This window comes from Streptomyces sp. NPDC001732, assembly GCF_053596315.1.
Map to the genome: position 1 here is coordinate 226,545 of NZ_JBSFFY010000002.1, position 53,949 is coordinate 280,493.

A 53,949-nucleotide genomic window follows, 5' to 3' on the forward strand; every position below is an offset into this window, starting at 1 on the left:
CGAACAGGTCTGCACGCACGCCGCGGTGATGGCCCGGGGCCGGCTGATCGTCCAGGGCCCGGTCGCGGAGCTGGCGGCGGGCACCCGCGGCCGGCTGACCGTCACCACCCCCGACCCGGGCGACGCCGTCCGGATCCTGAAGGAGCTGGGCGTCACCGGGGTCACCGCCGACGGCGACCGGGTGAGCGCCGAGGCCCCGCCGGGCGACGTCGAACTCGCCGACCTCAGCGCGGCCCTGGTCCACGCCGGGGTGCGGCTGCGGTCCTTCGGCGTCGAACGGGCCTCGTTGGAGGACGCCTTTGTCGCACTCACCGGAGAGGGTTTCGATGTCGCAGGCTGAAAGCACGCCCCCGGCGGCGTCGCAGGTGGAGAGCGCGCCCCCGGCGGCGCCCCGGGCTGAAGGCGCGTCCCCGGCAGCACCCCCGGCGGCATCGCGGGGCGACAGCGCACCCCCGGCGGCGCCCCGGGCGCGCAACCCGTTGTGGACCTTCGGAATCCTGCGCTCCGAGCTGGTCACCACCTTCCGCCGCTGGCGCACCCTGGCCCTGCTCGGGGTACTGGCCGCCGTACCCGTGCTGATCGGCATCGCGGTGCGCATCGAGACGGGCGGCGACTCCTCGCACGGACCGGGCGGGGGCGGGGGCCCGGCGTTCCTCTCCCAGGTCACCAACAACGGGCTCTTCCTGGTCTTCGCGGCCCTCGCCGTGACGCTCCCGGTCTTCCTGCCGATGGCCGTCGGCGTCGTCGCCGGGGACTCGGTCGCGGGCGAGGCCAACGCCGGAACGCTGCGCTACCTGCTGGTCGCCCCGGCGGGGCGGACCCGGCTGCTGCTGACGAAGTACGCCTCGGTGCTGGTGTTCTGCCTGGTCGCGACCCTGGTCGTGGCCCTGTCCGCACTCGCCGTGGGCGTGCTGCTCTTCCCCGTCGGTGAGGTCACGACCATCTCGGGGACCCGGATCGGCTTCGGCGAGGGACTGCTGCGGGCCGGACTGGTCGCGGTGGTGGTCGCGGCGTCACTGGCCGGATTCGCGGCCGTCGGCCTGTTCGTCTCGACGCTCACCGGCAGCGGCATCGCGGCCATGGCCACCACCGTCGGGATACTCATCACCGTCCAGATCGTGGACGGCATCCCGCAGTTGAGCGGAATTCACCCCTACCTCTTCCCGCACCACTGGATGTCGTACGCGGACCTGATGCGGGCCCCCGTCTACTGGGACGAGGTGGTCAAGAACCTGGGGCTTCAAGGCTTGTACGCGGCGGTGTTCGGCTCGGCGGCCTGGGCCCGTTTCACGACGAAGGACGTCACCGCCTGACGCGCGGGGACGGCTGCCGCCCGTACCGTCGGCCGGGCGAGCCGTCCCCCGATCGGCTCGTCGCGGCACGAACGGCACGAACGGTGCGGCTCACCGGAACGACACGACACGGCACGTTCCGTTTCCGCCTGGATATTGTTCGATCCCTGGCGACAGGCTGTCAACAAGGCCCGGTTCAAACCCCCCTATGCTCACCGAATGATCACATCGCCGAGTTCCCTGCGCCGCAGCGAGAGATCACGCAGGGCGACCCTGGAGGCCGCCCTCGAACTGTGCACGGAGAAGGGGTACGGGCGCGTCACCGTCGAGGCCATCGCGGCCAGGGCGGGCGTCAGCAAGAAGACGATCTACCGCTGGTGGCCGTCGAAGAGCGCGGTGATCCTGGAGGCGTTCACCGAGGCGCTGGTGGACGCGACACCGTTCGCCGACACCGGGGACATCGCCGCCGACCTGCGGAGCAATGTGATGGGCGCGGTGAAGCTCATCTCCACGCCGCCCTTCGGCCCCGCGTACTCCGGGATCCTCTCCGAGATGCACCACGACGACGTCCTCACCGAGGCCGTCAGGTCGAAGCTGATCGACCCCCGCTTCGAGCAGGCCGTGGCCCGTCTGCGCCGGGCCCAGGAGCAGGGCCAGATCCCGCCGGACGCCGATCTCCCGCTGGCCGTGGAGCTGTTGTACGGACCGATGTACTACCGCCACGTCCTGCGCAAGCCGATCCAGGACGAGGCGGAGATCGCGGCCCTGGTCGCACACGTGCTGCGGGCGATCGGGGCACCGCCGGAACCCTGAGGGCGGAGGGCGCGGTCGTGCCCGGACCGGCTTTCGGAGGACGACGACCCGTGCCCGGACACGCTGCCGGAAGGCTGAGGGCGGAGGGCCGTGTGCCGCGTCCGGGGCCGTTGTCAGAGGGCCGTGCGAGCATGCGTACATGGGAAACCTGTACGACTACTTCAGCGCGCCGGACGACCCGACGGCCCTGACGGCGTTCGGCCAGGGGGCCGGGGCCGCCGGACTGCCGGTGCTCCCGGTCAAGGGGATCGACCCGTACGTGCAGTTGGGACAGTCCGAGAGCCTGCTCACCGGCACGCCGTACGACGACATCACGTCGCTGCCGCGCTTCAACCGGCTGCTCAGCTCTCCCGAGGACGAGTCCTGCTGGCTGGTCACGCTCACCGACGAACTGCGTGACGCCCTCGTGGCCGCGAGACCCGGGGGCTTCGCGGCGGTGGCCGAACCCTGGTCGCGCATCGAGGAGTTCGACGGACAGGCCCGGCCCGAGGAGCTGGCCGACTTCCTCGGGAGACTGGCGGACCTGGCCGAGGCGGCCGTGTCCCGGAGCGAGCCGCACCGGCTGTACTGCCTGATGGCGCTCTGAGGTCGTTCCGGCTTCCCGCTGCCGGCCGGTACGGGCCGTTCGGCGGCAGCAGCCCCTCCGCGCCCCGGCCCGGTCCACCCCGGCCCACTCCGGCTTCTGCTCAGCCGAACACCCGCTCCAGCACCTTCGCGACCCCGTCGTCCTCGTTCGACGCCGTCACCTCGTCCGCCGCGGTCCGGAGGTCCGGATGGGCGTTGGCCATGGCGACGCCGTGGCCGGCCGCACGGAACAGGGGCAGGTCGTTGGGCATGTCCCCGAAGGCGATCGCGGTGTCCGCGGCCACCCCGAGGTACTCGGCGGCCAGCGCGAGACCGGTCCCCTTGTCGACCCCGTACGGCTGCAGTTCGACCGTGCCGGGGCCGGAGTGCGTGACGGTGGCGAGGCCGCCGACGACGTTGCGGGCCGCCTCGGCCAGCGCCTCGTCGGTGAGCTCCGGATGCCGGACGAGGACCTTGACCACGGGCGCGGACCACAACTCGTGGCGGTGGCGGGTCCGTTGGGCGGGGAGCGTCGGATGGGGCATCCGGTAGCCCGGCTCGATCAGTGTGCGGCCCTCGGGCCCGTCCTGGTCCACGGCCGCGAAGACCGGCCCCACCTGGGCCTCGATCTTGCCGAGCGCGGTGTCGGCTGCCTCCCGGTCCAGGGTGACCGTGCGCACCAGCCGCCCGGACCCGGCGTCGTACAGCTGGGTGCCCTGCCCGCAGACCGCCGGCCCCCGGTACCCCAGCCCGGCGAGCAGTGTGCGTATCCCGGGCACGGGCCGCCCGGTGACCACGAGGTGCCGGGCCCCGGCGCGGGCGGCCAGGGCGAGCGCCGCACGGGTGCGGGGGCTCACGGTGTCGTCGCGGCGCAGCAGCGTGCCGTCCAGGTCGGTGGCGACAAGGGCATGTGCGGGCGGAATGCGCATGGCACAAGCGTAGGAGCGCCCGGCGGGCCACCGGGCCCGCGTTGACAGGTCCCCGCCGGAATGCGTGTAATGGGCGCGGTGTCACGTGACGCCGGCCAAGAGCAGTGGGCCGGCCGGTGGTCGGGCGAACACCATTCATACGAGGGGGCCCTCATGAGTTCGTACTCCACGCCCTGCATCTGACGCCGGCGCCCGACGTGGCGGCACAGCCGCACGTCATCGTCCGCGCCCCGCGCCCCGCTTCCGGGTTCCGCGTTCCGTGATTTCGCGCCGGGCACCCCGTCCCGCTCCCGTTCCCGCCCCGACGCCGTCCGCGCCCCGCGTCCGGCGCCGGAGGCCGTGCGGCGCGTCATGGGGTCCGTCCGTCGTCCGCGACCGGTGTGCCACCGCGTGCCGCGCCCACCCGTTCCCGTAGCTCACCAGCATTCCCGTAGCTCATCAGTTCACCCGTTCCCGCAGCTCATCGCGGCTTCGGCCGCGCCGGACCCATGGAGACGCAGACCCGTATGCCCACACCGTTCAACCAGTCCGTCATGGAGGAGTTCCGTGCCAACGAAGGAAAGGTCGGCGGTCCCTTCGAGGGCGGGGACCTGCTCCTGCTGACCACCACCGGCGCCAGGTCCGGCAAGGAGACCACCACGCCCCTCGGCTACGTACGCCACGGCGACACGCTGCTGGTCGTCGGCTCCAATTCAGGTGCCCCGAACCACCCGGCCTGGTACCACAACCTGCTCGCCCACCCCGTGGTCCGGGTGGAGGTCGGCACCCGTACGTTCGAGGCCCTCGCGGTCCCCGCGGAGGGGGAGCGGCGCGAGGAACTGTTCGAACACGTCGTGCGGGCGGCCCCCGGATACGCCGACTACCAGGCCGCCACCACCCGGCTCCTGCCGGTCGTGGCACTGGAGCGCGCCGAGCCCGACGGCTGGGAGCCGGCCCGCGAGATCACCACCCTCGCCGACAAGCTCATGGAGGTCCACACCTGGCTGCGCGACCAGCTGCGCCAGGTACGGGCGGAGGTGGAGGCCCACTTCGCGGCACGGGCCGCCCACCGGGGCCCCGGCACGCCCCCGGCCCCGGGGCTCGGGCTCCAGATCCGGCAGCGCTGCCTGGCGTTCTGCCAGACCCTGGAGTTCCACCACACCAGCGAGGACGCGCACCTGTTCCCCGGGATCGCCCGGTACCACCCGCACCTGACCGCCACCTTCGACCGGCTCGCCGAGGAGCACCGCACGGTCGCCCGCCTCCAGGGCGAACTGGTGACCCTCCTGGCGGACATCGCGATCGCCGACCCCGAGCGCTTCCGGGCCGAACTCGACAGGATGTCCACGGAGCTGAACGCGCACCTCGACCACGAGGAGGAGCAGTTGCTGCCCCTGCTGGCCGGCATCCCCTGGCCTCCGGCGCCTCCGGCCCCCTGAGACATGTGAACCGAACCGAACCGAACCGCTTTCGAGCGATGGAAAGGCCGTACGTGCGAGTGAGAGTGAAGGACTTCGATCATCTGGTGCTCAACGTGCAGGACGTCGAGCGGTCCCTGGAGTTCTACTGCGGCCTTCTCGGCCTGGAACCGATGAAGGTGGACGAGTGGCGGGCGGGCACGTTCCCGTTCCCGTCGGTACGGGTCAGCCCGACGATGATCATCGATCTGCTGGGCCGGTCGCGCCATGAGTCGAACGTCGACCACATCTGCCTGGTCGTCGAGCCGCTGGACTGGCAGGAGGTCATCGACTCGGGCGTCTTCACCGTGCTGGAGGGCCCGGTCTCCCGCTCCGGCGCCCGGGGCGAGGCGCAGTCGGTGTACGTCCGGGACCCGGACGGCAACACCGTCGAGCTGCGCTGGTACCCCCAGGACGTGGTGGAGGACTGACCGGTCGGGCGGGACGTCCCCCTGGCTGCGCATCCATTCTCTGACTAAGGTCAGAGAATGGATGCGCAGATCGAACAGGTACGGCGGTTCAACCGCACCGTCACCGAACGCGTGGGCGTGCTCCACGACCACTACCTGGGCCGGGACCGGCCGATCGGCGAGGCCCGGCTGCTCTGGGAGATCGGCGAGCAGGGCCTGGACGTGCGGCGTCTGCGCGAGCGCCTCGGGCTCGACTCCGGGTACGTCAGCCGGCTGCTGCGCTCCCTGGAGACCGACGGCCTGGTGACGGTGGAGCCGCACCCTGGGGACAGGCGCGTGCGCACGGTGCGGCTCACCGGGAAGGGCCGGGCGGAGCGCGCACTGATCGACGGCCGCAGCGACGAGCTGGCCGGTTCCCTCCTCGAACCCCTCAACCCCGCACAACGCGCCCGGCTGGTCGCGGCCATGGCCGAGGTCGACCGGCTGCTGACCGCCGCGACGGTCGCCCTGGACGTCGTCGATCCCGGCCACCCCGACGCCCGGCACTGCCTGTCGTCCTACTTCGACGAGGTGCGGGCACTCTTCGAGACCGGCTTCGACCCCGCGCGCAGCCTGCTGCCCGACGCGGGTGAACTCAGGTCGCCCCGGGGCCTGTTCCTGGTCGCCCGGCTGCACGGCGAACCCGTCGGCTGTGCCGGGGTGAAGCTGCCGCCCGGCGGCCCGGCGGAGATCAAACGCATGTGGGTCGCCCCCCGGGCCCGTAGGCTCGGCCTCGGCCGCCGGTTCCTGGCCGAACTGGAGGCACGGGCCGTCCGGCACGGCTGCGAGACATTGCGGCTGGACACCAACAAGGCGCTCGACGCCGCGATCAACCTGTACCACTCCTTCGGCTTCCAGGAAGTCGAGCCCTTCAACGACGAGCCGTACGCCCACCACTGGTTCGAGAAGCGGATCGCCGACCACTGACCGGCCGGGCCGCCGCCGATGAGTTTTCCCGGACCGGACAGTCTCATCACTGCCGAACCACCGAAGAGCGCAAGAGCAGGAGAAAGCACGTGGAACAACTGCTGAAGGTCCAGAACTTCAACGTTTCGAGCGACGGGTTCGGCGCCGGGGTGGGCCAGAGCGTGGAGAGGCCGTTCGGGCACGCCGATCCGGAACCCATGTTCAGCTGGGCCGGGGCCACGGCGAGCTGGCCCAACCGCACCGACCCCGGCGGGAGCCGCGGCCTCGACGACTACCTCACCCGGGACTTCGCGCACAACATCGGCGCCGAGATCATGGGCCGCAACAAGTTCGGGCCCCAGCAGGGCCCCTGGGAGAACCACGACTGGCTCGGCTGGTGGGGCGACGAACCCCCGTTCCGCACCCCGGTGTTCGTGATGACCCACCACACGCGCCCTTCGTTCACGCTCTCCGACACCACGTTCCACTTCGTCGACGACGAACCGGCCGCGGTCCTCGCGATGGCGCGGGAAGCGGCGCAGGGCAAGGACGTCCGCCTCGGCGGCGGGGCCACGACCGTCCGGCAGTTCCTCGAAGCCGACCTCGTCGACACCCTGCACGTGGCCGTCTCGCCGGTGAAGCTCGGAGCCGGTTCGCGGCTCTGGGAGTCCCCCGACGAACTGCTCGACCGGTTCCACCTCGACGTCGTGCCCAGCCCGAGCGGTGTGACGCACCACCTGTTCTGGCGCAAGTGACGGGATCCCCGTTCCGGCACGGGTGACGGAAGTCCGCAGGGGCATCGGCCCCTCGGCCCCGGTCTGCCGGGCGCCCGGTTCGCCAGGCGCCCGGCCCGGCCGTGACCGCACTCCGTGACACTCGTTCCCGGGGCGTGGAGAAGGTCTTCGTTGTCGTCCCACCGTCGGCGGCCTCGACTGGTGTTGCAGGTCAGGACGTTGTCGACGTCGTCGATCGAGGGGGCTCCGCGACTTCGAGACTGTCCCGACGAAGCCGTTCCCTTCCCCAGGCGCCGAGCGGGAGCAGAGCCTCGTTGAGTGCGGCGCCTGCTTCCGTGAGCGAGTACTCGACCTTCGGCGGTACTTCTGCGTAGACCTTGCGGTGGATGAGTCCGTCCTCCTCCATCTGGCGGAGGTGCTGGGTGAGCATCTTCTCGCTCACCCCGGTGAGCGCTCGCCGCAGTTCGGCGAAGCGGCGGGTGCCGTGGTCATGCAGCTCCCACAGGACGAGCCCCTTCCACTTTCCGCTCACGACATCCAGTGCGGCATCGATCCCGCAGATGTAGGGACCTCGACGGCCAGACATGCACACCTCGTTCGGTTCGGGCGCGTGGGGTACTTACCAAAAGGTGCGTACCCCACTATTCGGTGGGTACTTCCGAGTGATGGTCGCGGTGGCAAGACTGGGTCCGCAAGTGATCAAGCCTCCCTGCCTCCAAGGAGTTTCACGCATGTCCACTCGCTCACCTGTCACCGTGATCGGCCTCGGGCCGATGGGCCGGGCAATGGTCCGAACTCTCATCGGGGCCGGGCACCCGGTCACGGTGTGGAACCGCACGCCACGTCGTGCCGAAGAGGTCGTCGCGGCAGGGGCACGACTCGCCGCCACGCCGACGGAGGCCGTCGAGGCCTCCGACCTGATCATCCTCAGCCTGACCGACTACCAGGCGATGTGGGACGTCCTGGGTGGCGCGACGGCGTCTCTGCGCGGGCGAACCCTGGCCAATCTCAGCTCCGACACCCCGGACCGCAGCCGCGAGGCCGCGGCCTGGGCCGCCGAGCACGGGGCGGCGTTCCTCACCGGCGGCGTGATGGTGCCGGCGGAGATGGTCGGCGCCGAGGCGGCGTACGCGTACTACAGCGGGCCGAGCGAGGTGATGGACCAGCACAGCGGGACACTTGCCCGGATCGGGACGCCGCGCTACCTCGGGGAGGATCCGGGCCTGGCCCAGCTGATGTACCTGGCCAACCTCGACGTGTTCCTCACCACGCTGTCGTCACTCATGCATGCCGTCGCACTGCTGCAGTCGGCGGGCCTCAAGGCGAGCGATGCCTTCCCGGAGCTGATGCCGACCCTGGTCGGCCTCCCGGCCATGCTGGAAGCAGGCGAGAACCCGGCTGCTCAGATCGACGCCGGCGTGCACCCGGGCGACCTCAGCACCGCGACCATGATGGGTGCGACTGCCGACCACATCGTCGAGGCAAGCGAGAGGGCGGGCATCGACCTCGCCCTGCCCCGCGCGGTCCGGCGCCATTACCTCCGAGCGATTGAGGACGGTCACGGCGGCGACAACTGGACTCGGATCATCGACGGCATCCGTACCCCGCACCCGGACGCGTGAGCACCGTCGGGCCGCTTCCGTAGCCGCCGTCTACACTCCCACGATGAACAACGTACGGTGCACCCAATGCGGGGCGGTGGGGCTGGAGCCGGGCTTCATCGAGGACTCCGGACAAGGCTCTCGCGGGTTCGCGCAGTGGATCGCGGGCGCGCTGGAGAGAGGCCCACTGGGCGGTGCCAAGCGGATGGGCCGGCCGCACTGGCAGATCGATGCCTACCGTTGTCCCACCTGCGGACACCTGGAGATGTTCGCCGTCCAGCGCAGCTGAGGGCCGGCTCGCGGGCCGTTTCCCCGGCGATGCCGGCTCACTTGCGGCGCAGTGGGACGCGCACGGCATTGGGGCCCGGGACCTCGGTCCCGTCGAGGCTGACCGCCTGATCGAGGAGCCATGCACTCCGTTCGCCGGGAGCGAGCCGCAGCGCGGTGCGAAGGGTCATGCCGCGCGCCGTACCGGGCGTATCAATGCCGGCCCCTCGGCGTTCCGCGCATGACGGGGCGACGCGCGATCCTCAGCGGTTCGGCCTTCGAGGAACAGATCGGCTGTGCCACGTGCCGTGGTCGACGGCGACCGGGTGCACGGGTCCGGGACGACCGGCTTCGACTGTTCCACCATGACGATCTCCGACGACGTGGTGGAACAGGCCGAGCAGTGGCCGCGCGACATCGGGCCGCCCCCGCCCGGTCCACACCGACGATCGAGAACCCGTCGGCCCGGCTGACGACCGGCACCGCCAGAATCTGCCTGGACGAACTGCGGGACCGGCACCGCCGCAACGGTGCCCCGCTCTTCGCGGACGCCATCCTGCAGCCCCCAGGTCCGACGACCTGCCGACGGACTCCTCGGTTGCCCGCCTGCTAGAATGCCGACCAGCAGATGAGCCTTCTCGGCGCGGATTCCAATCCGTCGGGGAGGCTTTTTTCATGCCCGGGGCCCTCCCCGGCACCGGTGGGCCCGTGGTGAGGCGCTCGCCCCCCGAGCGGCCCGAACCCGCCGCACCCGCCCACCGGTTCCTCGTTTCCCGACCCGCAAGAGAAGAGCCATGCCATGAGTCCGAAGACGAACACCTCGGCAACCGAAGGAACATGGGGACTCGGTGACCTGACCGTCAACCGCGTCGGGTTCGGCGCGATGCGCCTGACGGGTACCGAGCCCTTCGACCGCGGCGTGCCGCGTGACCGCGAGCAGTCGATCGGCGTGCTCCGGCGGGCGGTCGAACTCGGCGTGAACCACATCGACACCGCCGCGTTCTACTTCTCCGCGACACGCTCGGCCAACGAGCTGATCAACCGGGCGCTGGCGCCGTACCCGGACGACCTGGTCGTCACGACCAAGGTCTGGCCGGCGCGCGATCCCTCGGGCGCGTGGTGGTGGGCCACTCCGGAGCAGTTGCGCGGCCAGGTCGAGGAGAACCTCCGCCAACTCGGCCGCGACCACCTGGACGTGGTGAACCTGCGCGTGCCGCCGAGCCGGCGGAACGGGTCGATCGGCGAACACTTCGGAGCGTTGGCCGAGTTGCGCGACGCCGGGCTGATCCGTCATCTCGGCGTCTCCAACGTCACGTCCGAGCAACTGACCGAGGCCCGAGCCATCGCCCCGGTCGTCTGCGTGCAGAACCCGTACGGGATCGGTGCGGCGAGCGAGGACCGGGCGCTCCTGCGGCGCTGCGGTGAACTCGGCATCGCCTTCGTTCCGTTCTTCGCGATCTCCGGTTCCGGCCGCGAGGCGGGCCCGGCCTCCGACGGCAGCGAGGAGGTGAGCTCCGTCGCCCGCACGCACGGTGTGTCCCCCGCACAGGTCCGGCTGGCCTGGACCCTGCAACAGGGCCCGCACGTCCTGGCGATCCCGGGAACCGGCAACCCGGACCACCTCGCCCAGAACGTGGCGGCCGGAGCGCTGCGGCTCTCGGAGGAGGAGATGGCACGCCTCGACCAAGTGGCTGACCCCGCAGGCCCTTCGGGGGGTTGATCGAGCTGTCGGTGAGGGGTGTGCCAGGTGTCCTTCGGGCCGGCGGGGCGAACCGGTGGCGGACTCCTGCGGCCGAAACCAGGCAGTCTCCCGACCCGCAACAGCAGGAAGCCCCGCCGTGCGCTCAAGCTCGCACGGCGGGGCGTTCTTGGATCACCTGCGCTGAACCTGGCGGTCAGGCGGCGCCGAACTCTCCGGCCTTGACGCCTGCGACGAAGGCGGCGAAGGCGGTGGGGGAGGTGTTCAGGACCGGGCCGCCCGGGTTCTTGGAGTCGCGGACGGGGACCACGCCGTGCGGGGCGGCGAGGTTGGCGGCGACCTCGATGCAGTTACCGCCATTGTTGCTGTACGAAGACTTGAACCAACGGGGGGATTCGGTCGTCACGGGGTGCCCTTTCGCAACTGGCTGATCATGGCCATGGACGCTGCCGGCGACAGCGCTTCGCCCTGCAATTGATGGTAGGCCGTCAACATGGGCAGCACGGACGTGCTCTCGCGGTCGAGATGTCCCTGGGCTTGGGACTCGGCGTAACAGATCACGGACCGATCGGGCATCGTCAGGAGATTGACGGGCAGGTCGAACGTGCGCCGCTCGCCTATCTCGTACGGTGCCACCTGGAGCAGGGTGTTCGGCAGCTCGGCAAACTCTTGCAGGTATGCCAGTTGGGCGTCCATGACGTCGGCCCCGCCGATGGGTCGACGGATGCAGCTCTCGTCCATGGTCACAAACATCATGGGGGGATGGGGCCGTTCCAGGGCGGCCTGCCGCTGCGCCAGGAACGAGACTCGTTCGGCAGCCTGCTCGGGCGTAATCGCACCTCGTCGCACGGCGCTTCCTGCCAACACCCGTGCGTATTCCGGTGTCTGGAGCAGACCGGGAATGATCCCGACTTCGTACAGCCGGATCTCCACCGCGCGGCCCTCGTAGCTCACGTACTCGGGAAACCCTTGCAGCAGCACGCCGTGCCGGATCTTGCGCCACTCGCGCTCGAACGAATCAGCAGAACCGGCAGTGCCGAAGGCGGCATCGAGCTTGGACGAGAACGGAAGGGTCGGCGGCTTCCGACCAGTTTCAACGGCTGAAATGTGCTGGCTGGAATAACCCAGCAGCCCGGCCAGGTCTTCCTGGCTCCAGCCGTGGCTTTCCCGCAGCCTGCGCATATGGGCTCCGTAGGCCGCTTCGGGGCTTGCTTCGGGGTCTAACGTCTTGCGGTTGACCATGCCTCCGTGCGTCCCTTCCTTCGATTCTGGTTACTTGAAGGGTTCCTGACTCTAGGCCACGCTGAGCCCTCTTGGTAGCGGAACCGTTACGGAGAGGAGTCGGCGGTGTCCGGAGAGAATACTGCCGCACATCGGCAGGAATCCCCTCAAGTCCCGTCCCGTGGAACGCTCTTGGTGGACATAGGGCATCGCGACCGGGTGGGTGAGTTCCGTGGGGTGGCCGGCCCGTACTGGTCGTTGCGGCCGGTCAGTGGCGGTACGGAGTGGGAGGCGGAGCCGGCGGACGTGCGGCTGCCGAGTCCCGAGGAGCGGTTGCGGGCCGAGATCGCGCGGTGCAACGCCCGCAGCGCGGGGCGGATTCTGTGAGCGTGCGCAGGTTCCGGTTCATGAAGTGGGTGCTGCGGCCCGATACCGAGCCGGACGCGCCGCCCATCACGCACCGGTTCCGGTGCATCGCGCTGGACGACTACGACGACGAGTGCGGCGCGTACTCCGCCGCGTTCATCGACCCCGGCCGGGCGCAGGAGTGGGCGTTCGGGCACTGGAGGGCCAACCCCGATCACACCGGTTTCGCCGAGACGGTCGAACGTCCGTGGGTGATGTGGATGGGCGGCCCCGCATGAGCGCCGACGTGAACGGACGGGCCGAGCCCGGGAGTTACCGGTGCGAGGCCGTTGCCGAAGGGCCCGTGTACGGCACCGGGCGGACGGCCCGGTACGTCCTCGGCACCTTCCGGACCATCTCTCCCGTGCTCGCGGTGAGGTGGCTGGGCGGGCAGGCGTTGTGGATCGTGGACCGGCTCGATCCCGATCCCGGTCGCTCCGCCTGGGTCCGGCCCTTCATGCGACTTCCGGGAGCACCGGGGTCCGACCACTCCGCCGAGCTCCGTGCCTGGTACCAGGACCGGCACGGACAGCGGGCCGCCCACGCCCACATCAAGAACGGCAACCCGCTGCTCGTCGTCGTCCCCGACACCGACTGCACGTACACCCTCTCCGTCCACCCCGAGACACACCCCGCCCCCGGCCCCGTACCTGCCTCCGCACCGCGTTGCCCCGACCCGTACGAGAGGAACACAGCATGACGACGCTCATCGATTCCCCGGCCCGTGAACCGCTCGCCGGTGTCCGGTCCCTGGAGCTGGAGATCACGGGAAAGTGCCAACTCGCTTGTACGCACTGCCTGTCCGAGTCCGGCCCGCAGGCTGCTCACGGCACGATGACCCGGGCCGACTGGCGGACGGTCGTCGTCGACGCCGCCGCACTCGGCATCCGTACCGTTCAGCTCATCGGCGGCGAACCGACCGTCCACCCGCACTGGCGAGAGTTCGCCGAACTGGCGCTCTCGCTCGGTATGGGGGTGGAGGTCTACAGCAACCTGTACGTCGTGAAGCCCGCATGGTGGGAACTGTTCACCCGCGGCGGGGTCACCCTCGCGACGAGCTACTACAGCGACGACCCCGGGGAACACGACCTGATCACGGGCCGGACCGGAAGCTACGTCCGGACCCGGACCAACATCCGGGAGGCGGTCGTCCGGGGGATTGCCGTGCGGGCCGGAATCGTGGAGGTACTGCCGGGACAACGCGTCGCCGAAGCCCGCGCCGAGCTGGAATCCATGGGGGTGACGCTCATCGTCGTTGACCGGGCTCGCGCAGTCGGGCGTGCCACGCTGCCGGGGCAGGGGCCGTCCCTCGACGAGATGTGCGGGCGGTGCACGCGCGGACGGGCTGCCGTCCTGCCGAACGGAGACCTCGCCGGCTGTGTGCTCGCGCGGGACTTCCCGGCGGGCAACGTGCGGGAAACCCGGCTTGCCGAGTTGTTCGGCGGGAAGGAGTGGGCATCTCTCGCAGCGAGCATTCCGGCGCCCACCCACAATGCCTGCCCGCCCCACGACTCGGGTGACTGCAACCCCGCGAACACCGAAGCCTGCAACCCCGCCTACGACTGAAAGGCTCGGCAACATGGATTGGGAGAGAGGCGCGGGGAAACTCGCCGACCAGGTGACGGATCCGGATTCCCGGTGGCTCGCCCCCGTGGCGAGGGTGCCCCGGCACGAGTTGATCCCGCGCTGGTGGGACATGGATGAATCGGGCAGGTGGGTTCTTCGTGTTGGCGCCGATGACCCGGACACGTGGATGAGATCGGCCTACGCGGACCGCTCGTTGGTCACCAGGGTCGGCCCGTTGCACGCCGACCACGCAAAGCCCGGAGACCGCCCTGACGGGCTGCCCACGTCCTCCGCCACGCTCCCGGGTCTCGTGGTCCGGATGCTGCGGCACGGGCGGCTCGGTCCGGGGCTCCCGCTTCTCGACCTGGGTACCGGAGCCGGTGGGCTCACCGCGTATGCGTCCCATCGCATCGGGGCCGAGAACGTGACGAGCCTGGACGTGGACCCTTACCTGACCGGTGTGGCGGGTGAACGGCTCGCACGCATGGGTCTTCACCCCGAGTTCGTCACGGCGGACGCGACCGAGCACGTGCCGGGTTCGTACGAGCGGATCGTCTCCACGGTCGGTCTACCCGCCGGGCCGGGGCTCCGCCCGGTCCTTGCCGCGCTGGAACCCGGCGGACGCATCGCGACCACGCTCGGTCGTACCTGCCTGATCATCACCGGATGGAAACACACCAACGGTGACGTGGTGGGAGTGGTGGAGCGCGATATCGCCGGATTCATGCCCACCCGCTCCGGGGACGACCACCCGCCGACCCTCGACGAACTGTTCGCCCTCGCGGAGTGCGCGGAAGGGGACGAGCGCGGGACGGGCCGCTACCCCGTGGTGGACGTGGCGAACGCGTGGGAGTTGCGGTCCATGCTGGAAGTCACCGCACCGGGCGTGGAACTCGGTTACGCGGTCAGCGGCCGCACCCGTAGCGCGTACCTCGCCCACCCGGACGGTTCGTGGGCCCGAGCCTCCGCCGAGTGGACCGACCCGCCCGAAGTCCATCAGAGCGGGCCGCAACGGCTCTGGACGACCCTGGAGCGCATCCGCAACCGGCTCAACACCGAGGGCTCGTTGCCGTTGCTCGGCGCCAAGGTCCGCATCACACCCGACGGGGTGTGCCACCTGTCCCGGGGAAAGTGGCACGCGTCCGTCGGCGACCGCTGAGCCCGTCCGCCCGGCCTGACCTCATGCCCCGGACGGGCGGCCCGCACCCCAACACCGCTCTCGCTCAAGCGCGTTGGCGTCGCCGCGTCACTGCACGCAGAACTCGTTGCCCTCCGGGTCGGTGAGCAGGGTCCAGGTGCCGCCCTGTTCCGCCACTTCGCGGAGCGCCGTCGCGCCCAGTGCCACCAGGCGTTCGACCTCGGCCTCGCGCCGGCCCGGGGCGGCGTGCACGTCGAGGTGGAGTCGGTTCTTCGTCGTCTTGGCCTCCGGGACGCGCTGGAACAGGAGTCGTCGTCCGAGGCCCGCCCCGCTGTCCCCGTCGTACGGGTCGTCGGGGTGCCGGACCCCCGCGAGGTCGCGCCAGGCGCGGCGGTCGTGCGCCATGAGGGTGACGTCCTCGGGCACCGCGCCGAAGCCGAGCAGTCGCTCGATCAGGACGCTGTGGTCCTCCACGAGGTAGCCGAGGGCCTCGCCCCAGAAGGCGGCCTGGGCGTGCGGGTCGGTCGAGTCGATGACGACTTTCCAGTGCAGGGTCATGGAAACCGTTTATAGTGGTTACATGAGTGAGTCGTCAACGGACGCACCGGGGCTGACACTTCACACACGGGAGGGCCGCCCCTACCGCTTCGATCCCGGGGCCCTGTGCCTGGAGCTGCTGCCCACCGGGGGGCACGCGCGGTACACGGGGTACGAGGTGCTGCACACCCCCGAGGACCTGGTGCGCTGGGCGGGCGAGAGCCGGTTGCCGGGCGGTCTGGCCCTGTCGGTGAGCGCGGGGGAGCTGGAGCGGGCGCACGAGTTGCGGGCCGCGTTGTGGAACCTCACCACCGACCGGGCGCACGGCCGCGATCTCGGGCGGCCCGGCCTCGCCGTGGTGAACGCGGTGGCGGCCGAGCCGCCGCTCGTTCCCCGTGTCGACCCCGCCACCGGGGCTCTGGCCTGGGCCCCGGGCGCCACCGGGACCGCGCTGCTGTCGACGGTCGCCCGGGACGCGGTGGAACTCTTCACCGGTCCGTACGCCGACCGCATCCGCGAATGCGGCTCCGACCGCTGCAAGTTGCTCTTCGTCGACACCTCGCGGCCCGGCAGGCGGCGCTGGTGCGCGATGGAGCACTGCGGAAACCTCCACAAGGTACGGGCGCACCGCGCCCGGCACACTCCGAAGGAGTCATGATGCCCACCGGACTGACGAAGGACGCGGGCTGGGAGATCGGCGTCTCACGGACCCTGCCCCTGCCCCCGGCGGCCGTCTGGGACTTCCTCGTGGGCCGGGAGGGCGTACGGCTTTGGCTCGGGCCGGTCGAAGGGGCGGGCGGGCTGCCCACGGAGAAGGGCGAGCCGTACCGCACGGCCGACGGGGTGGCCGGTGAGCTGCGCGGCCACCGCCCCGGCAGCCGGATCAGGCTCACCCACGGGTCCACGACCGTCCAGGTCACTGTCTCGCCCGCACCCGGCGCGGGCGGCGCGAAGTCGGTCCTGCGCTTCCACCAGGAGCACCTGGTGAGCGCGGCGGAACGCGAGGAGCGCCGCGCGCACTGGCGGCGGGTGATGGACGAGGTCGCCGGGGCGCTCGGCTGACCGGAGCCGGGGGGCAGGGGTTCAGGGACCGGAAATCCGGAGCCAGGAGTCCGGTCGGCGGGGTGCTCGGGAGGCGCCCCGCCGACCGGGGTTACGCCGCGCCGGCCGTACCCACCAGCCGGTCGAGGTAGTCCGGGACCGACCCGCTCTCCGTGGCCGGGGCGATCAGGCCCACGTGGTTGTCGGGGCGGACCAGGACGAGGGCGTCGGTGCCCGGCTCGATGCCGTACGCGGTGCGGGCGTGGCCCGCGTCGTCGGTCAGGTCGCGCGGGCCGCCCGCGTCCACCCCGTACGCCCGCACCGCGTCGCCGTACGCCGACTCCACCTTCCGCAGCGCCTCTGCCGTGCCGGGGCCGAAGCCCAGCAGGGTGAAGTGCGGCCCGGCGAACGCCTCGAACAGGCGGACCGGCTCGCCGGTCGCCGTGTCGCGGCAGGGGGCGTCCGGGGCCCGGTCGCCGGCCCGCAGACGATCGGCGGAACCGGCGGAGCCGGCAGCAGCAGCACCGGCGGGGGACAGCGAGCTCCAGCGGTAGCCCCGGTTCATCCCCGTGGTCTCCTCGGTGATCGCCGCGTCCAGGCCGCCGCCCGGCCGCTTGATCGCGTCGAGGGTGGCCCGCAGCCGCTCCGAGGTGATGTCCAGCGTCCAGGAGGCCACGGGCAGTCGCTCCTCCTCGTAGGTGTCCAGCAGTGTGGACGACGCCCGGCCGGTGACGACCCGGGCGAGCTTCCAGCCCAGGTTGAACGCGTCCTGGATGCCGGTGTTCATGCCCAGCCCGCCCGCGATGGAGTGCACGTGCGCGGCGTCCCCGGCCAGCAGCACCCGGCCCACCCGGTAGCGGTCCACCATGCGCTCGTTGACCCGGTACGTGGACAGCAGGGTGGCCCGCGTGATGCGGTCGCCCGGCAGTCGGGTGTGCTTGGCGAACAGCCGCCGGAAGCTCTCCAGGGAGGGCGGCACGAGGGCTCCCGCCCCGTCCCGCTCCGGCCCCGCCTGGAACCACCAGCCCGTGCGCGTACCCGGGATCGGGCACAGCATCACGGCCCCGTCCTCGTCGAACCACTGGTGCCACAGGGAACGGTCGAGGCCCTCCGCCTCGACGTCCCCGCAGACCATCGACTGCTCCTCGGCCGTCTTGCCCTCGAACGGGACGCCGAGCATCTTGCGCACCGGGCTGTGGGCGCCGTCGCAGCCCACCACGTACCGCGCCTCGATGCTCCGGCCGTCGGCGAGGACGACGGTCACGGACTCGGGCCCCTGCGACAGGCCGACCGCCTCGGCGCCCAGCTCGACGTGCACGCCGTACTCCGCCAGCCGGTCGCGCAGGATCTCCTCCAGCTGCCACTGGGCGATCAGCCGGCCCCGGTCGTACGGGGCGTCCGGCGCGGGGCGGGACTCCTTGAACGGGTCGGCGTCCGCGACCGGCAGCCCGTCGCGGTACTTGCGCATGGGCAGCGGCCCGGAACCCGCCGCCAGCACCCGGTCGACGACACCCAGGTCCTCCAGGACCTCCAGGGAACGGGGATTGGGACCCTTGGCCCGCGAGCTGCGCGGGAACGCCCCGGACTTCTCGATGATCCGTACGTCGACGGAGCGCCGCGCCAGGTCGCAGGCGAGGATCAGACCCGTCGGGCCCGAACCGACGACGAGTACGGGGACGGTGGACGCTGTCGCGGGCATGCGGACTCCTCGGTCGCGGTTTCGTGAGCCCCCAGGAAAACGCAACCGAGTTAAAAATGCAACCGGGTAACTAAAATTGGGTGTCCGCGGTCTCGCGGGGCGCGGGGGTGTGCGTCGAGGGCCGCCGCTCCGTCCGGCCCCCGGGCTCCTCCCGGCCCCCGCGCTCCGCCGGGTCCGCCGCCCGCAGGGCCTCCCGCTGGGCCTCCTGCCGGGCCTCCTGCGCCCGGATCCGCGTACGCCGCGCCGTCCGGAACGCGTCCCACGTCAGCAGGGTGAGGGCCAGCCACACCAGGGCGAACCCGGCCCACCGCTCCGGCGGCATCGCCTCGTGGAAGTACAGGATGCCCAGGGCGAACTGGAAGACGGGCGCCAGATACTGCAGCAGGCCCAGCGTGGAGAGCGGTACCCGGATCGCCGCCGCCCCGAACAGGACCAGCGGGACCGCCGTCACGAGGCCCGTCGCGGCCAGCAGCGCCGCGTGGCCGAGGCCCCCGGAGGTGAACGACGACTCGCCCCGGGCGCCCAGCCACAGCAGATAGCCGAGCGCGGGCACGAACAGTACGGCCGTCTCGGCGGTGAGCGACTCCAGGCCGTCCATGGCGACCTTCTTCTTCACCAGCCCGTACGCCGCGAAGGAGAACGCCAGCGTCAGCGAGATCCACGGGGGCCGCCCGTAGCCGATCGCCAGCACCAGCACCGCCGCCACGCCGACGCCCACCGCCACCCACTGGACGGGGCGCAGCCGTTCGCCGAGGACCAGCACGCCCAGGGCGATGGTGACCAGCGGGTTGATGAAGTAGCCGAGCGACGCCTCGACGACGTGGCCGTGGTTCACGGACCATATGTACAGGCCCCAGTTGACCGTGATCACGGCCGCGGCCACCGAGACCAGCGCGAGCTTGCGCGGCTGCCGCAGCAGCTCGCCGATCCAGGACCAGCGGCGCAGCGCCAGCAGGGCGACGGCCACGACCCCGAGGGACCAGACCATGCGGTGGGCGAGGATCTCGACGGCCCCGGCGGGCTTCAGCAGCGGCCAGAAGAGCGGGACGAGCCCCCACAGTCCGTACGCCCCGAAGCCGGACAGGAGTCCGGCCCGCTGTTCGTTGTTCCCCTTCACGGGCCCTCCTGGCTTGTCTGTTCGGTTGCTCCGTCAACTGAATGACGGTAGCCGCCAGGAGGGCTCCATGTCATACCCGTATCGAATTACGGTCATGACGCGATGCCTCTGGGGCGTGCGAGGGCGCGTGGGGGCGGTGGGGCGGGTGTCCGCCCCGTGTTCCCGGGGCGGGGACCCGGGCCGGTCAGTCCGGCTGGGGCTCCTCTCCCTCCTCCAGGGCGCGCAGCGCGCGCGACACGTCGAACGGCAGGATCGTCACCGCCACGTGCGGCAGCTGCGCCAGCGTCTTGGCCATCTGCTCGCCCGTGCCCCGGTGCAGCAGCTTGCCGAGCACATTCGTGTACATCCGCCGCGGCACCAGCACCGTCAGCGCCGTCGTCCCGTCCTGCGTGGTGCGGGTGGCCAGCTCCGCCATCGCATGGCGCAGCCGCCGGTCCGGGCACGCCACCAGGTCCAGGGACACGGACGTGGCGGCCGTCGCCTCCCACCGGGCGGCCAGCCGTCGGCCGTGCGCCTCGTCGATCGCGAAGTGCACGGCCCGGATCTCGTCCGGGCGCAGCTCGTGCGCGTACCGCAGCGCCTTGAGCGTCGCCAGGTCGAGCGTCTCGACGAGGACGAAGACCAGGTGGCGGCGGTCCCGGGGCCGGTCGGCCCCCGGCGACTGGATGCTCTGGAGCGCGGCGGCCTCGTGCCGGTACTCGCGGTTGATCCGCATCAGCGCCCACACGCCGAGCGGGAAGATCACCACGACCAGCCAGGCCCCCTCGGTGAACTTGGTGACCGCGAAGATCAGCACGACCGCGGCCGAGATGGCCGCGGCGAGCCCGTTGACCGCGATCTTCGTCCGGCGGTACGGCTCGCGGCGTCGCAGGTGGTACGCGGTGAGACCGGCACCGGACATGGTGAAGGCGGTGAACACGCCGATCGCGTACAGCGCCACCAGCCTGTCCACGGTGGCGTCGGTGACCAGCAGCAGCGCCGTCGAGACGACGGTCAGCGCGATGATGCCGTTGGAGAACGCGAGCCGGTGCCCGCGCCGGGTCAACTGCCGGGGCAGGAACCGGTCCTCGGCGACGAAGCTGGCGAGGAACGGGAAGCCGGTGAACGGGGTGTTGGCGCCGGTGTAGAGGACCAGCGCGGTCGCCAGCTGCACGAAGACCAGCCCGGCCGTCCCCAGCATCCCGCTGCCGAAGGCCAGATGGGCCTCCTGCGCGATGACGGTCGGGGTGCCGTCGGTGTACGGGACGGCATGGGTGAAGTGCGCCAGTGTGGAGACGCCGAGGACCAGGGTGCCGAGCACGCAGCTCATCGCGATCAGGGTGACGCGGGCGTTGCGGCCCTGCGGTTCGCGGAACGCGGAGATGCCGTTGGAGATCGCTTCGAGCCCGGTGAGGGACGAGCCGCCGTTGGCGAACGAGCGCAGCACGATGAAGAGGGACGCGCCGTACAGCCAGCCCTCGCCCGGGGTGCCGAACGGCACGGCCCCGGCCGCGTGCGGGTCGGCGCGCGGCAGCCCGCCCGTCAGCTCGCGCAGCAGGGCGACGACGAGAACGAGTCCGATGGCGGCCATGAACAGATAGGCGGGCAGCGCGAAGGTCCGGCCCGCCTCACGGATGCCGCGCAGATTCCCGTACGCGAGCAGCGCGATGACGCCGACGGAGACCGGGAGCTGGAGGTGGTCCAGGCCGGTGAAGTCGTTCCCGATCAGGTGGGCGAGCGAGATCAGCGCGTTGGTGCCGGCCGAGACCTGTACGGCGACGGTGACGATGTAGTCGACGAGCAGGGCGACGGCGGCGATCTGCGCGATGTTCGGCCCGAAGTTCTCGCGCGCGACGACGTACGAGCCGCCCGCCCGGGTGTAGATCATGACGACGTCGCTGTAACAGAGCGTCAGGAGCAGCAGGACCAGCAGGATCGCGCCGGTCACCGGCATCAGCAGGGTGAAGGCGGCGGCCCCGACGACGGGCACGAGGACCCTGAGCATCTCCTCGGAGCCGTACGCGGAGGAACTGATGCAGTCGGAGGCGAGGACCCCGAGCGCCGTGCGGTTGCTCAGCTTCTCCTCGCTGATGCGCTCCGTGGTGAGGGGTCGACCGAGCAGACGTCGTTTGATGCGGTACGCGAGGCGATCGGGGGTCATGGCGCCATGGTGCGCGCCGACAGGCCCGGGGCCGGGTACGTCGTCGCCGGACGGGCCGGGATGTGGCCCGTCCGGCGGGACGGTGGTGCGGGATGGTGCGGTGGTGCGGGGTGGTGGGGTCAGCCGACGACGGTCCAGGTGTCGTTGCCGGCGAGGAGGGCGGCGAGGTCGCCCTTGCCGTGCTGTTCGACGGCGGTGTCGAGCTGCTGGGCCATGAGGGTGTCGTAGACGGGGCGCTGGACGTCGCGGAAGACGCCGATGGGGGTGTGGTGGAGGGTGTCGGGGTCGGCGAGGCGGGAGAGGGCGAAGGCGGTGGTGGGCGAGGGGTTGTGGGCGTCGTGGACCAGGATGCGGTCCTCGTTGTCGGGGGTGACGGTGACGACGTCGAGGTCGCCGGTGTCGGGGTTGCGGACGACGCCCCGGGTGTCGTCGGCGCCGAACCGGATCGGCTGCCCGTGTTCCAGGCGGATGACGGCGTCCTGGGCGCGGTCCTTGTCCTTGAGGGCCTCGAAGGCGCCGTCGTTGAAGATGTTGCAGTTCTGGTAGATCTCCACCAGCGCCGTGCCCGGGTGGTCGGCCGCCGCGCGCAGGACACCGGTGAGGTGCTTGCGGTCGGAGTCGACGGTGCGGGCGACGAAGGACGCCTCGGCTCCCAGGGCCAGGGAGACGGGGTTGAAGGGGGCGTCCAGGGAGCCCATCGGCGTGGACTTGGTGATCTTGCCGACTTCGGAGGTCGGGGAGTACTGGCCCTTGGTGAGTCCGTAGATCCGGTTGTTGAACAGGAGGATCTTGAGGTTGACGTTGCGGCGCAGGGCGTGGATGAGGTGGTTGCCGCCGATGGACAGGGCGTCGCCGTCGCCGGTGACCACCCAGACGGACAGGTCGCGGCGGGAGGAGGCCAGGCCGGTGGCGATGGCCGGGGCGCGGCCGTGGATGGAGTGCATCCCGTAGGTGTTCATGTAGTACGGGAAGCGGGAGGAGCAGCCGATCCCGGAGACGAAGACGATGTTCTCCTTGGCCAGGCCGAGTTCGGGCATGAAGCCCTGTACGGCGGCCAGGACCGCGTAGTCACCGCAGCCGGGGCACCAGCGCACTTCCTGGTCGGACTTGAAGTCCTTCATGGACTGCTTGGCCTCGGCCTTGGGCACCAGCTGGAGCAGTTCGTTGGTGTCAGGCATCGATGGCCTCCTTGAGAGCCGCCGCGAGCTGTTCGGCCTTGAACGGCATGCCGTTGACCTGGGTGTGGCTGTGTGCGTCGACGAGGTACTTGGCCCGGACGAGGGTGGCGAGCTGGCCGAGGTTCATCTCGGGGACGACGACCTTGTCGTAGGCCTTGAGGACTTCGCCGAGGTTCTCGGGGAAGGGGTTGAGGTGGCGCAGGTGGGCCTGGGCGATGGGGGTGCCGGCGGCGCGCAGGCGGCGGACGGCGGCGGTGATGGGGCCGTAGGTGGAGCCCCAGCCCAGGACCAGGGTGCGGGCGCCGTCGGGGTCGTCGACGTGGAGGTCGGGAACCTCGATGTTGTCGATCTTGGCCTGGCGGGTGCGGACCATGAAGTCGTGGTTGGCCGGGTCGTAGGAGATGTTCCCGGTGCCGTCCTGCTTCTCGATCCCGCCGATGCGGTGCTCCAGCCCCGGGGTGCCGGGCAGCGCCCAGGGGCGTGCCAGGGTGCGGGGGTCGCGCCGGTAGGGCCAGAACACCTCGGTGCCGTCGTCCAGTCGGTGGTTGGGCCCGGTGGCGAACTGGACGCGCAGGTCGGGCAGTTCGTCGAGCTCGGGGATCTTCCAGGGCTCGGAGCCGTTGGCGAGGTAGCCGTCGGAGAGCAGGAAGACCGGGGTGCGGTACGTCAGGGCGATGCGGGCGGCCTCCAGGGCCGCGTCGAAGCAGTCCGCCGGGGTCCGGGGGGCGATGACGGGGACGGGGGCCTCGCCGTTGCGCCCGTACATCGCCTGGAGCAGGTCGGCCTGCTCGGTCTTGGTCGGCAGACCGGTCGAGGGGCCGCCGCGCTGGATGTCCACGATCACCAGCGGCAGCTCCAGCGACACCGCCAGCCCGATCGTCTCGGACTTCAGGGCCACGCCGGGGCCGGAGGTGGTGGTCACGGCGAGGGAGCCGCCGAACGCCGCACCCAGTGCGGCACCGATGCCGGCGATCTCGTCCTCCGCCTGGAAGGTCCGCACCCCGAAGTTCTTGTGCCGGCTCAGCTCGTGCAGGATGTCCGAGGCCGGAGTGATCGGGTACGAGCCCAGGTACAGCGGCAGGTCCGCCTGCCGGGACGCGGCCACCAGCCCGTAGGACAGCGCCAGGTTCCCCGAAATATTGCGGTACGTCCCCGCAGGGAAGGCCTGCGAGGCCGGAGCCACCTCGTAGGAGACGGCGAAGTCCTCCGTCGTCTCACCGAAATTCCACCCCGCGCGGAACGCCGCCACGTTCGCCTCGGCGATCTGCGGCTTCTTCGCGAACTTCCGCCGCAGGAACGTCTCGGTGTTCTCCGTGGGGCGGTGGTACATCCACGACAGCAGCCCCAGCGCGAACATGTTCTTCGACCGCTCGGCCTCCTTGCGCGAAAGGCCGAACTCCTTCAGCGCCTCGACCGTCAGCGTCGTCAGCGGCACCGGGTGCACGCTGTAGGCGTCCAGCGACCCGTCCTCCAGTGGAGACGTTTCGTAACCGACCTTCGCCATCGGCCGCTTGGTGAACTCGTCGGTGTTCACGATGATTTCGGCCCCGCGCGGCACATCGGCGATGTTCGCCTTCAGCGCGGCCGGGTTCATCGCCACCAGCACGTCCGGGGCGTCACCCGGCGTGAGGATGTCGTGATCGGCGAAATGCAGCTGGAACGACGACACCCCCGGCAGTGTCCCGGCAGGAGCCCGGATCTCGGCAGGGAAGTTCGGCAGCGTCGACAGATCGTTCCCGAACGAAGCCGTCTCCGAAGTGAAACGGTCCCCCGTCAGCTGCATGCCGTCCCCGGAGTCACCCGCAAAACGAATGATCACCCGATCCAGACGGTGGACTTCCTTCCCATCGGCGCCCGCGTGACCGGAGTGGGGGGCGCGCTGTCCCCCGACGAGCGCCTCGCTGGCCTCATCGGCCTGTTCGGCTGGGCTACTGACCTGGCTGGTCACTGAACTGGACCTCCCTCGGGGCGGCGGTTCGGGACCCGCCGGCCCGCCGGCGGTCCCCATGCCCACCCTACGTCTGTAAGGGTCGCCTTCCCTGGAGCGATCGTATGGTGGACATGTTTTTGGAACGCGGTTTTATGCCGGTTTGCCATGATTCGTAAGCCCCCCAGTCACTCGATGCAGATGCTGTGCGCTCATTCTTTTGTGCTAGGTCCCCGGTCGCGGGGGAGGGCCGTCGGCGGCCCTGGTGAAGGGCGGCGGAGGCTTTTCGCGCCCCCTTCCCCCCTCCTCGTTCCCCGCTTCCCGCGGCGGCGCCCGCCGGTCCCCCGGAGCGGCGCCCGTCAATTACCTGACAGGGTGTCAGCCATTCAGGAGTTCAGGCAGGTCAGGAGTTCAGGTAGGTCAGCACGGCGAGCACCCGGCGGTGGTCCCCCTCGCTGGGGGACAGGCCCAGCTTCAGGAAGATGTTGCTGACGTGCTTCTCCACGGCGCCGTCGCTCACCACCAGCTGCCGGGCCACGGCGGAGTTCGTCCGGCCCTCCGCCATCAGGCCGAGCACCTCGCGCTCGCGCGGCGTCAGCCCCGCCAGGACGTCCTGCTTGCGGCTCCGCCCCAGCAGCTGCGCCACCACCTCCGGGTCCAGGGCCGTCCCGCCCTGTGCCACCCGGACCACCGCGTCCACGAACTCCCGGACCTCGGCGACGCGGTCCTTCAGCAGGTACCCCACGCCCCGGCTGGACCCGGCCAGCAGCTCGGTCGCGTACTGCTCCTCCACGTACTGCGAAAGGACCAGGACCCCGATCCCGGGGTGTTCCTTCCGCAGCCGCACGGCCGCGCGCACCCCTTCGTCGGTGTGGGTCGGAGGCATCCGCACGTCGGCGACCACCACATCGGGCAGCGCGTCCTGCGCCGCCAGGTCGTCCACCGTCTTGATCAGAGCCTCGGCGTCCCCGACTCCGGCGACGACGTCGTGCCCGAGATCGGTCAGCAACCGGGTCAGCCCTTCCCGGAGCAGCACCGAATCCTCGGCGATGACCACTCGCACCCTGTCCTCCACCATGAAGCCTTGGCCCCCCACTGTTCGCTGGTCCCAGCCCTACGATCTCCAGCATCCCAGTATCGCCGGTGCGGTGTCCTCAGCCGCCGGGGGGACTTCGGGCAGGGCCGGTACCGCAAAGGGGGGAGAGGGAGCGGGAGCGAAAGAGGGAGCGGGAGGGGCGTGAAAGGGCCCGGGGGTCCGGGGCCGGGGCTCCTGTCCTCGGCCCTGGCGCCGGCCTGTGTGCTCGGCCCCGGGCCCGGTCTCTGTGCCCCGGCCTCTGTCCTCGGCCCCGGGCCCGGCCTCTGTCCTCGGCCCCGCAGTCGTACCGGCCCGGCGCTGTCAGTGGGACGCGCCGGGCCGGTACGGAACGGGCACGTCCCCCCGGCGGCGGGACGTGCCGCGTCGGCACCGGACGGGCGCGCTCAGCCGCGCCACGGAAGCTCGGCCGTGATCCGCGTCGGCCCGCCGACCGGGGAGTCCACGACGAGGACGCCGTCCACCGCGTCCAGCCGTTCGGCCAGCCCCGCCAGCCCGCTGCCCGTCGACGGATCGGCCCCGCCGCGGCCGTCGTCGGCGACCTGGAGCATCAGCCGGTTCGCGGTCCGCCACACGTCGACGGTGGCGGAGCGGGCCGCGCTGTGCTTGCTCACGTTCTGCAGCAGTTCGGAGACGGTGAAGTACGCGATGCCCTCGATCGCCTGGGCCGGGCGGGAGTCCAGGTCCACTTCGACGGTGACGGGGACGGTGCAGCGGGAGGCGACGGCGGAGAGTGCGGCGTCGAGTCCTCGGTCGGTGAGGACGGCGGGGTGGATGCCGCGGGCGAGGTCGCGGAGTTCCTGGAGGGCGATCTTGACCTCGCCGTGGGCCTCGTCGACCATGCGGGCGGCGGCCTCGGGGTCGTCGGTGAGCTTCTCCTTCGCCAGGCCCAGATCCATGGCGAGGGCGACGAGGCGGGCCTGGGCGCCGTCGTGGAGGTCGCGTTCGATGCGGCGCAGGTCGGCGGCTGCCGTGTCCACGACCACCCCCCGGTCCGACTCCAGCTCGACGACGCGGGTCGCGAGCCGGGAGGGGCCGAGCAGCCCGACGACCATGGTCCGGTCCACGGCCGCCAGACCGCGGATGATCCACGGCGTGACGAGGACGAGAACCAGGCCGAACGCGCTGGTCACAGCCAGCTCGAAGGGGGTGTCGAGGCGGACCGTGTGCGAGCGGTTGCTGTACAGCTGGATGCCGCTCGTGCCGACGTGGGCGGAGACCGGGAGCACCCACTTCCACAGCGGGTAGGTGAGCAGGGTCCACCCCCACGACCAGAGCACCAGCGAGACGCTGAAGGCGAAGATCGCCCAGGGCATGTGCAGCAGCGAGTACAGCAGGTGCCGCCAGGACACCCCGCTCTTGATGACCGCGCCCATCCAGGACAGCGGACCACCGGTGCTGCCCCGGGCCGGCGGCGGGCTCGCCACGTCCGCGTTCAGCAGGGCCCGCGCCCGCGCCCGCTCCATCGCGCCGAAGCCGCGGCACATGGTCAGCGCGGCGGCCAGGATCGGGATGCCGAGGAAGGTGATCAGCATGCCGAAGCCCAGCGCCGTCAGGGTGATCGCGAGGCTGAACGCGACCAGGGAGATCGGCAGGCTCAGCATCAGATACGCGAACTCGCGCCAGGTCCGGCCCTCGATGGGCGCGCGCAGCACGGGCGGGAGCCGCTTCACCAGGGAGCGGTCCCCATGACCGGCCCCGGACCGCTGGAGGTCCCGAGTGTTCGGTCCGTATGCAGTGGTCATGGGTGCTGTCCGTTCCTTCTCGGCGGTCTGTGGCGCGGTCTGTGGTGCGGTCCGCGGCGCGGTCCGCAGCGCGGGGTTTCCGGCCGGTGCGCGCGGGTCGAGCCGGGCTTCGGCCGGTACGTCGGTTGGTACATCAAGAGTGCGGTGTCGCGGATCGGCGCACCATGAGGAGGATCTCCCTCTTCGGCCGGGGGTTTTCCCCACCCCCGGGAGCGTCGCGGGCCCTTCACGGGCCGGGGCGCGGGGGCGTCAGCCGTTCCGGGAACGGCTCCTGGCCCGGTCCCGCCCAGCGGCCCCGTCCCGGTCCCGCCAGGGCAGTTCCGCCGTGACCCTCGTCGGCCCGCCGACCGGGGAGTCGACGACGAACAGCCCGTCGACGGCGCCCAGCCGCTCGGCCAGCCCCGCCATTCCCGTACCGCCGTCCAGCCGGGCCCCGCCGCGGCCGTCGTCGGCGACCTGGAGCATCAGCCGGTTCGCGGTCCGCCACACGTCGACGGTGGCGGAGCGGGCCGCGCTGTGCTTGCTCACGTTCTGCAGCAGTTCGGAGACGGTGAAGTACGCGATGCCCTCGATCGCCTGGGCCGGGCGGGAGTCCAGGTCCACTTCGACGGTGACGGGGACGGTGCAGCGGGAGGCGACGGCGGAGAGTGCGGCGTCGAGTCCTCGGTCGGTGAGGACGGCGGGGTGGATGCCGCGGGCGAGGTCGCGGAGTTCCTGGAGGGCGATCTTGACCTCGCCGTGGGCCTCGTCGACCATGCGGGCGGCGGCCTCGGGGTCGTCGGTGAGCTTCTCCTTCGCCAGGCCCAGGCCCATGGCGAGGGCGACGAGGCGGGCCTGGGCGCCGTCGTGGAGGTCGCGTTCGATACGGCGCAGGTCGGCGGCTGCCGTGTCCACGACCACCCCCCGGTCCGACTCCAGCTCGGCGATCCTGCGCTCCAGCTCGTCGGAGGGCGAGAGCAGCCCGCGCACCATCATCCGGTCCCCGTCGGCGAAGAGCCGCGCGATGCCGGGAAGCGCCGGCCACAGCAACAGGAGGCTCACGAGCACCACCGTGAAGGTGAGAATGCCCCAGGGCAGCCGGACGAAGGAGTACAGCACCGCCCGCCAGCCCACCGGGTCCTTGAGGCTCGACCACAGCCAGGGGAAGAAACCCTTCGCCCTCCGGGACAGCACCATCGGACTCGGTTCGTCGATCCGGAGCCCGAGCAACACCCGCGCCCGGCCCCGCTCGGCCCTCCCGATCAGGCGCGCCCCGTGCAGTCCGGCCGCGAGCAGGGGCAGACCGATCACCGTGACCGCGAGCCCCACCCCGACACCGACCATGATCACTGCGTAGAGGAACCCGAACAGGGTCGCGGGGAAGTCGATCAGCAGATGGGCCAGCTCCTTCCAGGTCCACCGGTCGGGAGCGAGACGGACGAACCGCCGCGGCCGGTCGTCGTCGGATGCCTGAGAGCTCGTGGTCATGAACCCAAGCCTGCCGGGCCGCCCCCCGCACATGCCATGGGGCTCCTGGGTGGGACGACGGGGGGATAACCCCACCAGATGTCCGACACGGCTGCTTACCCTCCCTTTAGCAGGGCCTAGACTCCCGTGCGTACAGATCGCCGAACGGATTTCGAGGGAGCGGGGGACGGACGTGGCGGACCTGCCGGGATCGACCGTTCTCGCGTCGGACTACTTCCACGGCTATTCCGTGGTCGGACTGCTCGCCGTGCTCGGCGTGCTGTTCGTCGCGGTCGCCTTCGGGGCCGGCCGACTGCTGCGCCCCGTGGTCCCGACGCCGGAGAAGCTCCTGACGTACGAGTGCGGCGTGGACCCGGTGGGTGAAGGATGGGCACATACCCAGGTCCGTTATTACGTCTATGCCTTCCTGTACGTGATCTTCGCCGTCGATTCGATCTTCCTGTTCCCGTGGGCGACCGTGTTCGCCGCGCCCGGATACGGGGCGACGACGCTGGTGGAGATGTTCGTCTTCCTCGGCTTCCTGGCCGTGGGACTGCTCTACGCATGGAAGAAGGGCGTCCTCGAATGGACGTGACCAGCCCGCAGGCCCACGAGGCGTCCGGGCCGCAGGCCGACGAAGGGGCCGAACCGCAGGCCGTACCGACGTTCCTGCCGGAGCCCAAGCGGCTCGGCGTCCTGTCGCGCCTGGCACCCGAACCGATGAAGGTGGTCCTGAACTGGGGCCGCCGCTACAGCCTCTGGGTCTTCAACTTCGGGCTCGCCTGCTGCGCCATCGAATTCATCGCCGCCTCCATGGCCCGGCACGACTTCATCCGGCTCGGCGTGATCCCGTTCGCGCCCGGCCCGCGCCAGGCCGACCTGATGATCGTCTCCGGCACGGTGACGGACAAGATGGCCCCGGCCGTGAAGCGGCTGTACGAGCAGATGCCCGAGCCCAAGTACGTCATCTCCTTCGGCGCCTGCTCCAACTGCGGCGGCCCGTACTGGGACTCGTACTCCGTGACCAAGGGCGTCGACCAGATCATCCCGGTCGACGTCTACGTCCCCGGCTGCCCGCCCCGGCCCGAGGCGCTGCTCCAGGGCATCCTCAAGCTCCAGGAGAAGATCGCCCGCGAGTCGCTGGGGGAGCGGTACGCGACGGGCGGCGGCCGGCCCTCCACCGCCGCACTGCGCAGCGACCTGGTCGCCGCCCCGCAGCCCCGGGGAGAGGACGGCGCACGAACCCTGGAAGAGGGCGGCGCACGAAAGACCCCGGGAGAGGACCGAGCATGACCGGCACCGCTGCCGCCGATGCCTACGACCGGCTGCCGGACGCCGCCGCCGAGCTCTTCGGCGAGGGTGCGACGGCCGAGCACGCCTACGACCTGCTGACCGTCGACGTACCGGCGGCCTCCTGGATCACCGCCCTCGAAACGGCCCGAGACCGGCTGGGCTGCACCTACTTCGACTGGCTGAGCGCGGTCGACGAACCGGGCACCGGCTTCCAGATCTGCGCCCATGTCGCGGCCCTGGCCGACGGCGGGGTCCGGCGGCTCCTGATCCGTACGACCGTTCCGCACGACGCCGCCGTCCTGCCCACGGCCGTCGGCGTCTACGCGGGCGCGGCCTGGCACGAGCGCGAGACCCACGAGATGTTCGGCATCGGCTTCGAGGGCCACCCGCACCTCGTGCCGCTGCTGCTGCCCGAGGGCTTCGAGGGTCACCCGCTGCGCAAGGACTTCGTGCTGGCGGCACGCGTCGCGAAGGCGTGGCCGGGTGCGAAGGAGCCGGGCGAGTCGGAGCACGGCGGCGCGAAGCGGCGCACGATGCTGCCGCCCGGCGTCCCCGACCCGAACGAGTGGGGCCCCCTGAAGGGGCAGCTCCCGCCCGCCCCGTCCCGCCCGGCCCGCACCCCGCGCGCGGCGGGCGACCGCCCCGTGCGCCGCAGCCGCAGCGCGAGCGAGGGCTCGGCGAGCCGGCGCACGGGGGCGACGGAGGCAGCCCCGGCCACCGAAACCGCCGCTCCGGCAGCCACCCCGCGCCGCAGCCGCAGTGCGAGCGAGGGTTCGGCGAGCCGGCGCACGGGACCGGCGACGACGACCCCGACCGAAGCCGCCGCTCCGGCTGCCGACGCTCCGGCGACGCCCCCGGCCGCCGACGCCGACGCTCCGGCGACGACCCCGCCCGCCGGCCCCACCGCCCCCTCGGCCACCCCGCGCCGCAACCGCAGCGCGTCCCAGGGCTCGGCGAGCCAGCAGAGGGCGGAAGGGGATCAGGACTCGGCGCAGCAGCAGGGGCCGGCGGCTCGGCGGCGCGAAGCGCCGAGGGCCGGAAGCAGCGACGCCCCCTGGCACCACGCCCGCCCGGCCTTCGAACCGGGTGCGGAACAGGGCCCGGAACCGAGTGCGGAACCGAGTGCGGAACCGGGTGTGGAACCCGCCACGGAACCGGGCGAGCCGGACGGGCCCTCGGGCGAGTCCCCGGACACGAGCGCTCCCGAGCGTTCCGACGGCCCCGAGCACACGTCCCCCAGGTCACCGAAGTCACCCCAGTCCCCGCAGTCCGAGAACCCGGACACCCCCGACAGCACCGCCGGAGGCGATACCGCGTGAACGACGTACTCGACGTCGCCCTCCGGCTCGTCATCGTCTTCGCCGTGTTCATGGTCCTCCCGCTCGTCGTGGGGCAGACCGAGCACAAGGTGATGGCCCACATGCAGGGCCGCCTCGGCCCCATGTACGCGGGCGGCTTCCACGGCTGGGCGCAGCTCGTGGCGGACGGCGTGAAGTTCGCGCAGAAGGAGGACATCGTCCCGGACCGGGCCGACCGCCGGGTCTTCCAGCTCGCCCCGGCCGTCGCGCTTCTCCCGTACCTCCTCGTGCTCGTCGCCATTCCGGTCGGACCCGGCGAGAGCGCGGTCGGGACGGCCGTCGACGCGGGCATCTTCTTCGTGCTCGCCGTGATGGGCGTCGGGGTGCTCGGCTCGCTGATGGCGGGCTGGGCCTCGGCCAACAAGTTCTCCCTCCTCGGGGGCCTGCGCACCGCCGCCCAGCTGCTCGCGTACGAACTGCCGATGCTGCTCGCCGCCGCCTCCGTCGCGATGGCGGCCGGGACCGTCTCCCTGACGGGCATCCTCGACGCCTTCGAGTGGTGGTGGCTGCCCTGGCAGATCGTCGGCGCCCTGGTCTTCTTCGTGGCCGGACTCGCCGAGCTCCAGCGCCCGCCCTTCGACATGCCGGTCGCCGACTCCGAGATCATCTTCGGCGCGTACACCGAGTACACCGGGCTGCGCTTCGCGCTCTTCCTGCTCGCCGAGTACGCGGGCATCGTCGTCCTGTCCGCGCTGACCAGCGTTCTCTTCCTCGGCGGCTGGCACGGCCCGCTCGGCGCCGACGGGCTCGGCTGGGTCTGGACGCTCCTCAAGACCGCGGTCCTCGCCTTCGTCGTCATCTGGCTGCGGGTGACCTATCCCCGGCTGCGCGAGGACCAGCTGCAGAAGCTCGCCTGGACCACCCTCGTCCCGCTCGCTCTCGCGCAGATCGCGCTCACCGGCATCGTGAAGGTGGCGATCAACTGATGGCCGAGTCGCACCCGCCCTCCCGGCCCCGCATCCCCGGCTCCGGCCTGGCCAAGGGGCTGGCCGTCACCCTGCGGACGATGACGCGGAAGACGGTCACCGCGCAGTACCCGGACGTCCAGCCCGAACTCCCGCCCCGCTCCCGCGGCGTCATCGCGCTGTTCGAGGAGAACTGCACGGTCTGCATGCTCTGCGCCCGTGAGTGCCCGGACTGGTGCATCTACATCGACTCCCACAAGGAGACGGTGCCCGCCGCCGCCCCCGGTGGCCGCGAGCGCAGCCGCAACGTCCTGGACCGCTTCGCGATCGACTTCTCGCTCTGCATGTACTGCGGCATCTGCATCGAGGTGTGCCCCTTCGACGCGCTGTTCTGGTCACCGGAGTTCGAGTACGCGGAGACGGACATCCTCGAACTCACCCATGAGCGCGACAAACTCCGCGCCTGGATGTGGACGGTGCCGGAACCGCCCGCGCTCGACCCCGGCGCCGAGGAGCCGAAGGAGATCGCCGCCGCCCGCAAGACGGCGGAGAAACTCGAAGCCCAACGCGCCCAGGAAGCCCAGGAAGCTCAGCAGATCCAGCAGAACCAGCAGGAAGCGGAGGGGGAGGAGTGACACTCGCAGCCACAGCGATCGCCGCAGCCACTACGGCAGCCACGGCCACCACAGCCACCGCGACCACCGCGGCCCCTTCCGGCTTCCTCTCCCCGACCGGCATCGAGATCGCCTTCCTCCTCGTCGGCCTCGCCACCCTCGGAGCGGCCCTCGTCACCGTCACGACCAGGCAACTGGTGCACGCCGCCCTCTGGCTGGTCGTGGCGCTCGGCGGGCTCGCCGTCGAGTACCTCCTGCTCACCGCCGAGTTCATCGCCTGGGTGCAGGTACTGATCTACGTCGGTTCCGTGGTCGTCCTCCTCCTCTTCGGGCTGATGCTCACCAAGGCCCCCATCGGCCGCTCCCCGGACGCCGACTCGGGCAACCGCTGGGCGGCCCTCGGCGTGGCGGTCGCCGCCGCCGGCGCACTCGTCTGGGTCGTCGTCGACGCCTTCCGCACCACCTGGATCGACCTGGACGGACCGGCCCAGGGCTCGACCGAGGTCACCGGCTCCTTCCTCTTCCGGCACTGGGTGCTGCCGTTCGAAGCACTCTCCGTCCTGCTGCTCGCCGCCCTGGTCGGCGCGATCGTCCTGTCCCGCAAGCGCGGTAAGGAGCAGAGCTGATGCACCTCGCCTATCCCGCCGTGCTCGCCGCCCTCCTCTTCTGCGTCGGGCTGTACGGAGTGCTCGCCCGCCGCAACGCGATCCTCGTCCTGATGTCCGTCGAGCTGATGCTCAACGCCGTCAACCTCAACCTGGTCGCCTTCGACGTCTGGCTCCGCGACACCCTGCACGGCGGCCAGGCCCTCGCCCTCTTCACCATCGCCGTCGCGGCGGCGGAGATCGGCATCGGCCTGGCGATCGTCCTCGCCGTGTACCGCAACCGCGGCACCTCGGACATCGACCGGCTCCGCGACACCGCCGAGACCGACGCCGCCGAATCCCTCCCCGGCGACGAGCCCGACACCGAAGACCAGGCCACTGCTGCGGCAGGGAAGGCAAAGAAGGCAGAGGCCACCGCGTGACCACCACGACCCTCGCCGTCCTCGTCCCCCTCCTCCCCTTCCTGGGCGCCGCGGCCGGCCTCCTCCTCGGCCCGGCCGTCTCCCGCCACCGCCCCGAGACGGGGCTTCGCACGCTTCTCTTCGCCCCCGGATACGTACGCCCCCTGGCCGTACTGCCGACCTTCACCGCCTTCGTGCTCGCCGTCCTCGTCGCCTCGCGCCAGGGCGGCGGCCGGGCCATCGACGCCGCGACCCGGCTCACCCCCACCGGCTCCGTCCCCATCGACCTCGCCCTGCACCTCGACGGCTTCGCCGTCCTCGTCGCCGTCCTGGTCGGGCTCGTCGCGACCTGCGTGCAGATCTACTCGACCGCCTACCTGCGCGACGACCCCCGCTACCCCTCGTACACCGCCCTCGTCTCCCTCTTCACCTCCGCGATGCTGCTCGTCGTCTACTCCGGCGACGTGATGGTGCTCCTGGTCGGCTGGGAGATCATGGGCATCTGCTCGTACTTCCTCGTCGGCCACTACTGGGAGACGCCCGAGGCCCGCGCCGCCTCCCTCAAGGCGTTCCTGGTCACCAAGCTCGGCGACGTCCCCTTCCTGATCGGCCTGTTCGCGCTCGCCGCCGACACCGGCACGTTCCGCATCACCGGCATCCTGGGCGCCGTCGCGAACGGCGGCCTCGACCATCCCACCCTCATCGCCCTGCTGCTCCTCGCGGGCGTCGCGGGCAAGTCGGCGCAGTTCCCCCTGCACACCTGGCTGCCCGACGCGATGGCCGGCCCCACCCCCGTCTCCGCGCTGATCCACGCAGCGACGATGGTCGCCGCCGGCATCTACTTCGTGGCCCGCCTCCTCCCCGTCTTCGCCGCGTCCGGCGCGGCCCTCGTCGTCCTCGCCGTCATGGCGGCGATCACGATGATCGGCTCGGGCCTCGCCGCCCTCGCCCAGGACGACATCAAGCGCGTCCTCGCCTACTCGACCATCGGCCAGCTCGGCTACATGTCCGGCGCCCTGGCCGTCGGCGACCGCGGGGCCGCCGTCTTCCACCTCCTCTCGCACGGCGCGTTCAAGGCCGTCCTCTTCCTCGCGGCGGGCGTCGTCATCCACGCCGCCGGGACCAACTCACTGGCCGCCATGTCCCGCCTGAGCGGCCTGACGAAGCGCGTCCCGGACGCCTACTGGACGATGACCGTCGCCCTGCTCGCCCTCGCCGCCATCCCGCCGTTCGCCGGCTTCTTCTCCAAGGAAGCCGTCCTCGTCGCCGCCGAGCACACTGCGCTCGGGGAGCGGCACGTCGCCCCGGCCGCCGCCGGCTGGACCGTACTCGTCGCCGGACTGCTCGCCGCCGTCCTCACCGCCGCGTACGCCACCCGCCTCTGGCTACTCGCCTTCCGGGGCCGCGGCGCCGAGGCCCCCGACCACGGCAGGCAGCCCATCGCCATGACCGCCCCCCTGTGGGTGCTCGCCGTCCCCACCATCGCCTTCGGACTGGCCGCCGGCACGCTCACGGAGTGGTTCGACAAAAACGCCCTCACCCCCTCGGTGACCACCGCCGTCCTCTCCACCGGCGTCGGCCTCGTCGGCGGCCTCCTCACCTACGCCGCCTGGCGCCACACCTCCGCGCTCGCCGCCCGCACCCCCGTCGGCACGGTCGTCGCCCACCCCGACGCCGAACCCGCCCTCGTCGAGGCCCAGGCCCTGTCGGCACACACCGCCGCCTACGGAACCGACGGCGACGCCCCCGACCCGGCCGACCCCGGCCGCCTGCTGCTCGGCCCGCTCCACCGCCCGGCCGCCGCGGGCTTCCACCTCGACGCCCTGTACACGACGCTGTTCGTCCGCCCCGTCCGGGCCGCGGCGAGCCTCGTCCGCTTCCTGGACCGCGAGGTCGTCGACACCTACGTCCGCGGCTCCGGAGCCGGCGCACGCCTGCTCGGCACCGTCGTCCGCCGCGCCCAGACCGGCAACGTGCAGACCTACCTCGGCGCGCTGCTCGCCGGTTCCCTGGTTCTGGCGATCGCCGCCGTCGTCCTCGCCAACCTCAACGCCGGGTCGTGAGCCGTGATCGATATCAGCGAATCCGTGATGCAGTTCCTTCTCGCGTTCATCGTCGTCGCCCCGCTCCTCGGCGCCGTGGCCGCCCTGCTGCCCGCCCCGCCCGGACTGAAGGGCACCGGCCCCGACCAGGCCGTGCTCCGCCACGGCACGACCGTCACCGGAGCCGTACTCGTCGCCGCGATCCTGCTCGCCGCGGGCTTCGACCACGGCCACCCGTCGACGATGCAGGCCACCACCGACATCAGCTGGATCCCGGCGCTCGACGTCCGCATCCACCTCGGCACCGACGGCATCTCGCTCCCCCTTCTCGTGCTGACCGCGCTGCTGACCTTCCTCTGCGCGCTCCACAGCTACTTCAAGCCGCCCGCGGGCCCCTCCCCGAAGGCATTCGTCGCGCTCCTCCTCGTCCTGGAGTCCGGCACCCTCGCGACCTTCGCCGTCCTCGACCTGATGCTGTTCTTCCTGGCGTTCGAGACGGTGCTCATCCCGATGTACTTCCTCATCGCCCGCTGGGGCGGTGCGCAGAGGCAGGCCGCCGCCTGGAAGTTCATCCTCTACACACTGCTCGGCTCGGTGATCATGCTGCTGGGCCTGCTCCTCGTCGGGCTGAAGAGCGGCACCTTCGACATGGTGGCACTCGCCACTGACAACGGCCGTGGGCTCACCTCGTCCGTGCAGGTCATCGCCGTTCTGGCGATCGGCATCGGGCTCGCCGTGAAGACCCCGATGTGGCCGCTGCACAGCTGGCTGCCCGACGCCCACACCGCGGCCCCGACCGTCGGCTCGGTCCTCCTCGCGGGCGTCCTGCTGAAGATGGGCACGTACGGATTCGTCCGCCTCCTGCTCCCCGTCGCCCCCGACGGGATGCAGACCTTCGCGCCCTACCTCGCCGCCTTCGCGGTGGTCGGCATCATCTACGGATCGCTCGCCTGCCTGGCCCTGGTCCGCCCCGGCTCGAAGGGCGACCTCAAGCGGCTGATCGCGTACTCCTCCGTCGGACACATGGGCTTCGTGCTCCTCGGCATCGCGAGCATGACACCCACCGGGGTCAACGGCGCGCTCTTCGCCAACATCGCCCACGGCCTCATCACCGGCCTGCTGTTCTTCCTGGTCGGCGCGGTCAAGGACCGGTACGGCACGGCCGACCTCGACACCCTCTCCGGCGCCACCGGGGCCGCGCTCTACGGCCGGGCCCCCCGTCTCGGCGGCCTCCTCGCCTTCGCCGCCGTCGCCTCCCTGGGGCTGCCGGGCCTCGCCGGATTCTGGGGCGAGATGCTCGCCCTGTTCGGCTCCTTCGACCCCGCGGACGGCCTCAGCCGCCCGGCCTTCCTCACCTTCATGTCGATCGCCGCGTTCGGCACCCTGCTCACCGCCGCGTACATGCTCATGGTCGTACGGCGGGTCTGCATGGGCGAGCGGCGCGAGGAACCGCAGCTCACCGACGTCCGGGCGTACGAGTTCGCCGCCTGGACCCCGCTCGCCGCCCTCACCGTCCTCGCCGGTCTGTGGCCCGCCGTCCTCCTCGGCCTCACCGACCCGGCCGTGCAGAAGCTCCTCGCAGGAGGCAAGTCGTGACCGCAGCCGTCCTCACCCCGGGCCTCGTCACCACCGCGGCCGGGAGCACCACCGGCCTCGTCACCCCCGCGGCCGGGAGCACCGGCCTCGTCCAGTCCGTCGACTGGCTCGCGATCGCACCCCCGGTCGTCGTGGCGGCCGTCGCCCTGATCGTCCTGGTCGCCGACCTTTTCCTCCCCGAGGAACGCAAGCCGCTCCTCGGCACGCTGACCATCGCCGGACTCGTTGCCGCCCTCGCCCTCCTCGTCCCGCTGCGCGACGGCGACCGCTCCACCTTCTGCCTCACCGAGGCGGCCGCCGCGCCGGGCGGCACCGCGTGCAGCTACACCGCCGACCACTTCGCCCTGGTCATCCAGGCCCTCGTCCTCGGCGGCGCCCTGCTCACCGCCCTGCTCTCGGTCGGCGACACCCGCAGGCTCCCGGCGGGCGAATTCTGGTTCCTGCTGCTGTCCTCCGCGGCCGGCGCCGCCCTCCTGCCCGCCGCCCGCGACCTCGCCACCCTCGTCGTCGCCCTCGAAGTCGCCTCGCTGCCCGCCTTCGCCCTCGTCGGCATCAAGCGCGGCGACCGGCGCTCCTCCGAGGCCGCGCTGAAGTTCTTCCTCTCCTCCGTCGTCGCGACCGCCGTCACACTGCTCGGCGTCAGCTTCGTGTACGCCACCACCGGAACCCTGCACCTCACCGAGATCGCCGCCCGGCTCGACGACGTGCCCGACCGATTCGCCACCCTCGCCGGGGCGGGCGTCGCCCTCACCCTGGTCGGCTTCGCGTTCAAGACGGCCGCCGCGCCCTTCCACTTCTGGGTCCCCGACACCTACATCGGTGCGCCCCTTCCGGTCGCCGCGTACCTCTCGGTCGTCGGCAAGGCGGTCGGCTTCTCCGGCCTCGTCCTCGTCACCGTGATCGCGTTCCCGGCCTACGCCGACGTCTGGGGACCGGCCCTCGCAGTCCTCGCCGCGCTCACGATGACGATCGGCAACGTCGCCGCCCTGCGCCAGGACGCCGGCCGCGCCCGCAGCGCCGTACGCCTGCTCGCCTGGTCGTCCGTCGCCCAGGCCGGCTACCTCCTGGTGCCGATCGCCGCGGCCGGGTACTCCAGCGACGGGCACATCGGCTCCACCGTCGCGTACGCCCTCATGTACGCCGTCGTGAACCTCGGCGCCTTCGCGGTGGCCGCCCTCGTCGCCCGTACGAACCCCGGCAACCGGATCACCGACTACCGCGGCCTGTATGCCACCCGCCCCCTCGCCGCCCTGGCGATGGCCTTCTTCCTGCTCTGCCTGGCCGGTCTGCCGCCCGGCATCATCGGCCTCTTCGCCAAGGTCACGGTCTTCTCCGCGGCCGTCGACGCCGGACTCGGCTGGCTCGCCGTCGTCATGGCCGTCAACGTCGTGATCGCGCTCTACTACTACCTCCAGTGGACCGCGACGCTCTTCCGCGCCCCCGAGGGGGCCGGGGAGCGGGTCCCGGAGGAGAGCGGGGAGCGGACCCCGGAAACGGCCGGGGAGGCGGCCCCGGCGGACACGAGCGCGCCCGCCCCCACCAGGCATCGCGTCCCGGCCTCCCTCACCGCGGCGATCGCCCTCACCGCCGTGGCGGGCATCGTGCTCTCGGGCGTCCCGCAGACCGTCCTCCGGTTCGCCGCCGTCAATCTCTTCTGAACTCTTCCGAACTCTTCGGACTCTTCCTACTTACCGAAGATCGGTTTGCCCGGAACGGCTCATACAGGGCATGGTCTTGCCCGCACATCCCCCCCAGAGCCATTCCAAGAGGAGCAAGAGCAGTGCTGAACGGGTTCAAAGACTTCATCCTGCGCGGAAACATCATCTCCATGGCCATCGGTCTGGCCGTCGGAGCGGCGTTCACCGCAGTGGTCACCGGATTCAGCACGGCCTTCATCACCCCGCTGATCGGCCTCGCCACCGGGTCCGTCGGCGACTTCAGCTCGGCGCAGTTCTCGGTCGAGGGCGCCATCTTCCCGTACGGGAAGTTCCTCGCCGCCGCCATCGCGTTCCTGATCACCGCGGCGGTGCTCTACTTCGGCGTCGTCGTCCCCATGGCGAAGGTCCAGAGCCGCTTCGCCAAGGCGGAGGAGAAGGTCGACATCAAGGCCGCCGTGCGCGACTGCCCCCGCTGCTACACCGAGATCCCGGCCATCGCCTCCCGCTGCGCCCACTGCACCAGCGAGGTCACGCCGGACCCCGAGGCCCTCGCGATCGCCGGCCTCCCCGCCCAGCGCTGAAACGCCCCCTGCGGCGCTGAGACCCCCCTCCGGCGCCGCTACGCCCCGCCCGGGGCCGGGGCCCCGGTGCCGGGCTGGCGCACGCGCGGCCCCTGACCCGTACGGCCCATCGGCCGGTCCGGCCCGCGAGCGCCGGACAGGCCCCGCCCTGCGGCGGCGCGGGCCGGGGAACCAGCTCCTCCCGCCTGGCGTTGACCCGTACGGGAGGCTCCACTGAGGGAGTGGAGATCACCAAGCAAAGGGTTCCCCTGCCGCACCACTTGGAGGGCGTACCGTGCACCGCCGGCACAACGGGCTGAGAACCGCCGTACTCCTCGGGGGCCTGTCCGCACTCATCATCCTCATCGGAAGCTTCTTCGGACGTACGGGCCTGGTCGTCGCGCTCCTCGTGGCCGTCGGCACCAACGCCTACGCGTACTGGAACAGCGACAAGCTGGCGCTCAGGGCCATGCGGGCCCGGCCCGTCAGCGAATTCGAGGCACCCCAGCTCTACCGCATGGTCCGGGAGCTCTCCACGGCCGCCCGGCAGCCCATGCCCCGGCTCTACATCTCCCCGACGCAGGCACCCAACGCCTTCGCCACCGGCCGCAACCCGCGCAACGCCGCGGTCTGCTGCACCGAGGGCATCCTGCAGATCCTGGACGAGCGGGAGCTGCGCGGAGTGCTCGGCCACGAGCTGAGCCACGTCTACAACCGCGACATCCTGATCTCGTCCGTCGCCGGAGCGCTGGCCTCCGTGGTCATGTTCCTGGTCCACTTCGCCTGGCTGATCCCGGTGGGCCGGTCCGACAACGACGAGGGCCCCGGCTTCCTCGGCACGCTGCTGATCATGATCCTCGGCCCGGTCGCCGCCTCACTCATCCAGCTCGCCGTCAGCCGCTCCCGCGAGTACGAGGCGGACGCCTCCGGAGCCCAGCTGACCGGCGACCCGCTCGCCCTGGCCGGTGCCCTGCGGAAGCTCGAAGCGGGCACGAAACGGCTTCCGCTGCCCCCGGAGCCGAGGATCGAGACCGCGAGCCACATGATGATCGCGAACCCGTTCCGCCCCGGACAGGGCATGTCCAAACTGTTCTCGACCCACCCGCCGATGGCGGAACGGATCGCCAGACTGGAACAGATGGCGGGCCACCGCCCGTGACGGCGTTTCGGCCGCCACCCCTCCGAGGGGGCGGCGGCCGAAACGCCGTCACTGACAGGTGCCGGAAGACCCCTACCGGCCCCCGAATGCCTCGTCGCTCGGGACCACTTCCCGGCCCAGCGGCATGAGCGAGACGGGGATCAGCTTCAGGTTCGCCCAGCCGAAGGGGATGCCGATGATCGACACGAACAGCGGGATGCTGGTGAGGAGGTGCCCCAGCGCGAGCCACCACCCGGCGAAGACGAGCCAGATCACATTGCCGATGAAGGAGGGCGCCCCCGCGTCGGGCCGCTCCACGGTCGTCCGCCCGAACGGCCACAGCACATAGCCCGCGAGGCGCAGGGAGGCGATGCCGAACGGAATCGTCACGATCAGCACGAAACAGATGATCGCGGCAACCAGGTACCCGAGGGCCATCCAGAATCCGCAGAACACCACCCACAGGATGTTCAGGATCAGCTGTATGAGCTTCATGGTCACTCGCCTTCCACGGGTGTTGCCCGTCATCGCTGTGCATCGTCAGTATCCGCCCCGGGCGCGGACGGCGGGAACCGGAACGGGTCCGCGGAGTGACCCGGTGCGCCGGTGAACGACCCCGGCCCACGGCCTCCCCGGCCCCACGGCCCGCACGCCGCGACGAAACGGCATCCGGGGCAAGACGCTCTCCGCGGCCCTACGGTTGCCACGACCATACGGCCACATGATCACCACGCCCCGATCCCGCCGGATCAGGTCCCGGCCGATCCGGCCCCGCCCGGCCCGTTCCTGCCGGATCAGGCCCCGGCCGGCCCCGCCCCGTCCAGACCGGTCTCGCGCAGGGTCAGATTGAGCCGACCGCGCCTCATCCCCGACTCGGGACCTGCCGTCCCCGGGAAAACCTTCGGCACACCGTGGAACGCGAAACGCGACGGCCCCCCGAAGACGAACAGGTCGCCGGAGACCAATTCCACGTCCCGATAGGGCCGCCCACGGTTCTCCGTGTTCCCGAAGCGGAAGACACAGGTGTCGCCGATGCTGAGCGACACCACCGGGGCGCCCGAGCGCTCGTCCCTGTCCTGGTGCATGCCCATGCGCGCCGTGCCGTCGTAGAAGTTCACGAGCGCGGTGTCCGGCGCATACGTCTGCACGGGGCTCTCGTCCCCGTACGCCGCCACCAGCGCCTCCCGGCCCAACTCCGCCAGCCAGTAGGGGAATTCGGCCACCCGCGCGCCGTTCACGTCATCGGCCGTGCGGGAATACCGGTACGGCTGCCAGTGCCGCCCCAGACAGACCGTCCGCACCGACATCACCCCACCGCCCGGCAGCACCGGGTGCCGCAGCGGCACCGGAGCGCGCGCCCACTCCCGGCAGGCCGCCACCAACTCCCGCTGGACCTCCGGCGACAGCCACTCGGGCACGTGCACGGCCCCCGGCGCGACGACGGTCCGCGGGCGCGGGAAGAGCCCGGACACCTCAGCGCGCCGCCAGGGCGCCTTCCAGCCCCAGGAGCCGCTCCTTGCGCTCCACACCCGCCGCGTAGCCCCGCAGCGCCCCGTCGGCCCCGATCACCCGGTGGCAGGGCCGGACCACCAGCAGCGGATTGCGCCCGATCGCCGTCCCCACGGCCCGGACACCCGCCCCGGACGCACCGACCCGCTCGGCGATCTGCCCGTACGACACCGTCTCCCCGTACGGGACGGTGTCCAGCGCGGCCCATACCCGGCGCTGGAAGTCGGTGCCCGCGCCGTCCGCGTACACGATGTCGAAGCGGGTCAGCCGCCCCTCGAAGTACGCGCGCAGCTGCGCGGCGATGCGGGCGAAGCCGTCCGGCGCGTGGATCCAGCCGTCCCGGACGACCGCCGCGCCCTTCTGGCCGGGCAGCGAGAGCGAGGCGAGCGCGATCCCGCCGTCCGCGGTCTGGTCGCCGGCCAGCAGCAGTTCGCCCAGCGGGCTGTCGACCGTCGCGTACATGGTCATGGCTCGTCCCTCTCCTCGCCCTTCGGGCCGGAGCCCGGCCCGGTCGCCGTTCGACCGGGCCGCTCTCCGGCACCCACCAGTCTGTTTCCCCCGCCGCACCGGGACCGGCGGTATTCGGACATCGCGCCCGGCATCCGGAAGGGGCGGGTGGAGCCGCGGACGGCTCCACCCCCGAGCGCCGGCGCGGACCGGCGGACTAGCGGTAGTTGACGAACTGGATCGCGAAGTCGAGGTCCTTGCCCTTCAGCAGCGCCTGCACGGCCTGCAGGTCGTCCCGGCTCTTCGAGGTGACCCGCAGCTCGTCGCCCTGGACCTGCGCCTTGACGCCCTTCGGGCCCTCGTCGCGGATGATCTTCGCGACCTTCTTGGCGTTCTCCTGCGAGATGCCCTCCTCGATCGTGGCGAAGATCTTGTACTCCTTGCCGGACAGCTGCGGCTCGCCCGCGTCCAGCGACTTCAGGGAGATCCCGCGCTTGATCAGCTTGGACTGGAAGATGTCGAGGATCGCCTTGACCCGCTCCTCGCCGTTCGCCTGCATCAGGATCTTCTCGCCGGACCAGGAGATCGAGGCGTCGGCGCCCTTGAAGTCGTAGCGCTGCGAGATCTCCTTGGCGGCCTGGTTGAGGGCGTTGTCGACCTCCTGCCGCTCGACCTTCGAGACGATGTCGAAACTGGAGTCGGCCATGACGTGTGGCTCCTTGTATCGGGGGTGCTGGAAACGGGGTGCATGAACGGGCGGCGGCGGGCCTGTCCGCCCCGCCCCGCCGATCAAAGCCTAAGGGCTGCCCCGCAATCCCCGGCGGGCGCACGACGACAGCCCCGGCGCCTCGCCGCACTGCCGGAACGCCCCCATACATCCAGTATGTGAATGTCCCTCCGCCCTGCGATGCGTCGCGTCCCGCGCCGCGCGCCGATCCACCGGGGATCACGGGGCAGCCTTCGGCCCCCCGCGCCCGATCGGACCGCTGATCAATCCGGTGGCGTAGCACCCCCGGGCATCAGGTATCGTTTACGTCGTTGCCACGGAGCGCCGCGAAAAATGGCTCTCAAGGCAGCAAATCCCGGCGGTGTGCCCGAGTGGCCAAAGGGAGCAGACTGTAAATCTGCCGGCTTCGCCTTCCCAGGTTCGAATCCTGGCGCCGCCACAGAACAAGGCCCCTGTCCCAGGACAGGGGCCTTCTTCGTTTCCCCGGGAATCCCCCCGCCAGTCCCGTGCGGGTCTTTCGCGAGCCCCTGCGAGACTTCCGCGAGTCCCCCGCGAAGGGGGCGGACCGACGAAGGACGGGGCCATGGAAAAGGATGGGGTCATGGAACCCGTACTGGTCAGCGCCTGCCTGCGTGGCGTGCCCTGTCGTTACGACGGCCGGGGCAGGGCGTCCGGAGCGGTGGCCGAGGCGCTCGCCGGGCGCCGCCCCGTCGCCTTCTGCCCCGAGGTCGCCGCCGGACTGTCCACCCCGCGCCGCCCCGCGGAGATCGTCGGCGGCGACGGCCACGACGTGCTCGACGGCCGCGCCCGCGTCGTCGACGACACCGGACACGACGTGACCGCGCAGTTCGTGGACGGCGCCGAACGCGCCCTGGAGGCCGCGCGCCGGGCCGGCTGCACGGAGGCGCTGCTGATGCCCCGCAGTCCTTCCTGCGGGTGCGGAACGGTCTACGACGGCACGTTCACGGGCGCGCTCCGCGAGGGCGACGGCGTCACCGTCGCCCTGCTGGAACGCCACGGCATCACGGTCCGCCCGGCGCCGGGCGACTGAACCGGGACGCGGGCCGCGACCCTCCCGGCCGGTCTCCCGGGCCCCGGGGTCAGTTCCCCGCGATGTCCTTCACCGCGACCGACACCGGCACGCTCCCCGAGACGAGCTCCAGCGTCAGCCCCGCCGTCGCCGGGGTGTCCAGCAGCTCCAGCAGCGCCACCGCCACATCGTCGCGCGGCACCGGACCGCGGCCGGCCGAGGCGGCCAGCCGGACCATCCCCGTGCCCGCGTCGTTCGTCAGCATGCCGGGGCGCAGGATCGTCCAGTCGAGCGCCTCCCTGGAGCGCACGTACGCGTCCGCGGCGCCCTTCGCCCGCAGATACACGTCGAAGACCTCGTCGCCCGGACGGTCGGGGTCGGCGCCCATCGACGAGACCACGACGAAGCGCCGTACGCCCGCCCGTTCCGCAGCGTCCGCGAACAGCACCGCCGCCCCGCGGTCCACCGTCCCCTTGCGTTCCGCGCCGCTGTCCGGGCCCGCGCCGGCCGCGAAGACCGCCGCGTCGGCGCCGCGCAGCACCTGTGCCACCTCCTCCACGGAGGCCGATTCGAGATCCAGCACGACCGGCTCGGCACCCGCCGCCCGCAGGTCCTCGCCCTGCCCCGGACTGCGGATGACGCCCACGGCCTCGTCCCCGCGCGCGGCGAGCAACCGTTCCAGCCGCAGCGCGATCCGACCATGTCCACCTGCGATGACAATGCGCATGTTCCCGACCGTACGCCGCGGCGGCCGAGCGTGCTCAGGGGCCGCCGCAGGGACCGGGACCGGACCTTCCCTGGCGGGGCAGGTCGAGGGCGACGACGGCCTCCGAGTCGCAGTACTCGCGCACCGCGCTCGTCCGCGCCACCACCCGGCCGCGGTGCACCACGATCCGGCTGTAGGCGAGCGAGAGCGCGCCGGAGAGCTCCTCGCCGCGCACGGCGAGCAGCTCGGCCGGGAAACCCGCCTCGACCCTGACCTCGGGCAGCCCCATCGCCTTCCGGGCGACCGCGGACACCGCCCCGTACGCCTCGCCCGCCCGCAGCCCGTGCTGCGAGGCCAGCAGGTAGGCGGCCTCCAGCGGGTCGCCGCGCCCCACGGGGTTCGCGACGTCGCGCAGCGCCCCGCTGCCCGCCGCGACCCGCACCCCGGCCGCGCGCAGCAGCCGCACCGGCGCGCTGCCCGGCCCCTCCACCCCGCAACAGCCGCCCTGCGGGAGGCAGACCACCGTCACACCGGCCGCGGCCAGCTGGTCGGCGACCCGGGCCGCGACGTGTGGGGGAAGCCGGGAGAGGCCCGCGCACGGGCCGATGGAGACGCCGGGCCGCAGCCCGCCGGCCATGGCGGCGAACCGGCCGAGCCGGGCGGGGTCGTCGCCGTCCGTGTGCAGGTCGACGGGGCAGCCCCGCTCGGCGGCGATCTCCAGGACGGCCTCCGTGTACCCGGCGGGGTCGGGATCGAGGTCGGGGCAGCCGCCGACCGCCCCGGCCCCCATCTTCACCGCGTCGCGCAGCAGGGCCAGGTTGTCGGCGCCCGCGACGCCGGTGAGCAGCCGGGGCACGGCGACCGGGGTCAGATCGGCGAGCCCGCGCAGCGAACGGCGCGCCTGGAGGACGGCGTCGAAGGAGGTGAGGCCCCGGACGTCCCCGATCCGTACGTGCGAGCGCAGCGCGGTGGCGCCGTGGCCGAGCTGGAGCAGGGCGGCCTCGGTGGCGCGGCGCCGGATGTCCTCCGCGCGGTGCGAGACCGGTCCGGGGGCGTCGGGGCCCGCCCCGGCGGCGGTGAGCGCCGTGTCGCTGTGGGCGTGGGGCTCGGCGGGGGCGGGGAGCAGCAGATAGCCGCGCAGATCCAGACGAGGACCGGGCGCGGTCAGGCTGCCCGCCGTGCCGACGGCCTCGATGCGGCTGCCGCCGAGCCGTACGTCCACGACGCGGCCGTCGACGAGACGGGCCCCGCAGAGCACCAGGGCGCCGCTCTCGGCAGCGTCGGCGGGGTGGTCGTCCGGCTGCCACGGCTGGCTGTCGGCCATCGCACTCCTGAGAAATATGGGGACAAGATCACGCAGAGTGAGTCGAGCCTAGGGGCGTGTTCGGTCCGGTTCGAGGAGGAGCGAAATAGTCGTACCGGTGTGGCCACAGGGGTGCGTGGGGAGTGGGCGCACGGTTGGGGCGGTCGTGATCCGAGGGGATGCGGAGGCGCTGTTCACGGGGCTGCCGGGCCGATGCGGGAGCGGGTCGGCCGCAGGCCCGAAAAGGGATCGGCGGAGGGGGTGGCGGGGCGTCGATCAAGGGCTCCGGCCGGGGTTCCGAAACGGATTTGGGCGATCGGCGAAAGACCGTGTAATGTCTTCATCGCTCGCCCCAATAGCTCAGTCGGTAGAGCGTCTCCATGGTAAGGAGAAGGTCTGCGGTTCGATTCCGCATTGGGGCTCTGGTGATCGGGAATCCCCGCTTCGGCGGGGGGACCTGTTTCATCAAAGCGGTGTAGCTCAGTCGGTAGAGCAAGCGGCTCATAATCGCTGTGTCACCGGTTCAAGTCCGGTCACCGCTACTTACGGTAGCCGATTGTGGGGTCGGTCCTTCGATCGGCTACTCTTCTTTGCGTTCATCCGTCCATCCGTCCGTCCAAGGAGCACTCACGTGGCTGCCACCGACGTCCGCCCGAAGATCACGCTGGCCTGCGTGGAGTGCAAGGAGCGGAACTACATCACCAAGAAGAACCGGCGCAACAACCCGGACCGTCTTGAGATGAAGAAGCACTGCCCGCGCTGCAACTCGCACACCGCGCACCGCGAAACGCGCTGAATCAGGCTCGTACACGAGGCCGTCCCCGATGGGGGCGGCCTCGTGTCGTTGTATGAAGGCTGCACTTCGGCCTGTTCATCTTTCATCAGGAGGTAGCGAGCTCATGGCGCTCGACCAGTCCTTCGTCGGGCGGACCTATCCGCCCACCCCGCCCTACGAGGTCGGCCGGGAGAAGATCCGCGAGTTCGCCGAGGCGGTGGGCGACCCGAATCCGGCGTACGTCGACCCCGAGGCCGCCAAGGCGCTCGGCCACAGCGATGTGATCGCGCCGCCGACGTTCGTCTTCTCCATCACCTTCAAGGCCGCCGGCCAGGTGATCCACGACCCGCAGCTGGGTCTGGACTACAGCCGTGTGGTGCACGGCGACCAGAAGTTCGCCTATGTGCGCCCCGTGCGGGCGGGGGACCGGCTGACGGTCACCTCGACGATCGAGGCCATCAAGTCCATGGCGGGCAACGACATCCTGGACGTCCGCGGCGAGGTCCACGACGAGTCCGGCGAGCACGTCGTGACCGCGTGGACGAAGCTGGTGGCGCGTGCCGCCGAGGAGGCGTGATGACGGCGAAGGTCGCATACGAGTCGGTCGAGGTCGGTACGGAGCTGCCCGCGCAGTCCTTCCCGGTGACCCGGGCGACGCTGGTGCAGTACGCGGGTGCCTCCGGTGACTTCAACCCGATCCACTGGAACGAGAAGTTCGCCCGCGAGGTCGGCCTGCCGGACGTGATCGCGCACGGCATGTTCACCATGGCCGAGGCGATCCGGGTGGTCACGGACTGGACCGGCGACCCGGGCGCGGTCGTCGAGTACGGGGTGCGGTTCACCAAGCCGGTCGTCGTGCCGAACGACGAGACCGGCGCGCTGATCGAGGTCGGCGCCAAGGTGGGTGCCCTGCTGGGCGACAAGCAGGTGCGGGTGGACCTGACGGTGACGAGCGAGGACAAGAAGGTGCTGGGCATGTCCCGCGCCGTGGTGCGGCTCGCCTGACACCGGGCCGTTCGAGGCGTGAGGGGCACTGTCCGCGGGCGGTGCCCCTCACGCGTGCGCCCGGGACTCCGCCCGGGATTCGTCCCAGAGAAGCTGGTGATCAACGACTGATCCCCCGGGGGATCAGCGAACCAGCACGCAGCGGGCCGCTCGGGAGCGGTCTGGACCCTCGTCGTCACCGGCGCCGCCGGATTCATGGCGGCCCCGGACGACCTGGTCGTCACCACGGCGCTGCCCGCCATCCGCAAGAGCCTCGGCGGCGAACCGGCGGAACTCGAATGGGCGGTGAACGCCTGCACCCTCACCTCTGCCGTCCTGCTGATGCCGGGCCGGGCCGGCGCCCCGGCCCCGGCGACGGAGAGGGCCGGGTGCGCGAGTCCGTCGCCGCCCGAGCCGTTGCCCGGCACCGCCACGCACGTACGGTCCGCGGCCCCGCCCGAGCGGCGGGGGCGCGGACCGTACTCTTGTCCCCGTGCAGGAACTCCATGACGCCCCCCTCGCCCCCCTGACCACCTTCCGGCTCGGCGGCCCGGCCACCCGCCTGATCACGGCGACCACCGACGCCGAGGTGATCGAAGCCGTGCGCGAGGCCGACGACAACGGCACCCCGCTCCTGATCATCGGCGGCGGCAGCAACCTGGTCATCGGGGACAAGGGCTTCGACGGCACCGCCCTGCGCATCGCGACCAAGGGCTTCGCCCTGGACGGCACGACCCTGGAACTGGCCGCGGGCGAGGTCTGGACCGACGCCGTGGCCCGCACCGTCGAGGCCGGTCTCGCGGGCATCGAGTGCCTGGCCGGCATCCCCGGTTCGGCCGGCGCCACACCGATCCAGAACGTCGGCGCCTACGGGCAGGAGGTCTCCTCCACCATCACGGAGGTCGTCGCCTACGACCGCCGCACCGGCGAAACGGTCACCCTCCCGAACGCCGACTGCGCGTTCTCGTACCGGCACAGCCGCTTCAAGGCCGAACCCGACCGCTTCGTGGTGCTGCGGGTCCGCTTCGGGCTGGAGGACGCCGGCGGGCTGTCCGCGCCGCTGCGGTACCCCGAGACGGCCCGCGCCATGGGCGTCGAACAGGGCGACCGGGTGCCCGCCGAGGCCGCCCGGACGACGGTGCTCGGGCTCCGCGCCGGCAAGGGCATGGTGCTGGACCCCGAGGACCACGACACCTGGTCGGCCGGCTCCTTCTTCACCAACCCGATCCTGGAACGGGCGGAGTACGAGGCGTTCCTCGCCCGCGTCGAGGACCGCCTCGGCCCCGGCGTGACGCCCCCCGCCTTCCCCGCGGACGGGGAACGCGTCAAGACCTCCGCGGCCTGGCTCATCGACCGGGCCGGTTTCACCAAGGGGTACGGCACGGGCCCGGCCCGCATCTCCACCAAGCACACCCTCGCCCTCACCAACCGCGGCGAGGCGACCACCGAGGACCTCCTCGCGCTCGCCCGCGAGGTCGTCGCCGGGGTCCGCGAGGCGTTCGGCGTCACGCTCGTCAACGAGCCCGTGACGGTCGGCGTGAGCCTGTAGCGGCCCCGCCCACGGGCCCGGATCCTCCCGACCGTCGCGACACCCGGCAGCCGGGCCGACGTGCCGCCGCGGCGGCTCAGTACGCCACCCCCACGCCCTGCCTCACCGCCGCCGGGTCGTCGATCAGCGCCAGCATCGCGTGCGCCACGTCGGCCCGGGAGATCGTCCGGCCGCTGCGCGGGGCGCCGCCGACGACCGTGCGGTACTTCCCGGTCAGCGGTCCGTCGGTCAGCTTCGGCGGCCGTACCGACGTCCAGTCCGTCGCGCTGCGCGCCAGCGCGGCCTCCATCCGGGCCAGATCCGCGTAGACCTCCTTCAGGACCGCCCCGATCCCCTTGCGGACCAGCCGGTCCAGCAGCGGGTCGTCGGCCGCCCGGGGACCGACCGGGGCCGCGCTGACCACCAGCAGCCGCCGTGTCCCCGCCGCCTCCATCGCCGCCAGCACCGAGCCGGTGAGCCGCTCGGCGACCCCGTCCGCCCTCCGGGTGCGCGAGCCGAGGGCGGAGAGCACCGCGTCCCGGCCCGCGACCGCCTCGCGCAGCACCTCCGGATCGTCCAGGCGCTCCACCGTGCACACCCGGACGTCGGAGAGCGGTACGGGCAGCCGCGCCGGATCACGGACCACCGCCGTCACCTCGTGCCCCGCCGCCACCGCCTGGCGCACGGCCTCCCGCCCCACGCCGCCCGTCGCGCCGAACACCGTGATCCTCATTGCGCACCTTCCCGAGGTGGGTAAGTATTCACTTACCCATAGGGTGAGTGGATACTCACTACCTCGTCAAGCCTTGTGGGAGTGCACATGGAGCAGAAGCCGGCCCGCGTCCGGATCGTCGACGCCGCCCACCAGCTGATGCTCACCATCGGTCTGGCCCGCGCCACGACCAAGGAGATCGCCCGCGCGGCCGGCTGCTCGGAGGCCGCGCTATACAAGCACTTCGCGAGCAAGGAAGAGCTGTTCGTGACCGTGCTCAGGGAACGGCTGCCCAAGCTCGACACGCTGCTGAAGCAGCTCCTCGTCTCCCCCGGGGCGGGGGAGCGGACCGTCGAGGAGAACCTCACCGAGATCGCCCGCCGGGCCGCCCTCTTCTACGAGCAGAGCTTCCCGATCGCCGCTTCGCTGTACGCCGACCCCAGGCTCAAGGAGCGCCACCACGAGGCGATGCGGGAGCTCGGCACCGGCCCGCACATGCCCATCCGCGGCCTGGACGCCTATCTGCGCTCCGAGCAGGCCGCCGGACGGGTGCGGGCCGACGCGGACACCTACGCGGCCGCCTCGCTGCTGATGGGGGCCTGCGCACAGCGGGCGTTCGCCTACGAGGCCACGGCGGGCGGGGAGCCCCCGCAGCCCCTCGACGAATTCGCCGCGTCCCTGGCCCGGGTGCTGATGCGCGGCGTCGGGGCGTAGACCGGGACGACCGGCCCCGGTGGGCCGGGGCTCAGCCCGCGGGCCGGGCCAGCCAGCCGTCGATGTCCGCCAGGAGCTCCGTCCGTACCGCGGCCGGCGCGGCGGACCCGCGCACCGACTGCCGGGCCAGCTCCGCCAGCTCCTCGTCCGTGAACGCGTGGTGGTGCCGCACGAGGTCGTACTGCGCGGCCAGCCGGGAACCGAAGAGCAGCGGGTCGTCCGCGCCCAGCGCCATCGGCACCCCGGCCTCGAACAGAGTGCGCAGGGGGACGTCGGCGGGCTTGTCGTAGACGCCCAGCGCCACGTTCGACGACGGGCACACCTCGCAGGTCACCCCGCGCTCCGCCAGCCTGTGCAGCAGCCGCGGGTCCTCGGCGGCCCGCACGCCGTGCCCGATCCGGGCCGCGTCGAGGTCGTCCAGGCAGTCCCGCACGCTGGAGGGGCCGGACAGCTCGCCGCCGTGCGGGGCCGCCAGCAGGCCGCCCTCGCGGGCGATGGCGAAGGCCCGGTCGAAGTCCCGGGCCATCCCGCGGCGCTCGTCGTTGGAGAGCCCGAACCCGACCACGCCCCGGTCGGCGTACCGCACCGCGAGCCGGGCGAGCGTCCTGGCGTCCAGCGGGTGCTTCATCCGGTTCGCCGCGATCACCACCCGGATCGGCAGCCCGGTCTCGCGCGACGCGGAGTCCACCGCGTCCAGGATGATCTCGATGGCCGGGATCAGCCCGCCGAGCAGCGGGGCGTACGAGGTGGGGTCGACCTGGATCTCCAGCCAGCGGGAGCCGTCCGCGACGTCCTCCTGGGCCGTCTCGCGCACCAGCCGTCGGATGTCGTCGGGTTCCCTCAGGCAGGAGCGGGCGATGTCGTAGAGCCGCTGGAAGCGGAACCAGCCGCGCTCGTCCGTGGCCCGCAGCCTGGGCGGTTCGCCACCGGTCAGCGCCTCCGGCAGGTGCACGCCGTACTTGTCGGCGAGTTCGAGCAGGGTGGTGGGCCGCATCGACCCGGTGAAATGCAAGTGCAGGTGGGCCTTGGGCAACAGCCGTACATCACGCTCCATCCCAGGATCTTGCCGCACGCGCGGGGTCCGGCGGTAGCCGCTTTGCCAATCCGGGGTGAAGGCGGAACAAACGAGCGGCCCCCGGCCGGGACCGGGGGCCGCCCGTGCGTGCTCGAAGGCGCCTACGCCCTGGCCTCGGCCAGCAGCTTCTGGATCCGGGAGACGCCCTCGACGAGGTCGTCGTCGCCCAGGGCGTACGAGAGGCGCAGATAGCCCGGCGTGCCGAAGGCCTCGCCCGGGACGACCGCGACCTCGGCCTCGTCCAGGATCAGCGCGGCCAGCTCGACCGAGGTGGCCGGGCGCCTTCCGCGGATCTCCCGGCCGAGCAGCCCCTTCACCGACGGGTACGCGTAGAACGCGCCCTCGGGCTCCGGACACAGCACGCCGTCGATCTCGTTGAGCATCCGGACGATGGTCCGCCGACGCCGGTCGAAGGCGGTGCGCATCTCGGCGACCGCGTCCAGGTTCCCGGAGACGGCGGCCAGCGCGGCGACCTGGGCCACGTTGGAGACGTTGGACGTGGCGTGCGACTGGAGGTTGGTCGCGGCCTTGACGACGTCCTTCGGGCCGATGACCCAGCCCACCCGCCAGCCGGTCATCGCGTACGTCTTGGCGACGCCGTTGACCACGATGCACTTGTCGCGCAGCTCGGGCACGATCGCGGGCAGCGAGGTGAACTTCGCGTCGCCGTAGACCAGGTGCTCGTAGATCTCGTCGGTCAGCACCCACAGGCCGTGCTCGACGGCCCAGCGGCCGATCGCCTCGGCGTCGGCCTCGCTGTACACGGCGCCGGTCGGGTTGGACGGGGAGACGAAGAGGACGACCTTGGTCCGCTCCGTGCGCGCCGCCTCCAGCTGCTCCACCGAGACGCGGTAACCGGTCGTCTCGTCGGCCACGACCTCGACCGGGACGCCGCCCGCGAGGCGGATCGACTCGGGGTAGGTGGTCCAGTACGGGGCCGGGACGATGACCTCGTCGCCCGGGTCGAGGATCGCGGCGAACGCCTCGTAGATGGCCTGCTTGCCGCCGTTGGTCACCAGGATCTGGGAGGCGTCGACCTCGTAACCGGAGTCGCGCAGCGTCTTCTCCGCGATGGCGGCCTTGAGCTCCGGGAGCCCGCCCGCCGGGGTGTAGCGGTGGTATTTCGGGTTGCGGCAGGCCTCGACGGCGGCCTCGACGATGTAGTCGGGGGTCGGGAAGTCGGGCTCGCCGGCGCCGAAGCCGATCACCGGACGACCGGCGGCCTTGAGGGCCTTGGCCTTGGCGTCGACGGCGAGGGTGGCGGATTCGGAGATCGCACCGATGCGGGCGGAGACCCGGCGCTCGGAGGGGGAAGTTGCAGCGCTC

Annotated in this window: 59 protein-coding genes, 3 tRNA genes and 2 pseudogenes (2 of these 64 running past the window's edge); 41 read left to right on the forward strand and 23 right to left on the reverse strand. The window is 71.7% G+C overall.

Annotation, left to right across the window (positions count from 1 at the left end; genetic code table 11):
• The 4 genes from ACWCXX_RS03740 to ACWCXX_RS03755 form a co-directional block, all read left to right on the forward strand.
• Nucleotides 1–340, forward strand: the final stretch of a protein-coding gene (locus ACWCXX_RS03740; protein ID WP_451123936.1) for an ATP-binding cassette domain-containing protein. The gene continues 698 nt to the left of window position 1, outside the view; only the last 340 of its 1,038 coding nucleotides appear in the window; its start codon lies beyond the left edge, outside the window; its stop codon occupies nt 338–340.
• Nucleotides 327–1,313, forward strand: a complete 987-nt coding sequence (locus tag ACWCXX_RS03745) for an ABC transporter permease (RefSeq protein WP_451123938.1) — start codon at nt 327–329, stop codon at nt 1,311–1,313. Before ACWCXX_RS03740 ends, ACWCXX_RS03745 begins: the two co-directional genes overlap by 14 nt.
• Before the next feature lie 198 nt (nt 1,314–1,511).
• Nucleotides 1,512–2,105 carry a TetR/AcrR family transcriptional regulator gene (locus ACWCXX_RS03750; protein WP_451123940.1) on the forward strand — a complete coding sequence of 198 codons (594 nt, stop codon included), beginning with the start codon at nt 1,512–1,514 and terminating at the stop codon, nt 2,103–2,105.
• A gap of 139 nt (nt 2,106–2,244) precedes the next feature.
• Nucleotides 2,245–2,691, forward strand: a complete 447-nt coding sequence (locus ACWCXX_RS03755; protein WP_451123942.1) for a hypothetical protein — start codon at nt 2,245–2,247, stop codon at nt 2,689–2,691.
• Between the two features lie 100 nt (nt 2,692–2,791).
• Here ACWCXX_RS03755 and ACWCXX_RS03760 read toward each other — a convergent pair whose 3' ends face one another.
• Nucleotides 2,792–3,598: an HAD family hydrolase gene (locus tag ACWCXX_RS03760; protein ID WP_451123944.1), complete on the reverse strand. Its 807-nt coding sequence runs from the start codon at nt 3,596–3,598 to the stop codon at nt 2,792–2,794.
• Between the two features lie 506 nt (nt 3,599–4,104).
• On the opposite strand from ACWCXX_RS03760, the gene ACWCXX_RS03765 reads away from it, so the two are divergent.
• The 4 genes from ACWCXX_RS03765 to ACWCXX_RS03780 all read left to right on the forward strand — a co-directional run bounded on the left by ACWCXX_RS03765 (nt 4,105) and on the right by ACWCXX_RS03780 (nt 7,144).
• Nucleotides 4,105–5,016 carry a nitroreductase/quinone reductase family protein gene (locus ACWCXX_RS03765; RefSeq protein ID WP_451123946.1) on the forward strand — a complete coding sequence of 304 codons (912 nt, stop codon included), beginning with the start codon at nt 4,105–4,107 and terminating at the stop codon, nt 5,014–5,016.
• Between the two features lie 59 nt (nt 5,017–5,075).
• Nucleotides 5,076–5,465, forward strand: a complete 390-nt coding sequence (locus ACWCXX_RS03770) for a VOC family protein (RefSeq protein ID WP_451124370.1) — start codon at nt 5,076–5,078, stop codon at nt 5,463–5,465.
• A 57-nt stretch (nt 5,466–5,522) separates the two neighbouring features.
• Complete coding sequence (locus tag ACWCXX_RS03775; RefSeq protein WP_451123948.1) at nt 5,523–6,410, forward strand: bifunctional helix-turn-helix transcriptional regulator/GNAT family N-acetyltransferase; 888 nt, start codon at nt 5,523–5,525, stop codon at nt 6,408–6,410.
• An 89-nt stretch (nt 6,411–6,499) separates the two neighbouring features.
• Entirely contained in the window at nt 6,500–7,144 is a 645-nt protein-coding gene (locus ACWCXX_RS03780) for a dihydrofolate reductase family protein (RefSeq protein ID WP_451123950.1), read from the forward strand.
• A 190-nt stretch (nt 7,145–7,334) separates the two neighbouring features.
• Here ACWCXX_RS03780 and ACWCXX_RS03785 read toward each other — a convergent pair whose 3' ends face one another.
• Nucleotides 7,335–7,709 carry a winged helix-turn-helix transcriptional regulator gene (locus ACWCXX_RS03785; protein WP_451123952.1) on the reverse strand — a complete coding sequence of 125 codons (375 nt, stop codon included), beginning with the start codon at nt 7,707–7,709 and terminating at the stop codon, nt 7,335–7,337.
• A 145-nt stretch (nt 7,710–7,854) separates the two neighbouring features.
• Between ACWCXX_RS03785 and ACWCXX_RS03790 the strand changes: the two genes are divergently transcribed.
• Together ACWCXX_RS03790 and ACWCXX_RS03795 are read left to right on the forward strand one after the other, a co-directional pair.
• On the forward strand, nt 7,855–8,745 hold the full coding sequence (locus ACWCXX_RS03790; RefSeq protein ID WP_451123954.1) for an NAD(P)-dependent oxidoreductase: 891 nt from the start codon (nt 7,855–7,857) through the stop codon (nt 8,743–8,745).
• 43 nt (nt 8,746–8,788) lie between these two features.
• Nucleotides 8,789–9,013, forward strand: coding sequence for a hypothetical protein (locus tag ACWCXX_RS03795; protein WP_451123956.1), 225 nt, complete (start codon nt 8,789–8,791; stop codon nt 9,011–9,013).
• A gap of 37 nt (nt 9,014–9,050) precedes the next feature.
• Here ACWCXX_RS03795 and ACWCXX_RS03800 read toward each other — a convergent pair whose 3' ends face one another.
• Complete coding sequence (locus tag ACWCXX_RS03800) at nt 9,051–9,182, reverse strand: hypothetical protein (RefSeq protein WP_451123958.1); 132 nt, start codon at nt 9,180–9,182, stop codon at nt 9,051–9,053.
• A 50-nt stretch (nt 9,183–9,232) separates the two neighbouring features.
• On the opposite strand from ACWCXX_RS03800, the pseudogene ACWCXX_RS03805 reads away from it, so the two are divergent.
• Both ACWCXX_RS03805 and ACWCXX_RS03810 read left to right on the forward strand, forming a co-directional pair.
• A pseudogene (locus tag ACWCXX_RS03805) lies at nt 9,233–9,413 on the forward strand (Rid family hydrolase); the annotation flags it as partial.
• 377 nt (nt 9,414–9,790) lie between these two features.
• A complete protein-coding gene (locus ACWCXX_RS03810; protein ID WP_451123960.1) occupies nt 9,791–10,711 on the forward strand; it encodes an oxidoreductase in 921 nt (306 codons plus the stop codon).
• Nucleotides 10,712–10,886: 175 nt separating this feature from the next.
• On the opposite strand, the gene ACWCXX_RS03815 is transcribed toward ACWCXX_RS03810, so the two are convergent.
• Both ACWCXX_RS03815 and ACWCXX_RS03820 read right to left on the reverse strand, forming a co-directional pair.
• Complete coding sequence (locus ACWCXX_RS03815) at nt 10,887–11,096, reverse strand: DUF397 domain-containing protein (RefSeq protein WP_451123962.1); 210 nt, start codon at nt 11,094–11,096, stop codon at nt 10,887–10,889.
• Nucleotides 11,093–11,932 (reverse strand): helix-turn-helix domain-containing protein, encoded by an 840-nt coding sequence (locus ACWCXX_RS03820; protein WP_451123964.1) that lies wholly within the window; start codon nt 11,930–11,932, stop codon nt 11,093–11,095. The genes ACWCXX_RS03815 and ACWCXX_RS03820 overlap by 4 nt, the downstream gene beginning before the upstream one ends.
• Before the next feature lie 105 nt (nt 11,933–12,037).
• On the opposite strand from ACWCXX_RS03820, the gene ACWCXX_RS03825 reads away from it, so the two are divergent.
• Genes ACWCXX_RS03825 through ACWCXX_RS03845 form a run of 5 tightly spaced genes read left to right on the forward strand, consistent with a single transcriptional unit; the run spans nt 12,038 to nt 15,041 of the window.
• On the forward strand, nt 12,038–12,298 hold the full coding sequence (locus tag ACWCXX_RS03825) for a hypothetical protein (RefSeq protein WP_451123966.1): 261 nt from the start codon (nt 12,038–12,040) through the stop codon (nt 12,296–12,298).
• A 2-nt stretch (nt 12,299–12,300) separates the two neighbouring features.
• Nucleotides 12,301–12,555: a DUF7848 domain-containing protein gene (locus ACWCXX_RS03830; protein ID WP_451123968.1), complete on the forward strand. Its 255-nt coding sequence runs from the start codon at nt 12,301–12,303 to the stop codon at nt 12,553–12,555.
• Complete coding sequence (locus ACWCXX_RS03835; RefSeq protein WP_451123970.1) at nt 12,552–13,016, forward strand: hypothetical protein; 465 nt, start codon at nt 12,552–12,554, stop codon at nt 13,014–13,016. The genes ACWCXX_RS03830 and ACWCXX_RS03835 overlap by 4 nt, the downstream gene beginning before the upstream one ends.
• Complete coding sequence (locus ACWCXX_RS03840; protein WP_451123972.1) at nt 13,013–13,882, forward strand: radical SAM protein; 870 nt, start codon at nt 13,013–13,015, stop codon at nt 13,880–13,882. The genes ACWCXX_RS03835 and ACWCXX_RS03840 overlap by 4 nt, the downstream gene beginning before the upstream one ends.
• Before the next feature lie 13 nt (nt 13,883–13,895).
• Nucleotides 13,896–15,041: a methyltransferase domain-containing protein gene (locus tag ACWCXX_RS03845; protein ID WP_451123974.1), complete on the forward strand. Its 1,146-nt coding sequence runs from the start codon at nt 13,896–13,898 to the stop codon at nt 15,039–15,041.
• A gap of 87 nt (nt 15,042–15,128) precedes the next feature.
• Here ACWCXX_RS03845 and ACWCXX_RS03850 read toward each other — a convergent pair whose 3' ends face one another.
• Nucleotides 15,129–15,578 (reverse strand): VOC family protein, encoded by a 450-nt coding sequence (locus ACWCXX_RS03850; protein WP_451123976.1) that lies wholly within the window; start codon nt 15,576–15,578, stop codon nt 15,129–15,131.
• Between the two features lie 22 nt (nt 15,579–15,600).
• Here ACWCXX_RS03850 and ACWCXX_RS03855 point away from each other — a divergent pair, with 22 nt between their 5' ends.
• Nucleotides 15,601–16,215 (forward strand): CGNR zinc finger domain-containing protein, encoded by a 615-nt coding sequence (locus ACWCXX_RS03855; protein ID WP_451123978.1) that lies wholly within the window; start codon nt 15,601–15,603, stop codon nt 16,213–16,215.
• The gene (locus tag ACWCXX_RS03860; protein WP_451123980.1) at nt 16,215–16,619 is read left to right on the forward strand and encodes an SRPBCC family protein; all 405 of its coding nucleotides are present in this window, start codon (nt 16,215–16,217) and stop codon (nt 16,617–16,619) included. The genes ACWCXX_RS03855 and ACWCXX_RS03860 overlap by 1 nt, the downstream gene beginning before the upstream one ends.
• A gap of 91 nt (nt 16,620–16,710) precedes the next feature.
• Here the strand turns inward: ACWCXX_RS03860 and ACWCXX_RS03865 are convergent, their stop codons facing one another.
• The 8 genes from ACWCXX_RS03865 to ACWCXX_RS03900 all read right to left on the reverse strand — a co-directional run bounded on the left by ACWCXX_RS03865 (nt 16,711) and on the right by ACWCXX_RS03900 (nt 28,964).
• Complete coding sequence (locus ACWCXX_RS03865) at nt 16,711–18,297, reverse strand: FAD-dependent monooxygenase (protein ID WP_451123982.1); 1,587 nt, start codon at nt 18,295–18,297, stop codon at nt 16,711–16,713.
• 70 nt (nt 18,298–18,367) lie between these two features.
• Complete coding sequence (rarD, locus tag ACWCXX_RS03870) at nt 18,368–19,414, reverse strand: EamA family transporter RarD (RefSeq protein WP_451123983.1); 1,047 nt, start codon at nt 19,412–19,414, stop codon at nt 18,368–18,370.
• Between the two features lie 184 nt (nt 19,415–19,598).
• The gene (locus ACWCXX_RS03875; RefSeq protein ID WP_451123984.1) at nt 19,599–21,554 is read right to left on the reverse strand and encodes an APC family permease; all 1,956 of its coding nucleotides are present in this window, start codon (nt 21,552–21,554) and stop codon (nt 19,599–19,601) included.
• A 119-nt stretch (nt 21,555–21,673) separates the two neighbouring features.
• Nucleotides 21,674–22,732 carry a 2-oxoacid:ferredoxin oxidoreductase subunit beta gene (locus ACWCXX_RS03880; protein WP_451123986.1) on the reverse strand — a complete coding sequence of 353 codons (1,059 nt, stop codon included), beginning with the start codon at nt 22,730–22,732 and terminating at the stop codon, nt 21,674–21,676.
• Nucleotides 22,725–24,680: a 2-oxoacid:acceptor oxidoreductase subunit alpha gene (locus ACWCXX_RS03885; RefSeq protein WP_451123988.1), complete on the reverse strand. Its 1,956-nt coding sequence runs from the start codon at nt 24,678–24,680 to the stop codon at nt 22,725–22,727. The genes ACWCXX_RS03880 and ACWCXX_RS03885 overlap by 8 nt, the downstream gene beginning before the upstream one ends.
• Nucleotides 24,681–25,062: 382 nt before the next feature.
• Nucleotides 25,063–25,737 (reverse strand): response regulator, encoded by a 675-nt coding sequence (locus tag ACWCXX_RS03890; protein ID WP_451123990.1) that lies wholly within the window; start codon nt 25,735–25,737, stop codon nt 25,063–25,065.
• Nucleotides 25,738–26,138: 401 nt separating this feature from the next.
• The gene (locus ACWCXX_RS03895; protein ID WP_451123992.1) at nt 26,139–27,497 is read right to left on the reverse strand and encodes a sensor histidine kinase; all 1,359 of its coding nucleotides are present in this window, start codon (nt 27,495–27,497) and stop codon (nt 26,139–26,141) included.
• 249 nt (nt 27,498–27,746) lie between these two features.
• Nucleotides 27,747–28,964, reverse strand: a complete 1,218-nt coding sequence (locus ACWCXX_RS03900; RefSeq protein ID WP_451123994.1) for a sensor histidine kinase — start codon at nt 28,962–28,964, stop codon at nt 27,747–27,749.
• 172 nt (nt 28,965–29,136) lie between these two features.
• On the opposite strand from ACWCXX_RS03900, the gene ACWCXX_RS03905 reads away from it, so the two are divergent.
• From ACWCXX_RS03905 to htpX, 12 genes are all read left to right on the forward strand, one after another.
• Nucleotides 29,137–29,538: an NADH-quinone oxidoreductase subunit A gene (locus tag ACWCXX_RS03905; RefSeq protein ID WP_451123996.1), complete on the forward strand. Its 402-nt coding sequence runs from the start codon at nt 29,137–29,139 to the stop codon at nt 29,536–29,538.
• On the forward strand, nt 29,529–30,236 hold the full coding sequence (locus ACWCXX_RS03910; protein ID WP_451123998.1) for an NADH-quinone oxidoreductase subunit B: 708 nt from the start codon (nt 29,529–29,531) through the stop codon (nt 30,234–30,236). The genes ACWCXX_RS03905 and ACWCXX_RS03910 overlap by 10 nt, the downstream gene beginning before the upstream one ends.
• Nucleotides 30,233–31,555, forward strand: a complete 1,323-nt coding sequence (locus ACWCXX_RS03915) for an NADH-quinone oxidoreductase subunit C (protein WP_451124000.1) — start codon at nt 30,233–30,235, stop codon at nt 31,553–31,555. The genes ACWCXX_RS03910 and ACWCXX_RS03915 overlap by 4 nt, the downstream gene beginning before the upstream one ends.
• Complete coding sequence (locus ACWCXX_RS03920; RefSeq protein WP_451124002.1) at nt 31,552–32,520, forward strand: complex I subunit 1/NuoH family protein; 969 nt, start codon at nt 31,552–31,554, stop codon at nt 32,518–32,520. The genes ACWCXX_RS03915 and ACWCXX_RS03920 overlap by 4 nt, the downstream gene beginning before the upstream one ends.
• Entirely contained in the window at nt 32,520–33,134 is a 615-nt protein-coding gene (locus tag ACWCXX_RS03925) for a NuoI/complex I 23 kDa subunit family protein (protein WP_451124004.1), read from the forward strand. The genes ACWCXX_RS03920 and ACWCXX_RS03925 overlap by 1 nt, the downstream gene beginning before the upstream one ends.
• 17 nt (nt 33,135–33,151) lie before the next feature.
• Nucleotides 33,152–33,739 carry an NADH-quinone oxidoreductase subunit J family protein gene (locus ACWCXX_RS03930; RefSeq protein ID WP_451124372.1) on the forward strand — a complete coding sequence of 196 codons (588 nt, stop codon included), beginning with the start codon at nt 33,152–33,154 and terminating at the stop codon, nt 33,737–33,739.
• On the forward strand, nt 33,739–34,140 hold the full coding sequence (nuoK, locus tag ACWCXX_RS03935; RefSeq protein ID WP_451124006.1) for an NADH-quinone oxidoreductase subunit NuoK: 402 nt from the start codon (nt 33,739–33,741) through the stop codon (nt 34,138–34,140). The genes ACWCXX_RS03930 and nuoK overlap by 1 nt, the downstream gene beginning before the upstream one ends.
• Nucleotides 34,137–36,182 (forward strand): NADH-quinone oxidoreductase subunit 5 family protein, encoded by a 2,046-nt coding sequence (locus ACWCXX_RS03940; RefSeq protein WP_451124008.1) that lies wholly within the window; start codon nt 34,137–34,139, stop codon nt 36,180–36,182. The genes nuoK and ACWCXX_RS03940 overlap by 4 nt, the downstream gene beginning before the upstream one ends.
• A 27-nt stretch (nt 36,183–36,209) precedes the next feature.
• Nucleotides 36,210–37,757 (forward strand): complex I subunit 4 family protein, encoded by a 1,548-nt coding sequence (locus ACWCXX_RS03945; RefSeq protein WP_451124374.1) that lies wholly within the window; start codon nt 36,210–36,212, stop codon nt 37,755–37,757.
• On the forward strand, nt 37,754–39,415 hold the full coding sequence (locus ACWCXX_RS03950; protein WP_451124010.1) for an NADH-quinone oxidoreductase subunit N: 1,662 nt from the start codon (nt 37,754–37,756) through the stop codon (nt 39,413–39,415). The genes ACWCXX_RS03945 and ACWCXX_RS03950 overlap by 4 nt, the downstream gene beginning before the upstream one ends.
• Before the next feature lie 122 nt (nt 39,416–39,537).
• A complete protein-coding gene (gene mscL / locus ACWCXX_RS03955; protein ID WP_451124012.1) occupies nt 39,538–39,996 on the forward strand; it encodes a large conductance mechanosensitive channel protein MscL in 459 nt (152 codons plus the stop codon).
• A gap of 274 nt (nt 39,997–40,270) precedes the next feature.
• Nucleotides 40,271–41,134: a zinc metalloprotease HtpX gene (gene htpX / locus ACWCXX_RS03960; RefSeq protein ID WP_451124014.1), complete on the forward strand. Its 864-nt coding sequence runs from the start codon at nt 40,271–40,273 to the stop codon at nt 41,132–41,134.
• Between the two features lie 72 nt (nt 41,135–41,206).
• On the opposite strand, the gene ACWCXX_RS03965 is transcribed toward htpX, so the two are convergent.
• From ACWCXX_RS03965 to ACWCXX_RS03980, 4 genes are all read right to left on the reverse strand, one after another.
• On the reverse strand, nt 41,207–41,608 hold the full coding sequence (locus tag ACWCXX_RS03965; RefSeq protein ID WP_451124016.1) for a YccF domain-containing protein: 402 nt from the start codon (nt 41,606–41,608) through the stop codon (nt 41,207–41,209).
• A gap of 299 nt (nt 41,609–41,907) precedes the next feature.
• Nucleotides 41,908–42,585: an alpha-ketoglutarate-dependent dioxygenase AlkB family protein gene (locus ACWCXX_RS03970; RefSeq protein ID WP_451124018.1), complete on the reverse strand. Its 678-nt coding sequence runs from the start codon at nt 42,583–42,585 to the stop codon at nt 41,908–41,910.
• 1 nt (nt 42,586) lies between these two features.
• Nucleotides 42,587–43,090: a methylated-DNA--[protein]-cysteine S-methyltransferase gene (locus ACWCXX_RS03975; RefSeq protein ID WP_451124019.1), complete on the reverse strand. Its 504-nt coding sequence runs from the start codon at nt 43,088–43,090 to the stop codon at nt 42,587–42,589.
• 196 nt (nt 43,091–43,286) lie between these two features.
• Entirely contained in the window at nt 43,287–43,775 is a 489-nt protein-coding gene (locus ACWCXX_RS03980) for a YajQ family cyclic di-GMP-binding protein (RefSeq protein WP_451124021.1), read from the reverse strand.
• Between the two features lie 378 nt (nt 43,776–44,153).
• Here ACWCXX_RS03980 and ACWCXX_RS03985 point away from each other — a divergent pair.
• A tRNA-Tyr gene (locus tag ACWCXX_RS03985) sits at nt 44,154–44,235 on the forward strand.
• Nucleotides 44,236–44,397: 162 nt separating this feature from the next.
• On the forward strand, nt 44,398–44,847 hold the full coding sequence (locus ACWCXX_RS03990; protein WP_451124023.1) for a DUF523 domain-containing protein: 450 nt from the start codon (nt 44,398–44,400) through the stop codon (nt 44,845–44,847).
• 49 nt (nt 44,848–44,896) lie between these two features.
• On the opposite strand, the gene ACWCXX_RS03995 is transcribed toward ACWCXX_RS03990, so the two are convergent.
• Both ACWCXX_RS03995 and ACWCXX_RS04000 read right to left on the reverse strand, forming a co-directional pair.
• Entirely contained in the window at nt 44,897–45,553 is a 657-nt protein-coding gene (locus tag ACWCXX_RS03995; RefSeq protein ID WP_451124025.1) for an SDR family oxidoreductase, read from the reverse strand.
• Between the two features lie 34 nt (nt 45,554–45,587).
• The gene (locus tag ACWCXX_RS04000; RefSeq protein WP_451124026.1) at nt 45,588–46,856 is read right to left on the reverse strand and encodes an amidohydrolase family protein; all 1,269 of its coding nucleotides are present in this window, start codon (nt 46,854–46,856) and stop codon (nt 45,588–45,590) included.
• Nucleotides 46,857–47,184: 328 nt separating this feature from the next.
• Between ACWCXX_RS04000 and ACWCXX_RS04005 the strand changes: the two genes are divergently transcribed.
• From ACWCXX_RS04005 to ACWCXX_RS04035, 7 genes and pseudogenes are all read left to right on the forward strand, one after another.
• Nucleotides 47,185–47,257, forward strand: a tRNA-Thr gene (locus tag ACWCXX_RS04005).
• Nucleotides 47,258–47,304: 47 nt separating this feature from the next.
• Nucleotides 47,305–47,377: transfer RNA gene (locus tag ACWCXX_RS04010), tRNA-Met, on the forward strand.
• Between the two features lie 89 nt (nt 47,378–47,466).
• Nucleotides 47,467–47,631 (forward strand): 50S ribosomal protein L33, encoded by a 165-nt coding sequence (rpmG, locus tag ACWCXX_RS04015; RefSeq protein WP_003956487.1) that lies wholly within the window; start codon nt 47,467–47,469, stop codon nt 47,629–47,631.
• 103 nt (nt 47,632–47,734) lie between these two features.
• Nucleotides 47,735–48,187, forward strand: a complete 453-nt coding sequence (locus ACWCXX_RS04020) for an FAS1-like dehydratase domain-containing protein (protein ID WP_451124028.1) — start codon at nt 47,735–47,737, stop codon at nt 48,185–48,187.
• The gene (locus ACWCXX_RS04025; protein WP_451124030.1) at nt 48,187–48,615 is read left to right on the forward strand and encodes a MaoC family dehydratase; all 429 of its coding nucleotides are present in this window, start codon (nt 48,187–48,189) and stop codon (nt 48,613–48,615) included. The genes ACWCXX_RS04020 and ACWCXX_RS04025 overlap by 1 nt, the downstream gene beginning before the upstream one ends.
• Before the next feature lie 129 nt (nt 48,616–48,744).
• Nucleotides 48,745–48,951, forward strand: a pseudogene (locus ACWCXX_RS04030) (MFS transporter); the annotation flags it as partial.
• Nucleotides 48,952–49,087: 136 nt separating this feature from the next.
• Nucleotides 49,088–50,143, forward strand: a complete 1,056-nt coding sequence (locus ACWCXX_RS04035; RefSeq protein ID WP_451124032.1) for a UDP-N-acetylmuramate dehydrogenase — start codon at nt 49,088–49,090, stop codon at nt 50,141–50,143.
• A gap of 76 nt (nt 50,144–50,219) precedes the next feature.
• Here ACWCXX_RS04035 and ACWCXX_RS04040 read toward each other — a convergent pair whose 3' ends face one another.
• On the reverse strand, nt 50,220–50,855 hold the full coding sequence (locus ACWCXX_RS04040; RefSeq protein WP_451124034.1) for an NAD(P)-dependent oxidoreductase: 636 nt from the start codon (nt 50,853–50,855) through the stop codon (nt 50,220–50,222).
• Nucleotides 50,856–50,942: 87 nt separating this feature from the next.
• Between ACWCXX_RS04040 and ACWCXX_RS04045 the strand changes: the two genes are divergently transcribed.
• On the forward strand, nt 50,943–51,548 hold the full coding sequence (locus ACWCXX_RS04045; protein WP_451124036.1) for a TetR/AcrR family transcriptional regulator: 606 nt from the start codon (nt 50,943–50,945) through the stop codon (nt 51,546–51,548).
• Between the two features lie 31 nt (nt 51,549–51,579).
• Here ACWCXX_RS04045 and ACWCXX_RS04050 read toward each other — a convergent pair whose 3' ends face one another.
• Both ACWCXX_RS04050 and ACWCXX_RS04055 read right to left on the reverse strand, forming a co-directional pair.
• A complete protein-coding gene (locus ACWCXX_RS04050; protein ID WP_451124038.1) occupies nt 51,580–52,602 on the reverse strand; it encodes an adenosine deaminase in 1,023 nt (340 codons plus the stop codon).
• A 122-nt stretch (nt 52,603–52,724) separates the two neighbouring features.
• Nucleotides 52,725–53,949, reverse strand: the 3' portion of a protein-coding gene (locus tag ACWCXX_RS04055; RefSeq protein WP_451124040.1) for a pyridoxal phosphate-dependent aminotransferase. Its footprint extends 2 nt past the window's final position; the window shows 1,225 of its 1,227 coding nt (coding positions 3–1,227); only part of the start codon is in view: it crosses the right edge, with 1 base visible at nt 53,949; its stop codon occupies nt 52,725–52,727.

Coding starts and splice junctions, on each gene's coding strand:
- ACWCXX_RS03845 (WP_451123974.1), top strand. CDS start 13,896: ATGGATTGGGAGAGAGGCGCGGGGAAACTCGCCGACCAGGTGACGGAT.
- ACWCXX_RS03820 (WP_451123964.1), bottom strand. CDS start 11,932: ATGGTCAACCGCAAGACGTTAGACCCCGAAGCAAGCCCCGAAGCGGCC.
- nuoK (WP_451124006.1), top strand. CDS start 33,739: ATGCACCTCGCCTATCCCGCCGTGCTCGCCGCCCTCCTCTTCTGCGTC.
- ACWCXX_RS03860 (WP_451123980.1), top strand. CDS start 16,215: ATGCCCACCGGACTGACGAAGGACGCGGGCTGGGAGATCGGCGTCTCA.
- ACWCXX_RS03925 (WP_451124004.1), top strand. CDS start 32,520: ATGGCCGAGTCGCACCCGCCCTCCCGGCCCCGCATCCCCGGCTCCGGC.
- ACWCXX_RS03965 (WP_451124016.1), bottom strand. CDS start 41,608: ATGAAGCTCATACAGCTGATCCTGAACATCCTGTGGGTGGTGTTCTGC.
- ACWCXX_RS03755 (WP_451123942.1), top strand. CDS start 2,245: ATGGGAAACCTGTACGACTACTTCAGCGCGCCGGACGACCCGACGGCC.
- ACWCXX_RS03785 (WP_451123952.1), bottom strand. CDS start 7,709: ATGTCTGGCCGTCGAGGTCCCTACATCTGCGGGATCGATGCCGCACTG.
- ACWCXX_RS03855 (WP_451123978.1), top strand. CDS start 15,601: ATGAGTGAGTCGTCAACGGACGCACCGGGGCTGACACTTCACACACGG.
- ACWCXX_RS03980 (WP_451124021.1), bottom strand. CDS start 43,775: ATGGCCGACTCCAGTTTCGACATCGTCTCGAAGGTCGAGCGGCAGGAG.
- ACWCXX_RS03915 (WP_451124000.1), top strand. CDS start 30,233: ATGACCGGCACCGCTGCCGCCGATGCCTACGACCGGCTGCCGGACGCC.
- ACWCXX_RS03900 (WP_451123994.1), bottom strand. CDS start 28,964: ATGACCACGAGCTCTCAGGCATCCGACGACGACCGGCCGCGGCGGTTC.
- ACWCXX_RS03765 (WP_451123946.1), top strand. CDS start 4,105: ATGCCCACACCGTTCAACCAGTCCGTCATGGAGGAGTTCCGTGCCAAC.
- ACWCXX_RS03890 (WP_451123990.1), bottom strand. CDS start 25,737: ATGGTGGAGGACAGGGTGCGAGTGGTCATCGCCGAGGATTCGGTGCTG.
- ACWCXX_RS04050 (WP_451124038.1), bottom strand. CDS start 52,602: ATGGAGCGTGATGTACGGCTGTTGCCCAAGGCCCACCTGCACTTGCAT.
- ACWCXX_RS04025 (WP_451124030.1), top strand. CDS start 48,187: ATGACGGCGAAGGTCGCATACGAGTCGGTCGAGGTCGGTACGGAGCTG.
- ACWCXX_RS03875 (WP_451123984.1), bottom strand. CDS start 21,554: ATGACCCCCGATCGCCTCGCGTACCGCATCAAACGACGTCTGCTCGGT.
- ACWCXX_RS04045 (WP_451124036.1), top strand. CDS start 50,943: ATGGAGCAGAAGCCGGCCCGCGTCCGGATCGTCGACGCCGCCCACCAG.
- ACWCXX_RS03975 (WP_451124019.1), bottom strand. CDS start 43,090: ATGACCATGTACGCGACGGTCGACAGCCCGCTGGGCGAACTGCTGCTG.
- ACWCXX_RS03880 (WP_451123986.1), bottom strand. CDS start 22,732: ATGCCTGACACCAACGAACTGCTCCAGCTGGTGCCCAAGGCCGAGGCC.
- ACWCXX_RS03810 (WP_451123960.1), top strand. CDS start 9,791: ATGAGTCCGAAGACGAACACCTCGGCAACCGAAGGAACATGGGGACTC.
- ACWCXX_RS04000 (WP_451124026.1), bottom strand. CDS start 46,856: ATGGCCGACAGCCAGCCGTGGCAGCCGGACGACCACCCCGCCGACGCT.
- ACWCXX_RS03760 (WP_451123944.1), bottom strand. CDS start 3,598: ATGCGCATTCCGCCCGCACATGCCCTTGTCGCCACCGACCTGGACGGC.
- ACWCXX_RS03795 (WP_451123956.1), top strand. CDS start 8,789: ATGAACAACGTACGGTGCACCCAATGCGGGGCGGTGGGGCTGGAGCCG.
- ACWCXX_RS03840 (WP_451123972.1), top strand. CDS start 13,013: ATGACGACGCTCATCGATTCCCCGGCCCGTGAACCGCTCGCCGGTGTC.
- ACWCXX_RS04020 (WP_451124028.1), top strand. CDS start 47,735: ATGGCGCTCGACCAGTCCTTCGTCGGGCGGACCTATCCGCCCACCCCG.
- ACWCXX_RS03800 (WP_451123958.1), bottom strand. CDS start 9,182: ATGACCCTTCGCACCGCGCTGCGGCTCGCTCCCGGCGAACGGAGTGCA.
- ACWCXX_RS03945 (WP_451124374.1), top strand. CDS start 36,210: ATGCAGTTCCTTCTCGCGTTCATCGTCGTCGCCCCGCTCCTCGGCGCC.
- ACWCXX_RS03990 (WP_451124023.1), top strand. CDS start 44,398: ATGGAACCCGTACTGGTCAGCGCCTGCCTGCGTGGCGTGCCCTGTCGT.
- ACWCXX_RS03865 (WP_451123982.1), bottom strand. CDS start 18,297: ATGCCCGCGACAGCGTCCACCGTCCCCGTACTCGTCGTCGGTTCGGGC.
- ACWCXX_RS03790 (WP_451123954.1), top strand. CDS start 7,855: ATGTCCACTCGCTCACCTGTCACCGTGATCGGCCTCGGGCCGATGGGC.
- ACWCXX_RS03750 (WP_451123940.1), top strand. CDS start 1,512: ATGATCACATCGCCGAGTTCCCTGCGCCGCAGCGAGAGATCACGCAGG.
- ACWCXX_RS03910 (WP_451123998.1), top strand. CDS start 29,529: ATGGACGTGACCAGCCCGCAGGCCCACGAGGCGTCCGGGCCGCAGGCC.
- ACWCXX_RS03895 (WP_451123992.1), bottom strand. CDS start 27,497: ATGACCACTGCATACGGACCGAACACTCGGGACCTCCAGCGGTCCGGG.
- ACWCXX_RS03850 (WP_451123976.1), bottom strand. CDS start 15,578: ATGACCCTGCACTGGAAAGTCGTCATCGACTCGACCGACCCGCACGCC.
- ACWCXX_RS04040 (WP_451124034.1), bottom strand. CDS start 50,855: ATGAGGATCACGGTGTTCGGCGCGACGGGCGGCGTGGGGCGGGAGGCC.
- ACWCXX_RS03775 (WP_451123948.1), top strand. CDS start 5,523: ATGGATGCGCAGATCGAACAGGTACGGCGGTTCAACCGCACCGTCACC.
- ACWCXX_RS03745 (WP_451123938.1), top strand. CDS start 327: ATGTCGCAGGCTGAAAGCACGCCCCCGGCGGCGTCGCAGGTGGAGAGC.
- ACWCXX_RS03835 (WP_451123970.1), top strand. CDS start 12,552: ATGAGCGCCGACGTGAACGGACGGGCCGAGCCCGGGAGTTACCGGTGC.
- ACWCXX_RS03995 (WP_451124025.1), bottom strand. CDS start 45,553: ATGCGCATTGTCATCGCAGGTGGACATGGTCGGATCGCGCTGCGGCTG.